The 57671-nt window shown below is 72.1% G+C and carries 50 protein-coding genes and 1 pseudogene (1 of these 51 only partly in view); 32 read left to right on the forward strand and 19 right to left on the reverse strand.

Annotated elements, in window-relative coordinates:
- Positions 1-1066, reverse strand: a 1066-nt coding sequence (locus ACLQ2R_RS14715) for a hypothetical protein (RefSeq protein WP_425960052.1), incomplete at its 3' end; no start/stop codon positions are given.
- Between the two features lie 3 nt (positions 1067-1069).
- Between ACLQ2R_RS14715 and ACLQ2R_RS14720 the strand changes: the two genes are divergently transcribed.
- On the forward strand, positions 1070-2281 hold the full coding sequence (locus ACLQ2R_RS14720) for a hypothetical protein (RefSeq protein WP_425960053.1): 1212 nt from the start codon (positions 1070-1072) through the stop codon (positions 2279-2281).
- Positions 2282-2372: 91 nt separating this feature from the next.
- On the opposite strand, the gene ACLQ2R_RS14725 is transcribed toward ACLQ2R_RS14720, so the two are convergent.
- On the reverse strand, positions 2373-3299 hold the full coding sequence (locus ACLQ2R_RS14725; RefSeq protein ID WP_425960054.1) for an MBL fold metallo-hydrolase: 927 nt from the start codon (positions 3297-3299) through the stop codon (positions 2373-2375).
- 95 nt (positions 3300-3394) lie between these two features.
- Entirely contained in the window at positions 3395-4792 is a 1398-nt protein-coding gene (locus tag ACLQ2R_RS14730; protein ID WP_425960055.1) for a DUF1015 family protein, read from the reverse strand.
- A 119-nt stretch (positions 4793-4911) separates the two neighbouring features.
- Between ACLQ2R_RS14730 and ACLQ2R_RS14735 the strand changes: the two genes are divergently transcribed.
- A complete protein-coding gene (locus ACLQ2R_RS14735) occupies positions 4912-5343 on the forward strand; it encodes a tetratricopeptide repeat protein (RefSeq protein WP_425960056.1) in 432 nt (143 codons plus the stop codon).
- A gap of 164 nt (positions 5344-5507) precedes the next feature.
- Complete coding sequence (locus tag ACLQ2R_RS14740) at positions 5508-6536, forward strand: HAD-IIA family hydrolase (protein WP_425960057.1); 1029 nt, start codon at positions 5508-5510, stop codon at positions 6534-6536.
- 199 nt (positions 6537-6735) lie between these two features.
- Here ACLQ2R_RS14740 and ACLQ2R_RS14745 read toward each other — a convergent pair whose 3' ends face one another.
- Positions 6736-7083, reverse strand: a complete 348-nt coding sequence (locus ACLQ2R_RS14745) for an SCP2 sterol-binding domain-containing protein (protein ID WP_386244537.1) — start codon at positions 7081-7083, stop codon at positions 6736-6738.
- 599 nt (positions 7084-7682) lie between these two features.
- Here ACLQ2R_RS14745 and ACLQ2R_RS14750 point away from each other — a divergent pair.
- The 13 genes from ACLQ2R_RS14750 (at position 7683) to ACLQ2R_RS14810 (ending at position 20907) form a co-directional block, all read left to right on the forward strand.
- Positions 7683-7976, forward strand: a complete 294-nt coding sequence (locus ACLQ2R_RS14750; protein WP_425960058.1) for a hypothetical protein — start codon at positions 7683-7685, stop codon at positions 7974-7976.
- Positions 7973-8794: a TlyA family RNA methyltransferase gene (locus ACLQ2R_RS14755; RefSeq protein ID WP_425960059.1), complete on the forward strand. Its 822-nt coding sequence runs from the start codon at positions 7973-7975 to the stop codon at positions 8792-8794. Before ACLQ2R_RS14750 ends, ACLQ2R_RS14755 begins: the two co-directional genes overlap by 4 nt.
- Before the next feature lie 112 nt (positions 8795-8906).
- The gene (locus tag ACLQ2R_RS14760; protein WP_425960060.1) at positions 8907-9812 is read left to right on the forward strand and encodes an NAD kinase; all 906 of its coding nucleotides are present in this window, start codon (positions 8907-8909) and stop codon (positions 9810-9812) included.
- A 90-nt stretch (positions 9813-9902) separates the two neighbouring features.
- Entirely contained in the window at positions 9903-11615 is a 1713-nt protein-coding gene (gene recN, locus ACLQ2R_RS14765) for a DNA repair protein RecN (RefSeq protein WP_425960061.1), read from the forward strand.
- 128 nt (positions 11616-11743) lie between these two features.
- On the forward strand, positions 11744-12955 hold the full coding sequence (gene steA / locus ACLQ2R_RS14770) for a putative cytokinetic ring protein SteA (protein ID WP_425960062.1): 1212 nt from the start codon (positions 11744-11746) through the stop codon (positions 12953-12955).
- Positions 12952-13926: a copper transporter gene (locus ACLQ2R_RS14775; protein WP_425960063.1), complete on the forward strand. Its 975-nt coding sequence runs from the start codon at positions 12952-12954 to the stop codon at positions 13924-13926. Before steA ends, ACLQ2R_RS14775 begins: the two co-directional genes overlap by 4 nt.
- A 5-nt stretch (positions 13927-13931) precedes the next feature.
- Entirely contained in the window at positions 13932-14807 is an 876-nt protein-coding gene (locus ACLQ2R_RS14780) for a hypothetical protein (protein WP_425960064.1), read from the forward strand.
- A gap of 8 nt (positions 14808-14815) precedes the next feature.
- The gene (gene murJ / locus ACLQ2R_RS14785; RefSeq protein ID WP_425960065.1) at positions 14816-16477 is read left to right on the forward strand and encodes a murein biosynthesis integral membrane protein MurJ; all 1662 of its coding nucleotides are present in this window, start codon (positions 14816-14818) and stop codon (positions 16475-16477) included.
- A 22-nt stretch (positions 16478-16499) separates the two neighbouring features.
- Entirely contained in the window at positions 16500-17648 is a 1149-nt protein-coding gene (locus ACLQ2R_RS14790) for a glycosyltransferase family 4 protein (RefSeq protein ID WP_425960066.1), read from the forward strand.
- 293 nt (positions 17649-17941) lie between these two features.
- Positions 17942-18931, forward strand: a complete 990-nt coding sequence (locus ACLQ2R_RS14795) for a TerC family protein (protein ID WP_425960067.1) — start codon at positions 17942-17944, stop codon at positions 18929-18931.
- 128 nt (positions 18932-19059) lie between these two features.
- Complete coding sequence (locus ACLQ2R_RS14800; protein ID WP_386244505.1) at positions 19060-19707, forward strand: phosphatidylserine decarboxylase; 648 nt, start codon at positions 19060-19062, stop codon at positions 19705-19707.
- Complete coding sequence (pssA, locus tag ACLQ2R_RS14805; protein WP_362803606.1) at positions 19694-20515, forward strand: CDP-diacylglycerol--serine O-phosphatidyltransferase; 822 nt, start codon at positions 19694-19696, stop codon at positions 20513-20515. Before ACLQ2R_RS14800 ends, pssA begins: the two co-directional genes overlap by 14 nt.
- Positions 20516-20628: 113 nt before the next feature.
- Positions 20629-20907, forward strand: coding sequence for a hypothetical protein (locus tag ACLQ2R_RS14810; protein WP_386244502.1), 279 nt, complete (start codon positions 20629-20631; stop codon positions 20905-20907).
- 15 nt (positions 20908-20922) lie between these two features.
- Here the strand turns inward: ACLQ2R_RS14810 and ACLQ2R_RS14815 are convergent, their stop codons facing one another.
- Positions 20923-21564: an MBL fold metallo-hydrolase gene (locus ACLQ2R_RS14815; protein WP_425960068.1), complete on the reverse strand. Its 642-nt coding sequence runs from the start codon at positions 21562-21564 to the stop codon at positions 20923-20925.
- A gap of 305 nt (positions 21565-21869) precedes the next feature.
- Here ACLQ2R_RS14815 and uvrA point away from each other — a divergent pair, with 305 nt between their 5' ends.
- The 11 genes from uvrA to ACLQ2R_RS14870 all read left to right on the forward strand — a co-directional run bounded on the left by uvrA (position 21870) and on the right by ACLQ2R_RS14870 (position 34746).
- The gene (uvrA, locus tag ACLQ2R_RS14820; protein ID WP_425960069.1) at positions 21870-24707 is read left to right on the forward strand and encodes an excinuclease ABC subunit UvrA; all 2838 of its coding nucleotides are present in this window, start codon (positions 21870-21872) and stop codon (positions 24705-24707) included.
- Positions 24708-25131: 424 nt separating this feature from the next.
- Entirely contained in the window at positions 25132-25554 is a 423-nt protein-coding gene (locus tag ACLQ2R_RS14825) for a Rieske (2Fe-2S) protein (protein ID WP_425960070.1), read from the forward strand.
- A gap of 114 nt (positions 25555-25668) precedes the next feature.
- Complete coding sequence (gene uvrC / locus ACLQ2R_RS14830) at positions 25669-27699, forward strand: excinuclease ABC subunit UvrC (RefSeq protein ID WP_425960071.1); 2031 nt, start codon at positions 25669-25671, stop codon at positions 27697-27699.
- Positions 27696-28568 (forward strand): RNase adapter RapZ, encoded by an 873-nt coding sequence (rapZ, locus tag ACLQ2R_RS14835; protein WP_425960072.1) that lies wholly within the window; start codon positions 27696-27698, stop codon positions 28566-28568. Before uvrC ends, rapZ begins: the two co-directional genes overlap by 4 nt.
- Positions 28565-29503, forward strand: coding sequence for a gluconeogenesis factor YvcK family protein (locus ACLQ2R_RS14840; RefSeq protein ID WP_386244485.1), 939 nt, complete (start codon positions 28565-28567; stop codon positions 29501-29503). The genes rapZ and ACLQ2R_RS14840 overlap by 4 nt, the downstream gene beginning before the upstream one ends.
- Before the next feature lie 93 nt (positions 29504-29596).
- The gene (gene whiA / locus ACLQ2R_RS14845) at positions 29597-30577 is read left to right on the forward strand and encodes a DNA-binding protein WhiA (protein ID WP_362803627.1); all 981 of its coding nucleotides are present in this window, start codon (positions 29597-29599) and stop codon (positions 30575-30577) included.
- 382 nt (positions 30578-30959) lie between these two features.
- Complete coding sequence (gene gap, locus ACLQ2R_RS14850; protein ID WP_425960073.1) at positions 30960-31964, forward strand: type I glyceraldehyde-3-phosphate dehydrogenase; 1005 nt, start codon at positions 30960-30962, stop codon at positions 31962-31964.
- Entirely contained in the window at positions 31964-33157 is a 1194-nt protein-coding gene (locus ACLQ2R_RS14855; RefSeq protein ID WP_425960074.1) for a phosphoglycerate kinase, read from the forward strand. Before gap ends, ACLQ2R_RS14855 begins: the two co-directional genes overlap by 1 nt.
- A 19-nt stretch (positions 33158-33176) precedes the next feature.
- Positions 33177-33959 (forward strand): triose-phosphate isomerase, encoded by a 783-nt coding sequence (gene tpiA / locus ACLQ2R_RS14860; protein WP_425960075.1) that lies wholly within the window; start codon positions 33177-33179, stop codon positions 33957-33959.
- Between the two features lie 131 nt (positions 33960-34090).
- Positions 34091-34321 (forward strand): preprotein translocase subunit SecG, encoded by a 231-nt coding sequence (gene secG, locus ACLQ2R_RS14865; protein WP_386244472.1) that lies wholly within the window; start codon positions 34091-34093, stop codon positions 34319-34321.
- 77 nt (positions 34322-34398) lie between these two features.
- Positions 34399-34746: an RNA polymerase-binding protein RbpA gene (locus tag ACLQ2R_RS14870; protein WP_012892502.1), complete on the forward strand. Its 348-nt coding sequence runs from the start codon at positions 34399-34401 to the stop codon at positions 34744-34746.
- A gap of 303 nt (positions 34747-35049) precedes the next feature.
- Here ACLQ2R_RS14870 and ACLQ2R_RS14875 read toward each other — a convergent pair whose 3' ends face one another.
- A complete protein-coding gene (locus tag ACLQ2R_RS14875; protein WP_425960076.1) occupies positions 35050-35706 on the reverse strand; it encodes a pyridoxamine 5'-phosphate oxidase family protein in 657 nt (218 codons plus the stop codon).
- A gap of 279 nt (positions 35707-35985) precedes the next feature.
- Here ACLQ2R_RS14875 and ACLQ2R_RS14880 point away from each other — a divergent pair, with 279 nt between their 5' ends.
- Positions 35986-37203 carry an FUSC family protein gene (locus tag ACLQ2R_RS14880; protein ID WP_425960077.1) on the forward strand — a complete coding sequence of 406 codons (1218 nt, stop codon included), beginning with the start codon at positions 35986-35988 and terminating at the stop codon, positions 37201-37203.
- A 98-nt stretch (positions 37204-37301) separates the two neighbouring features.
- Here the strand turns inward: ACLQ2R_RS14880 and ACLQ2R_RS14885 are convergent, their stop codons facing one another.
- From ACLQ2R_RS14885 to ACLQ2R_RS14895, 3 genes are read right to left on the reverse strand one after another with little or no spacing between them, the layout of a single operon-like run.
- A complete protein-coding gene (locus ACLQ2R_RS14885; RefSeq protein ID WP_425960078.1) occupies positions 37302-37766 on the reverse strand; it encodes a carboxymuconolactone decarboxylase family protein in 465 nt (154 codons plus the stop codon).
- Complete coding sequence (gene sigJ / locus ACLQ2R_RS14890) at positions 37763-38635, reverse strand: RNA polymerase sigma factor SigJ (RefSeq protein ID WP_425960079.1); 873 nt, start codon at positions 38633-38635, stop codon at positions 37763-37765. Before sigJ ends, ACLQ2R_RS14885 begins: the two co-directional genes overlap by 4 nt.
- Before the next feature lie 54 nt (positions 38636-38689).
- A complete protein-coding gene (locus ACLQ2R_RS14895) occupies positions 38690-39970 on the reverse strand; it encodes an MFS transporter (RefSeq protein ID WP_425960080.1) in 1281 nt (426 codons plus the stop codon).
- 178 nt (positions 39971-40148) lie between these two features.
- Here ACLQ2R_RS14895 and ACLQ2R_RS14900 point away from each other — a divergent pair, with 178 nt between their 5' ends.
- Positions 40149-43364 (forward strand): BTAD domain-containing putative transcriptional regulator, encoded by a 3216-nt coding sequence (locus ACLQ2R_RS14900; RefSeq protein WP_425960081.1) that lies wholly within the window; start codon positions 40149-40151, stop codon positions 43362-43364.
- A gap of 163 nt (positions 43365-43527) precedes the next feature.
- Here ACLQ2R_RS14900 and ACLQ2R_RS14905 read toward each other — a convergent pair whose 3' ends face one another.
- Together ACLQ2R_RS14905 and ACLQ2R_RS14910 are read right to left on the reverse strand one after the other, a co-directional pair.
- Complete coding sequence (locus ACLQ2R_RS14905; protein ID WP_425960082.1) at positions 43528-44736, reverse strand: cytochrome P450; 1209 nt, start codon at positions 44734-44736, stop codon at positions 43528-43530.
- 315 nt (positions 44737-45051) lie between these two features.
- Positions 45052-45483 carry a hypothetical protein gene (locus tag ACLQ2R_RS14910; protein ID WP_425960083.1) on the reverse strand — a complete coding sequence of 144 codons (432 nt, stop codon included), beginning with the start codon at positions 45481-45483 and terminating at the stop codon, positions 45052-45054.
- A gap of 105 nt (positions 45484-45588) precedes the next feature.
- On the opposite strand from ACLQ2R_RS14910, the gene ACLQ2R_RS14915 reads away from it, so the two are divergent.
- On the forward strand, positions 45589-46137 hold the full coding sequence (locus tag ACLQ2R_RS14915; RefSeq protein ID WP_425960084.1) for a DUF1707 SHOCT-like domain-containing protein: 549 nt from the start codon (positions 45589-45591) through the stop codon (positions 46135-46137).
- 169 nt (positions 46138-46306) lie between these two features.
- On the opposite strand, the gene ACLQ2R_RS14920 is transcribed toward ACLQ2R_RS14915, so the two are convergent.
- On the reverse strand, positions 46307-47938 hold the full coding sequence (locus ACLQ2R_RS14920; RefSeq protein WP_425960085.1) for an amidohydrolase: 1632 nt from the start codon (positions 47936-47938) through the stop codon (positions 46307-46309).
- A 151-nt stretch (positions 47939-48089) separates the two neighbouring features.
- A complete protein-coding gene (locus ACLQ2R_RS14925) occupies positions 48090-49493 on the reverse strand; it encodes an NAD(P)/FAD-dependent oxidoreductase (protein WP_425960086.1) in 1404 nt (467 codons plus the stop codon).
- A 177-nt stretch (positions 49494-49670) separates the two neighbouring features.
- Between ACLQ2R_RS14925 and ACLQ2R_RS14930 the strand changes: the two genes are divergently transcribed.
- Entirely contained in the window at positions 49671-50702 is a 1032-nt protein-coding gene (locus tag ACLQ2R_RS14930; RefSeq protein WP_425960087.1) for a GNAT family N-acetyltransferase, read from the forward strand.
- Positions 50703-50804: 102 nt separating this feature from the next.
- Here ACLQ2R_RS14930 and ACLQ2R_RS14935 read toward each other — a convergent pair.
- Positions 50805-51395 (reverse strand): annotated as a pseudogene (locus tag ACLQ2R_RS14935) (Clp protease N-terminal domain-containing protein); the annotation flags it as partial.
- A gap of 210 nt (positions 51396-51605) precedes the next feature.
- On the opposite strand from ACLQ2R_RS14935, the gene add reads away from it, so the two are divergent.
- On the forward strand, positions 51606-52637 hold the full coding sequence (gene add / locus ACLQ2R_RS14940) for an adenosine deaminase (protein ID WP_425960088.1): 1032 nt from the start codon (positions 51606-51608) through the stop codon (positions 52635-52637).
- Positions 52638-52664: 27 nt separating this feature from the next.
- Here add and ACLQ2R_RS14945 read toward each other — a convergent pair whose 3' ends face one another.
- The 5 genes from ACLQ2R_RS14945 to pgl form a co-directional block, all read right to left on the reverse strand.
- The gene (locus ACLQ2R_RS14945; RefSeq protein WP_425960089.1) at positions 52665-54032 is read right to left on the reverse strand and encodes an SLATT domain-containing protein; all 1368 of its coding nucleotides are present in this window, start codon (positions 54030-54032) and stop codon (positions 52665-52667) included.
- Between the two features lie 73 nt (positions 54033-54105).
- Complete coding sequence (locus ACLQ2R_RS14950; protein ID WP_425960090.1) at positions 54106-54444, reverse strand: metallophosphoesterase; 339 nt, start codon at positions 54442-54444, stop codon at positions 54106-54108.
- A 364-nt stretch (positions 54445-54808) separates the two neighbouring features.
- Positions 54809-55087: a DUF1778 domain-containing protein gene (locus ACLQ2R_RS14955; RefSeq protein WP_425960091.1), complete on the reverse strand. Its 279-nt coding sequence runs from the start codon at positions 55085-55087 to the stop codon at positions 54809-54811.
- 317 nt (positions 55088-55404) lie between these two features.
- Positions 55405-57270 carry a protein kinase domain-containing protein gene (locus ACLQ2R_RS14960; RefSeq protein ID WP_425960092.1) on the reverse strand — a complete coding sequence of 622 codons (1866 nt, stop codon included), beginning with the start codon at positions 57268-57270 and terminating at the stop codon, positions 55405-55407.
- A 64-nt stretch (positions 57271-57334) separates the two neighbouring features.
- Positions 57335-57671, reverse strand: the end of a protein-coding gene (pgl, locus tag ACLQ2R_RS14965) for a 6-phosphogluconolactonase (RefSeq protein WP_425960093.1). The gene runs 434 nt beyond the window's last position; 337 of the gene's 771 nt are visible here — the last part of the coding sequence; its start codon lies beyond the right edge, outside the window; it ends in the stop codon at positions 57335-57337.

Genomic DNA, 57671 nt, shown 5'->3' on the forward strand with positions numbered 1-57671 from the left:
CACGTACGGTGATCGTGATCAGTCGCGTGGGCAGTACGGTCCGCGTCCCGATGGGGAGCGCAAGCCGTTCAACCGCGATGATCGTGGTGGGAGCCGTCCTGCGTTCAATCGTGACGATCGTGGTTCCGGGCGTCCGCCGGCCGGTCGTGACGACCGTCCCGGTGGCGGGTACCGTGGCGATCGCCCGGAGCGCCCGCCGTTCAACCGCGACAACCGAGGCGGGGACCGTCCCGCCTACAACCGCGACGATCGCGGCTCCGGCAGGCCGCCGTTCAACCGCGACGATCGCGGTGGGAGCCGTCCGCCGTTCAACCGCGACAATCGCGGTGGGGACCGTCCCGCCTACAACCGCGACGACCGTGGCGGGGACCGTCCTGCCTACAACCGCGATGATCGTGGTTCGGGTCGTCCTCCGTTCAATCGTGATGATCGTGGTTCCGGGCGTCCGCCGGCCGGTCGTGACGACCGTCCCGGTGGCGGGTATCGCGGGGATCGCCCGGAGCGTCCGCCGTTCAACCGCGACAACCGAGGCGGGGACCGTCCCGCCTACAACCGCGACGACCGCGGTGGAAGGCCCACGTACGGTGATCGTGATCAGTCGCGTGGGCAGTACGGTCCGCGTCCCGATGGGGAGCGCAAGCCGTTCAACCGCGACGACCGGGGGTCGAGCCGTCCCCCGTTCAACCGTGACGACCGAGGCTCCGGCAGGCCGCCGTTCAACCGCGATGATCGCGGTGGGAGCCGTCCTCCGTTCAACCGTGACAGTCGCGGCGGGGACCGCCCGTCCTACTCCCGGGACGACCGTGGTGGCGAGCGCAGGTCGTTCAGCCGTGATGACCGGCCCGGTGGAGGACGTCCCTTCAGCGATCGTGACGGTGAGGGGTCTCGTACCCGCTATGGCCGCGACGACCGCTTCGGCGGGCAGAGCGGGCAGGAGGAGGCTCCTCGCCAGCGTGAGGAACTCCCCGAGCTCGCTCCGGACATCACCGCGGAGGAACTCGACAAGGAGATCCGCGAGGAGCTGCGCTCCCTGCCGCTCGATCTCGCCGAGCTGATCTCGCGCCACCTGGTGGCGGCGGAGAGGGCCCTGGGCGAGGACGACGCGGAGCGGGCGTACGAGCACACCAAGGTCGCACGCCGCTTCGCGGCCAGGATCGGAGTGATCCGTGAGGCCGTGGGAATCGCGGCCTATCGCGCGGGGCACTTCGCCGAAGCGCTCAGCGACCTTCGTGCGGCTCGCCGCATGACGGGCTCCGACTCGTTCCTGCCGATCATGGCGGACTGCGAGCGCGGTCTCAAACGGCCTGAGCGTGCCCTCGACCTCGTCCGCTCGAAGGAGGCCGAGCGGCTCGACCGCGTCGGCAAGATCGAGCTGGCCATCGTGGAGTCCGGTGCCCGTCGTGATCTCGGTCAGAACGACGCGGCGGTCATCACCCTCCAGCGGCTTCCCGAGCTGCGTGACACCCGCCCCCAGCCCTGGTCCGCTCGTCTCGCCTTCGCCTACGCCGACGCGTTGGCGGCGGCCGGACACGAGGAGCCCGCGACCGAGTGGTTCGGCCGCGCCATGGCCTTCGACGAGGACGGCGAGACCGACGCGGCCGAGCGCTACGCGGAGCTGACCGGTTCCGTCATCGAGGATCTCGAAGAGGACGAGGACGAGGAGGGCGGCGAGGAGGCCGACCTCGGGGACGACGCCCTCGCCGGTGACGAGGTCGGTGCCGAAAACGCCGGTAACGCCGGTAACGCCGGTAACGCCGGTAACGCCGGTGATTCCGGTGACGCCCGTGGTGTCGGGGACATCGACAGCGCCGACAGCGACGACAGCGACGATGATGACGACGACGTGCCCGCCGGTGGCGACGCGGACGCCGGCGACACCACGGCCGCGGACGCCGATGCCGAGAGCGACGATCTCGGCAGCGACGACGAGGACGACGAGGACGACGAGGACGACGAGGACGACGAGGACGACGAGGAAAGCGACGACGAGCACGGGGAGGAGCGGCTCACCACCGCCGAGGCTCCGGGCGACGAGTCCGCCGATGACGACGTTCCGTCAGGAAAGGTCCCTGCCGCGAAGCCGGCGGTGAGGGCCGAGCCCGCGATCCAGCAGAAGGCCGAACCGAAGGTCCAGAAGCCCGGCAAGGTCGACCTGGTCGGGCCGGCGTTCATCGAGCCCGACTTCGGGGACATCCTCAGCGACGGCCCGGATGTCGACCCCGACGACGAGGACGAGATCGGTCCCGGCCCGGACCACCGGGGCAGGAACGACGGCAAGTAGTTCTCAGGTGGCCTCGCCCGCCGCCGGGGCGGTTCGACGACCCCCGGCGGACGGGCGAGGCCCGTGCCCGTGCCCGTGGGCACGGCGGACCTCAGGGCTGGACCCGGTTCAGCCAGTGCAGGATTCCGGCCACGTTGGACGGGGCGCCGCTGAGCAGTTCGAACTGCTCGGCGGTCGCCTCGTCCCCCCTCAGCGCGGCGTAGCGGTCGCGGGTGCGGTCCCTGACCATGGCCACGGCGTGGTCCAGGTCCATGCCCTCCGCGTGTGCCTGCCGGGTCAGGTCGACCCAGACGCGCAGCTCCTCGGCGGAACGCCCGAGCGTCTCCTCCACGTCGGTGACCGGCCCGTAGTGGCTGAAGAGCAGCCGCTGCGGACCCAGTGCCTCGAACAGGGCGATGGAGTCCAGCGCGGTCTGCAGGTCGAAGTCCGGCGGGGGCGTCGCGGGACGCAGATCACCGGTCTCCGGAAGATAGACGCCGGCCGCGTCGCCCACGTAGAGATCGCCGGTGCCCGAGTCGACCAGTCCCACGTGGTGTTTGGCGTGTCCTGGGGAGTAGTGACTGCTCAGCGTCCGTCCGTTGCCGAGGTCGATGGAGCCGGTGTCGCCCAGCGCGCGGATCCTCGACGCCTCGGTCGGGGAGAGATCGCCGAACAGGACGTCCAGCTTGTCGCCCCAGACCATCCGGGCGCTGGCCATCAACCTGGACGGGTCGGCGAGGTGCCGGGCGCCCTTCTCGTGGACGACGATCTCCGCGTCCGGGTAGAAACCGGCGATGTCGCCGACCCCGCCCGCGTGGTCCAGGTGGATGTGCGTGACGACGACCGTGGAGAGGTCCCGCGGGCCGACGCCCAGGGAGGTCAGGGCGTCGCGCACCACGGGGGCGGAGGTGGAGGTGCCGGTCTCCACCAGGCAGGGCCGGTCGCCGAGGATCAGGTAGCCGGCCGTTATGCCGGAGTACCCGGCCATTCTCGTGTCGATCTCATAGACGTCTCCGCCGAGGGCGGTGATGTTGTCCACGGGTCACCTCATTCTGGAACCGGTGTCTCCGGAACAGTATTCGGCTCTTCGGGCGCGTCTCACAGTGTGGCGACGCGAAAAGATCTCGAAATCTCTCAGGGGGCCGGCTCTCCGGACGGCGGCGCGGACGCCTCGCCGCCGGGTTCCGGCAGGGGGGAGAGCAGGCGCAACACCAGGCCGGTACGGGGTTTGGGGCCGAACGAGGTGGACTTGCGGGGGACCCGTTCTCCCTGGGCCGCGACCGCGAGCACGTCCTCGACCGCCAGCGGGCGCAACAGCACGGCCGTTCCGCCGCAGGCCCGCGCGAGTCGTACGGCGGCCTCGGGGTCGTGGTGGACGATGCGCACCGACCGTTCGTCGTCGTCGGTTCCCCAGACCTTGGGGAGCAGGAACTCCGCGAGGACGGACGTGTTCAGCGCCCGCCATCCGGCTGATCGGCCGGGGGGCATGGCGTGTTCGAGCTGGTCCGGATCCGGGTCGCTGAGCAGGTGGGTCATTCCTCCCCCGGACAGCAGGTAGGCCGGTCCTGTGGTCTGCTCCAGCGCGGCCAGTCCCTCGGCCAGGTCGGCGTGTTCCTGTACCCGCCACGAACCCCTGGCCTTGGTCAGCGCCTCCTCCGGGGGGAGACCGGGAACGACCCGGTGAATGGCCTTCAGGTTCGGGGGGTAGGCGGTGGAGTCCACCAGGAGGGCGAGGCCGAGGTCCCACGGCCCGGGCTCCGCGGATCCTCCCGCCCCTTCTGCCGGTGAGGTCCCGCTCCCCGCAGGGACTCCGGTCGCGTCCGGGCCCGCCGCCGTCGCGGACCTGTGCTCGCGCTGGAGCGCGAGGTAGGTGGCGTAACGGTGGTGCCCGTCGGCGATGAGGGCCTGCCTGGGGCGGAGGTCGGCGTCGATCGAGGCGAGCTCCCCGGCGTCGGTGACGGCCCACAGCCGGTGACGAAGACCGTCGGAGGTCGCCGTCTCCGCCAGCGGGGGCCGGGACGCGGCGATCCGGTCGACGAGGCCGCTGGCCGCCCCTCCCGCGCCGTCGTAGAGCAAGAAGATCGGTTCGAGGTTGGCCTCGGTGGTGCTCATCAGCGCCAGCCGGTCCGCCACCGGGCCGGGCATGACGTCCTCGTGCGGCAGGATGATGCCGGCCTCCGGCCCGGCCAGCCCCACGTCGCCGATGAGCCCGCGTTGCAGGATCCCCGGCCCCGACTGCTCGTAGACGTAGAGGGCGGGTCTGTCGTCGGCGGCGAGCACCCCCGAGGAGAGCCATTCGTGGAGTGTCGTACGGGCCTCGGCGTACCTGTGGTGGTCGGAGCCGGGAAGGATCAAACGCACCACATTGTTGGGATGGGTGTCGAGCAGCTCTCGCACCCCGGCCTCGTCGATGAGGTCGTAGGGCGGGGAGGTGACCCCGGCCAGATCGTCGACCGTGAACCGTATTCCGCGGAACGGGCGTAGCACCAGCCCGTCAGGTACCGGCAGTTCAGGATTCGCCATAGAGGGCATGCTGCCATAAAGGCCTGAAACGACCGGGAACCGCTTCGAGGCCGTGGGGTCCGTGGCGGTTTCCGATCCGTCAGGAATCGGTCAGATCTGTCGTCTGTCGATGAAGGAGGCCTCACACGATGGTCCAGGGACGTGGCGGTCCGTCTGATCCCCCCGGCCCCGAGACGGGCGCGCCTGTCGGGGACGTCTACGAATGGTTCCAACGAGGGATGAGGCTGCTGTCCGAGGGCAGCCCGGCGGCGGCGGCCGCGCTTCTGGAGCGGGCGGCCGACGCGGAGCCGGAGTCACGCAGCGTCCGCGAGGCCCTGGCCAGGGCACAGTTCAACTCCCGGCAGTACGCCGACGCGGCCGACAGCTTCCGCTGGATCATCGACGCCAATCCGGCCGAGGACTACGCGTATTTCGGTCTCGGGCTCTCCCTGTGGCGGACCGGGGACATGGAGGGGGCGCAGGAGCCCCTGGCCATCGCCGTCGCGATGCGGCCCGATCTACGGCACTACGTCTCGGCCCTCAAGAGCGTGCGCGCGACGCTCCGTGCCCGCCGGATGTGACTCCGGGTGATCGGGTCCTCGGGGCCCGGCCTCCGTCGAGGGCCGGGGAGCCGGGTGAGGTCCGTGAATCCGGCCCGGAGAAGGCCGGTGGACCCTGGAGAAGAACGCCCCGGGGGCGTGAACGATCTGTATGGGCAAGAGGATGCGAGTGATGGAATGGGCCGGTGAACACCAACACGCTGATCGACCCCTACGACACCCTTCTCCTCGATCTCGACGGGGTGGTGTACCTCGGGCGTGAGGCCGTACCCGGGGCTCCGGAATCCCTGCGCGAGGCGGCGGAGCGGGGCGTGCGCCTCGCCTACGTCACCAACAACGCCTCGCGCACCCCGGCGGCCATCGCCCAGCACCTGAGCGCGCTGGGCGCCCCGGCGACCGCCGAGGACGTCGTCACCTCGGCCCAGGCCGCCGCGCGGCTCGTGGCCGAGCGGTTCGGGCCGGGGGCCCCGGTGCTGGTGGTCGGCGGGATGGGGCTGCGGGTCGCGTTGCGCGCCCACGGGCTGCGCCCGGTCAGCACCGCCCTGGACGCCCCGGTGGCGGTCGTCCAGGGCATCGCCCCCGACCTCTCCTACGGCCTGCTGGCCGAGGGGGCGCTCGCGGTACGCAACGGCGCGCTGTTCGTGGCCGCGAACGCCGACGCGACCATGCCGACCGGCAGGGGCGAGCTTCCCGGCAACGGCGCCATGGTCAGGGTGATCGCCACGGCGACCGGGGTGGAACCGGTCGTGGCGGGCAAGCCCGAGCCGCCGCTGCACCGCGAGTCGATGCTCCGTACCGGATCACGCAGGCCCCTGGTGGTCGGCGACCGGCTCGACACCGACATCGAGGGGGCGACCAACGCCGGGGTCGACAGCCTGCTGGTGCTGACCGGCGTGGCGACCCCGCTCGACCTGCTGACCGCCGAGCCCCGGCACCGGCCCACCTACGTCGCCGCCGACCTGGCGGCGCTGCACCTGCCCTATCCCGAGGTACGGCGGACCGGGCGGGGGTGGGCCTGCCAGGGGTGGACGGCCCGCTGGGAGGGGGACGCGCTGGCCCTGGAGGGCGCGGGCGAGCCGCTCGACGGGCTCCGGGCGGCCTCCGCGGCCACCTGGGAGGCGGTGGGGGAGGAACGGGCGGACGAGGACGCGATCAAGACGGCCCTGGACGCCGTCCTGCCGTCGCGGAACCGGCCCGCCGGCACCGCCCGCTGACCGTTCCCGCCCGGCGACGTCCGGACACGCGGTTCCGGCGACTCCCGTCGTCGCCGGCACCGCCCGCTGATCTCCCCTGCCCGCCGGCCGTCCCCGCTCGCCGCCGCCCGTGGAAGCCGTCCTCACCCGGTGGCCGTCCTGACGCGCCGGCGGGCTCCCGCCCGCTCCGGCCCTCGCCGCAGGTCCCCTCGGGTCCTGCTCAGAGGAGCTTGCGCAGGCGGAGGAGGTCGCCGAAGCTGGCGTCGATCTTGACCCGGCCGCCGAAGACGGCGCGTCCCATGTCGAGATCCCCGTTCACCAGGGAGACCAGGTCGTCACTGCCGATGGTCAGCTTCACCTCGGCCCCGCGGTCGTCACCCGGGGCCAGATCCTCGAAGGGCCCCAGCCCGCCGTGGTGGAGGTGACCGTAGAAGGTGACGCCCAGATCCTTGACGTGGCAGCTGATGCTGCGTTCGACCACGTGTCTGGCGCGGCTCTCCTGGTCGACCTCGTCGAACCGCTCGCCGAGTTTGCGCAGTGCCGTCCGGCACTCGTCGACGGTCGCCATCGCGTCGCGCTCCCTTCTCCTGCCGGTCCGGATCACTCTCCGGTACGGACCGTAGCGTTCCACACGGGGACGGCCGCAACCCGGCGCGGGGGCCGGGAAAAGGAGACCCCGTCATGGTGCGCGGAACCCCCGGGGGCGGGTGGCGCCGGTCCCGACGAGAGGTCAACGATCGGACGCCCGGGATGGTTCACGCCCGTCCCCGCCCCGTTCCCGCCGGGCCCCGGAAACCGGCCGGGGACGGGCCGCGAGGCCGGACGCGCGGGTACGCGCCGGACCCGCGCGACATCACCGGCAGGACGGGCCGCGAGGCCGGACGCGCGGGCGGGACGACCGCCGGGGCGACGGGCGGCGCGGGTTCCGATACGGTTCGGGGAGTTCACGCGCACGGCACCGGCGACCGCCGTGCCCACGTGACGTCCTGGACGCGCGCCCGGATCATCACCCGGGTGCCCGGGGCGTCGTCCCGGCGCCGGCCGTCGTCCGGCCGCCCGCCCGGACGACGGCCGGGAACGGCCCGGAGCACCGGGGCGGCCATGGAGGACGGTCACGGGAGACGGTCACAGGAGACGGGGCGCCGGGAGGGGTTCCGGAGGGGGCACATGACGGACCTGCTGGAGGAGACCGGCGACGGGCGGGCGGACGCCGCGCTGAGCGGCCTGGCCCGGCTCGGTGCCCTGCCCGTGTCCGCGCACGCGGACGTCTTCGAGGAGGTGTTCACCGGGCTGGAGCACGTGCTCTCCTCGGTGGACGACAGGACGAGCCCGCCGCCCGGCACGGCGGACCAGGACCGGGATCAGCACCAGGACCAGGACCGGGACCAGGACCGGGACCGGGACCGGGACCGGCGATGGGCACCGCCCCGGCCGGGCGACCCCCGGGAGCGGTACCGGTGAGCAGGCGGGCACGTCTCGACAGCGAGCTGGTCCGTCGCAGGCTGGCGCGCTCCAGGGAACAGGCCGCCCAGCTCATCGAGGCCGGGCGGGTCAGCGTCGGCGGCAGGACGGCCGCGAAACCCGCGACCCAGGTCGACACGGCCTCGGCGATCGTGGTCGTGGAGGCCTCCGACGGCCCCGACTACGTCTCGCGAGGGGCCCACAAGCTCCTCGGCGCGCTGGAGGCCTTCGGTCCCGGGGGTCTCACCGTGGCGGGCCGGCGCTGCCTGGACGCGGGGGCCTCGACCGGCGGGTTCACCGACGTGCTGCTCCGGGCCGGAGCCGGGCACGTGCTGGCCGTCGACGTCGGGTACGGCCAGCTCGCGTGGTCGCTGCGCACCGACGAGCGGGTCACGGTGATGGAACGGGTCAACGTCAGGGACCTGACGCCGGAGCTGGTCGGCGAGCCGCCCCCCACGCTGATCGTCGGTGACCTCTCCTTCATCTCCCTGCGCCTGGTGCTGCCCGCCCTGGCGCGCTGCGCGGCCGGCCGGGCGGACTTCGCGATGCTGGTCAAACCGCAGTTCGAGGTCGGCAGGGAGCGGGTCGGCGCGGGCGGGGTCGTCCGGGACCCCGGCCTGCGGGCCGAGTCCGTACGGGATGTGGCCCGATCCGCGGGGACGCTCGGCCTGGAGGCGCGCGGGGTCACCGCGAGCCCGCTGCCGGGACCGTCGGGCAACGTCGAGTACGTCCTGTGGCTCGGCAAGGGGGAGGGCCCCCGGCCGGTCGCCGACCTCGACGCCGAGATCGACCGCGCGGTACGGGAAGGCCCGCAGTAGTGGCCCCGTCAGGAGGGCCCGGGTAGGGGCCCCTCCGGCGGGGGAGGACGACCCGTGGAAGGGTCACGGTAGAAGGTCCTCGGCAGGTGGCGACCCGAGAGAGATGAGACAGATGACTGCCAAGCGCACCGTGCTGGTCACCGCGCACACCGGGCGGGAGGCGGCCGTCGACAGCGCCCGGATGGTGATCCGGCGGTTCCTGGACGCCGGGCTGACCGTGCGCGTCCTCGGTGCCGAGGCCGACGAGATCGCCTGTACCGGCGCGGACGTGGTGCCCGCGGGAACGGCGGCGGTCGACGACGCCGAGATGATGATCGTGCTCGGGGGCGACGGGAGCCTGCTGCGGGCGGCCGAGCTGGCGCGCCCGGCCGGGGTGCCGCTGCTGGGCGTCAACCTCGGCCACGTGGGCTTCCTGGCCGAGGCAGAGGTCGAGGACCTGGCGGAGGCGGTCGACAGCGTGGTGGAGGGCCGCTACGACGTCGAGGAGCGGATGACCATCGAGGTCACGGCCCGCCTCAACGGCGAGCTGCTGGCCGACAGCTGGGCGCTGAACGAGGCCACCGTCGAGAAGAGCGAGCGGATGCTGGAGGTGGTCGCCGAGATCGACGGGCGCCCGCTCTCGCGCTGGGGGTGCGACGGGGTGATCTGCGCCACGCCGACCGGTTCGACCGCGTACGCCTTCTCGGCCGGCGGCCCGGTCGTCTGGCCCGAGGTGGAGGCGCTGCTGCTGGTGCCGATCAGCGCGCACGCCCTGTTCTCCCGGCCCCTGGTGGTCTCGCCCAGATCCAGGCTCGCGCTGGAGGTCCAGCCGGAGACGGCCGGCGCGGTGCTCTGGTGCGACGGGCGCCGCAGGTTCGACCTGCCCGCGGGCGCGAGGGTGGAGCTCAGGCGGGCCACGCTGCCGGTACGGCTGGCCAGGCTGCACGGCCTGGAGGACACCGGGGCGCCGTTCACCGACCGGCTGGTCGCCAAATTCGATCTCCCCGTTCAGGGCTGGCGTGGCCGGGTGAGGCCCTAGTTCGCCCGGGCGGGCGACGTCCGGAGCGCGTAGGATCGTGCCCGCGCACCGCACTGATGTTCGGTGAACTCGATGTGACGGGAGGGACCAGTGCGACCCAGAGTCGAGGAGGTCCGCATCCAGGGGCTCGGCGTGATCGATGAGGCCGTCCTGGTGCTATCGCCGGGATTCACCGTGGTCACGGGCGAGACGGGTGCGGGCAAGACCATGGTCGTCACCGGTCTGGGGCTGCTGTTCGGCGGCCGGGCCGACCCCGCCCGCGTCCGCCCCGGGGCCGACAGGACGACCATCGAGGGCACGCTCCAGGTCGATCCGGCCGGGCGCGTCGCCCAGCAGGTGCAGGACGTCGGCGGCGAGGTCGAGGACGGCGAGCTGATCATCTCGCGGACCGTCTCGGTCGAGGGGCGCAGCCGCGCCTGGCTGGGCGGGCGCACCGTCCCGGTCGGCACCCTCACCTACCTGGCCGAGGATCTCGTCGCCGTGCACGGCCAGATGGACCAGCAGCGGCTGCTGCAGGCCGCCCGCCAGCGCGGCGCCCTCGACCGCTACGCCGGTGAGGAGCTGGTCAAGCCGCTGCGCGCCTACGAGCAGGCCTACAAGCGGCACCGCGAGATCGCCGAGCGGCTGGCCGAGCTCACCACCCGGGCCAGGGAGCGCGCCCAGGAGGCCGACCAGCTCAGGTTCGGGCTCGGCGAGGTCGAGAAGGCCGACCCCAAGGCCGGCGAGGAGAACGACCTTCGCGAGGAGGAGGAGCGGCTCTCCCACGCCGACTCGCTGCGCGGCGCCGCCGAGAGCGCGCACCGGGCGCTGCTCGGTGACCCGATGTCCGGCGAGCAGGCCATGCCGGACGCGATCGCGCTGGTCGGGGAGGCCCGTACGGCCGTCGAGGCGGTGCGCGACTTCGACCCGGCGCTGGGCGGCATCGCCGACCGGCTCGCCGAGGCGGGCTACCTGATCTCCGACGTGGCCACCGAGCTGGCCGCGTACGCCGAGTCGATCGACTCCGACCCGGCCCGGCTCGCGGCCGTGCAGGAGCGGCGGGCCGAGCTGATCCACGTCATCCGCAGGTACGGCCACGACACCTCCGAGGTGCTCGCCTGGGCGGCGCGGGCCGCGGCGCGCGTCGCCGAGCTCGACGGCGACGACGACCGCATCGCCGAGCTGACCCGCGAGTACGAGGAGATCACCGGGCTGCTCACCGAGCTGGCCGCCGAGCTGACCCGGGTCAGGACGGCGGCGGCGGAGCGGTTCGGGCAGGCCGTGACCGAGGAGCTGACCGCGCTGGCCATGCCGCACGCCCGGGTGGTGGTCGTCATCACCGCCGCCTCGGAGTTCGGCCCGCACGGCGTCGACGAGGTCGAGCTGCGCCTGTCGCCGCACCCGGCCTCGCCGCCGCTGCCGCTGAACAAGGGCGCCTCCGGAGGCGAGCTGAGCCGGGTGATGCTCGCCATCGAGGTGGTGTTCGCCGGCGCCGACCCGGTCCCGACGTTCGTCTTCGACGAGGTCGACGCGGGGGTGGGCGGCAAGGCCGCCGTGGAGATCGGCCGCAGGCTGGCCCGGCTGGCCCGTACCTCGCAGGTGATCGTCGTCACCCACCTGCCGCAGGTGGCGGCCTTCGCCGACCAGCACCTCGTGGTGGAGAAGGCCGACGACGGCAGCGTGGTGCGCAGCGGCGTGATCGCCCTGGACATGGACGGCCGGGCGCGGGAGCTCTCGCGGATGCTCGCCGGGCTGGAGGACTCCGAGCTGGGCCGCGCGCACGCGCAGGAGCTGCTGTCGATCGCCGCCGCCGACAAGGCGTGAGCGTGTGAAGGCCTGAAGGGGTGATTCGCCCGTTCCCGGGGAGCGGGCGGGGGGCTTCTCTGTGACGTATCTGACACGCTGCCGCCTGTTTGGCACTCCCGGTCGTTCCCTCTGGCAGGATGGGCGTGATGAAGGTGCCGATTGACGGGCTTCAAGACAGGCTCACGGGGTACCTCCGCCGCAGGAAGGTCACGGACCTTCCCGGGGTGACGGCAGTGGCGAGAATCGATCGGCGGACCAAGAGGCTGACCAAGCGCCTCAGGGCCGGGGAAATCGCGATTATCGATCACGTTGACGTTGACCGGGTGAGCGCGGAGGCGCTTGTCGCGTGCGGCGCGGCGGGTGTCGTCGACGTCGCCGCGGGCATCAGCGGCCGCTACCCGAACATGGGCCCGCAGATCATCGTCGAGGCCGGGGTGCCGTTCATCGACAACGCGAGCCCCGAACTGTTCGAGCGGATCAAGGACGGCGACCGGGTCCGGCTGCACGAGGGCGTCGTGTACCTGGGCGAGGAGGCCGTCGGCAAGGGCGACGTGCAGACGGCCGAGTCCGTCGAGGCCGCCATGAGCGAGGCGCGGGTCGGCCTGACCGTGCAGATCGAGGCGTTCGCCGCCAACACCATGGAGTACGTCCGCCGCGAGCGCGACCTGCTCATCGACGGCATCGGCGTGCCCGACGTGCGGACCGTCATGGAGGGCAGGCACGTCCTCATCGTGGTGCGCGGATACCACTACAAGGAGGACATCGCCGCCCTTCGCCCCTACATCCGTGAGTACCGGCCGATCATGATCGGGGTGGACGGCGGCGCCGACGCGCTGCTGGAGGCGGGCTACACGCCCGACATCATCGTGGGCGACTTCGACTCCGTCTCCACCAAGGCCCTCACCATCGGCGCCGAGCTGGTCGTGCACGCCTACCGCGACGGCAGGGCGCCGGGTCTGGAACGGGTCCAGCAGCTCGGCCGCAGCGCGGTGCTCTTCCCGGCCATCGGGACCAGCGAGGACATCGCCATGCTGCTCGCCGACGACAAGGGCGCCGACCTCATCGTCGCCGTCGGCACCCACGCCACGCTGGTGGAGTTCCTCGACAAGGGCCGCTCGGGCATGGCCAGCACCTTCCTCACCCGCCTGCGGGTGGGTAGCAAACTCGTCGACGCCAAGGGCGTCAGCCGGCTCTACCGCAGCCGGATATCCACCCCGTCCCTGCTCCTGCTCGTCGCCACCACGCTGATCACCATGGGGGTGGCGATCGTCGTCTCCCCGGTGGGCAAGATCTGGCTGGACAGCATGCGCGACGGCTGGAGCGGCTTCATCTTCTGGCTGGTCGGACTCTTCTCGTGATCGATTTCCGCTATCACCTGGTCTCCATCGTCGCGATCTTCCTGGCCCTGTCGGTCGGGATCGTGCTGGGCACCACCCTGCTCGAGGACCCCGTCATCAAGGCGAGCGAGCTGGCCGTCAACCAGTTCCGCGAGGGCAACAACGAGCTGCGCGAGCAGGTGGAGACCCTGCAGAAGCGCGAGGCCGCCAACGACGCCTTCGTGGCCGGCGACACCCCCCGGCTGGTGCAGGACGCGCTGACTGGCAAGCGCGTCGTGATCGTCGAGGCGCCCGGGGCCGCGACGGCCGTGCGTGAGGCGGTCCAGCAGGTGGTCGAGGAGGCCGGGGCGACCGTCACCGGCCGGATCACCCTCGCCGAGAGGTACGTCGACCCGGCCCAGACGGGCTTCGTCGACAAGCTGGCCGTCGGGGCCAAGGCCCCCGAGACGGTCTTCCCGGCCGAGGACACCGCCTACGACAAGGCGGCCGAGGTGCTCGCCGGCGCGATCGTGACGTCCGACCCCGCCCAGGCGGGCGAGGCGCACCCGGCGGGCGCGAGCATCGTGGACGCCTTCCAGCGCGGCGGCCTGCTCAGCGTCACCGACAACCCCACCAGGCGCGCCGACCTGGCGCTGCTGATCGCCCCGGCGGAGGCGTACACCGGGGAGGGCGCGGCCACGCAGGCCAAGGCACTGGTCACGCTGGCGCTCGGCCTGGACGAGCGGGGCCAGGGCGTCGTGCTGGCCGGTACGCAGACCGCGGCGGCGACCGGCGGCGTCATCGCGGCGATCCGCGACGACGCCGCCTTCACCGAGAAGATCTCCACCGTCGACACCGCCGATATGCCCGCGGGACGGGTCGTGGTGGTCTACGCTCTCCGGGAGCAACTGACCGGTCTGGCCGGTCAGTACGGCATGGGCCCCGGCGTCTCCGGCATCGAGCCCAGCGCGACGCCCACCCCCACGGCCGCCACGGCCACCTCCGGAGGATGATTCCGATGGCTCGTCCGGCTCTTCGTACCCTCTCCCACGCCCTCGCCGGCGCGGCCCTCGGCGCCGCCGCCGCGCGCGCGGCCTACGCCGCGTTCACCCGCAGGCCCCCGGTCGGCGACGCCGAGACCTGGGCCCGCACCAACCACCGGGGCGAGCCGATCACCCTGCTGGAGGGGCCGGCGTTCGTCGCCGGAGCCGGGGCGGCCGCGGCCGTGACCCCCGGCCTGCCCGCCAGGGTCCGCGTGGCGGCGCTGCTGGCGGCCGCGGGCGCCGGAGGGCTCGGCGCCTACGACGACCTGTACGGCGCGACCTCGTCCAAGGGATTCCGGGGGCACCTGAGCGCCCTGGCCAAGGGAGAGGTCACCAGCGGGGCGGTGAAGATCCTCGGCATCGGCGTGACGGGCCTGGCCGCCGCCGCCCTGACCTCCCGCACGCCCCTGGACGTGGCCGTCGACGGCGCCCTGATCGCCGGGAGCGCCAACCTGGCCAACCTCTTCGACCTGCGCCCCGGACGCGCCGTCAAGGTGGGCCTGCTCGCCGGCGCCCCCCTGCTCGCCGCGGGCCTGCGCCGGAACGAGCCCGCCCCGGCCGTCCTGGCCGCGCTCCCCATGGGGGCCGCCGCCGCGCTGCTGGGCGAGGACCTGGGGGAGCGGGCGATGCTCGGCGACGCCGGGGCCAACGCGCTGGGCGCGCTGCTCGGCCTGGCCGCCGCCGTCACCCTGGGCCGCCCCGGACGCCTGGCCGTGCTGGGCACCGTGGTCGCGCTGACCGCGGCCTCGGAGAGGATCAGCTTCACCAGGGTGATCGCGGGCAACCCCTTCCTGCACCGCGTCGACATGCTCGGCCGCCGCCCCGTGGAGCAGGCGCCCACCCCCCGATGACCAGCCCGATGACCAGGAGGATCGGGCAGGGCATCGCGGGCGCGGCGCTCCTCATCGGCGTCGTGACCGTCCTGGCCCGCCTCGTCGGGTTCGGCCGCTACCTCGTCCAGTCCGAGAGCGTCGGCAACCACTGCCTGAGCACCGCCTACAACACCGCCAACTACGTGCCCAACATCGTCTTCGAGCTGGTCGCGGGCGGCGCGCTGGCCGGGATGGTGGTGCCCGTGCTGGCCTCGGCGGCCTCGCGGGCCGACCAGGACCCCCTGGCCAGGGCCGAGGCCGGCCGCACCACCTCGGCGCTGCTGACCTGGACGATGCTGGTCCTGGTGCCGGTGGCGCTGCTGATCGTGGCGTTCGCGCGCCCGATCGTCGCGCTGCTGGCGGGGGGCGCGCCCGGCTGCGACGTGGCGCGGGTCGTCGAGGTCGGCACCGGCATGCTCGTCCTCTTCGCCCCCCGGATGATCTTCTTCGGGCTGGCGGTGGTCCTGTACGGGGTGCTCCAGGCCCACCGGCGCTTCCTGGGGCCCGCGCTGGCCCCGCTGGTCTCCAGCCTGCTCATCATCGCCTCCAACCTGCTGTTCGAGGCGGTGAACGGACCCGCCGCCGCCGACCTGTCGCGCCTGGACGACGCCGGAGCGCTCTCGCTCTCCCTCGGCGCGACCGTCGCCGCGGCGGCGATGGTGGCGACCGTCGTCGGCCCGGTGGCCCGGCTGCGGCTGCGGCTGCGGCCCTCGCTGTCGTTCCCCCCGGGCGTCGCGGCCCGCGCCAGGGGCCTGGCCACCGCGGGCCTGGCCGTCCTGGTCGCCCAGCAGATCACGTTGATCGTCGTCGTCCAGCTCGCCAACGACCTGGGCGGCGAGGGCGCGGTCGGCGTCTACACCTACGCCTGGGCGCTGTACCAGCTCCCGTACGCGGTGCTGGTGATGCCGATCGCCACCAGCTCCTTCCCGGTGCTGTCCACCAGGGCCGATGCGGGGGACCTGGCCGGGTTCGACGCGCTGACCTCCGCCACGACGCGGGCCGTGCTGCTGGTGACCGGGCTCGCCGCCGGGGTGATGGCGGCTGTCGCGATGCCGGTGGCGCGGGTGTTCCTGGAGGACACCCCCGGGGGCGAGCCCGCGGAGATGGCCCGGGCGGTCGCGCTGTTCGCGCCAGGACTCGCCGGGTACGCGCTCATGCTGCACCTGGCCCGCATCCTGTACGCCCGCGGTCGTGGCAGGCCGGCGGCCGTCGCCTCGGTGGTGGGGTGGGGGGTCGCGCTGGCCGCCCAGGTCGTCCTGGCCGATGCCGCCCGCGGCGACGAGACCGAGGTGGTCGGGCGGCTGGCGCTGGGCAGCACGATCGGCATGACCGTCGGCGGCCTGCTGCTGGCCCTGGCCGTGTTCCGCGCCGGTGGGGCGCGCGCGCTGACGGGGGCGCCCCGGGCGCTGCTGACCGCGCTGGCCGGTGGCGCCGCGGCCTGGGGAGCCGGGCTGTTCGTGGTCGGGGCCTTCGGGGAGGTGTCCCGATGGATGTGCGTGCTGGTCGGGACGGCCGCGGCGGTGGCGGGGACGGTCGCGTTCGCGGTCGTGGCCGCGCTGATCGGCGGCCCGGACACGCGGGGGCTGCCGGCACGCCTGCGCGGGCGGGCCGTACGGGAGACGGGGGCGAGGGACGGTGCCGGTGAGTGATCGACAGGGGGGAGCGGTTCCGATGGCCGATCGGGGCGGGCGCGTGGCACTCGTGCTGGGGACCAGCGCGGGCGGGGTCGGCCGGCACGTGGCCATGCTGGCCGGGGGGCTGGCGCGCCGGGGGCACCGGGTGGTCGTGGCGGGCCCGCCGAGCACCGGCCTGGCCTTCGGCTTCGCCGGCCTGGGCGCGCGTTTCGTGCCGGTGCCGATCTCCGACCGGCCCCGCCCGCCCGACGACCTGCGGGCGCTGCGGGCGCTGCGGTCGCTGCGCGGGGCCGACGTCGTGCACGCCCACGGGCTCCGGGCCGGGGCGCTGGCCGCGCTCGCCCTGACCGGGACCGGCACCCCGCTGCTGGTGACCCTGCACAACGCGGCCACCGCGGGCGGTGCCGTCGGGGCGGTGTACGGGCTCCTGGAGCGCGTGGTGGCCCGCCGGGCCGATCGGATCCTGGTGGTCTCACCCGACCTGGGGGAGCGGATGACCCTGCTGGGTGCGCGGCGCGTCGAGGCCGCCGTCGTTCCCGCGCCACCCCTGGTCCCGTCCACCCGCCGCCCCGGGGACATCCGGGCGGAGCTGGGCACCGGAGACCGGGCGATCTTCCTGACGGTCGCCAGGCTCGCCCAGCAGAAGGGGCTGGAGACCCTCCTCGACGTGGCGGGGGCGGTACGGGACGCCCTCCGGGAGGGGGAGCCCGGGGCCGCGTACTCGGGGCCGGTGTTCCTGGTCGCGGGGGAGGGGCCGCTCCACGAGGAGCTGCGGCGGCGGATCGACCGGGAGGAGCTCCCGGTGCTCCTGCTCGGCCCTCGCACCGATGTCGCCGACCTGCTCGCGGTGGCCAGGGCCCTGGTGGTCCCGAGCCGCTGGGAGGGGCAGCCGCTCGTCGTCCAGGAGGCCCTGCGGGCGGGGACGCCGGTGGTGGCCACGGCCGTGGGTGGCATCCCGGCGATGACCGGGGAGGCCGGGGTGCTGGTTCCGTACGGGGACGTGGCCGCGATGCGCGACGCGGTGACGGAACTGCTCGCCGGGGGCGGGCGGGTGCGCGAGCTGGCCGACGCCGCCACGCGGCGCGGCCGCGCGCTGCCGGGCGAGGCGGAGGCGCTGGAGGCGGTGCTCACGGCCTACGCCTCGCCGTCAGGACGGCAAGGACGGCAAGGACGGCAAAGGCAGTGAGGGCCGCCGGAGCGGTCAGGTCGCGGGGGACAGGCGGGGACAAGCGGGAACAGGAGGGAACAAGGCGGAGGGACGCGACGTTGAATTAGGCGCCACCAAGTCGGGCACCTATACTCACTTGGTTAGGGGGGGAGTATCCCTTCGTGGCAGTCTCGTCATCACGGTGTTGCCTCGCTCCACGAGGCCCCCGGGGCTGTCGGTCCGCACGACCCGGCTTCTGACCGGGTCGTCCTCATGCGGGCGGGAGAGACCTCCGGCTGTCTGTCGTGCGCGCTGCCGGAGGTTTATCAGCTGTGAGTGTTCCCCCGTGGGCCTGGTTCGCCATGATCGGCGGCCTTCTCGTCGTTCTCGCCTTCGACCTGTGGATCGTCGACCGCGGTGAGCCGAAGGAGTTCTCCCTCAAACAAGCCGGGTTCTGGGTCGGGTTCTACGTCAGCCTGGCGGTGATCTTCGGTGTCGTGATGTGGACGTTCGCCGGCCCCGTCCCCGCGGGCCAGTTCATCGCCGGTTATCTCACCGAGTACAGCCTGAGCATCGACAACCTCTTCGTGTTCTACATCATCATGACCCGCTTCGCGGTACCGAAGATGTACCAGCACAAGGTCCTGCTGATCGGCATCCTGATGGCGCTGGTCATGCGCGGCATCTTCATCGCCATCGGCTCGGCCGCCCTCGCCAACTTCGGCTGGCTGTTCTACGTGTTCGGCCTGTTCCTCATCTACACCGCGGTCCAGCTCGTCCGCCAGTTCGGCCAGGAGGAGCACCTCCAGGAGAACGCGGTCCTGCGCTGGGCCCGCCGGGTGCTGCCGCACACCGACGACTACGTGGGTTCCAAGATCACCGTCAAGGTCGACGGCAAGCGCCTGGTGACCCCGCTGCTGATCGTCATGATCGCCATCGGCACCACCGACCTGCTGTTCGCGCTCGACTCGATTCCGGCGATCTTCGGTCTGACCACCGACCCGTTCATCGTCTTCGCCGCGAACGCGTTCGCCCTGATGGGCCTGCGCCAGCTCTACTTCCTGCTGGGCGGCCTGCTCCAGAAGCTGACCTACCTGAGCTTCGGTCTCGCGTTCATCCTCGGTTTCATCGGGGTTAAGCTGATCCTCGAGGCTCTGCACTCCAGCGGTGTCTCCTGGGCCCCCGAGGTGCCGATCTGGGTGTCGCTGTCGGTCATCGTGCTCTCGATGGTCGTCACCACCGTGATCAGCCTCATGAAGGTCAGGCGTGACACCCGTGAGGGCAAGGACGACAACACCCCGGCGAGTGTCGAGCAGGGCTAGCGAATCGGCGCATGAGGCGCTTTGCTTGTCTCATTGCGCCTTATAAGGGCTGAGAGATGGGTAACATCCTGCCCCAGAGCGGGTAGACATACCGGTCTAATGCCGCAAGACATCACAAAAGGTTCCCTGTGTCCCACGATTCAGCAAGCCACAGGCCAGGCCCGCTGGGCCTGGCGCGTGGCGTCTCCCCGTGGTTGCTCCCGACCGTGGCCGGCGCCGCGCTGACCTCCCTGCTCAGCCGCCGTGACCGGCGCTGGGCGGTGGCGGCGCTCCCGCTGACCGCGCTCACCGGTGGGATGCTCTGGTTCTTCCGCGACCCCGACCGGACGCCGGGCACCGGGCGGATCCTCTCACCGGCCGACGGCGTGGTGCAGAGCATCGACCCGTGGCCGGACGGGCGCACCAGGGTGGCGGTCTTCATGAGCCCCCTCGACGTGCACGTCAACCGGGCCCCCCTGGCCGGTACGGTCACCTCGATCCGGCACGTGTCGGGAGGGTACGTTCCCGCGTTCGACAAGGACAGCGAGAACAACGAGCGGGTCGTCTGGCACCTGGACACCGCGCTGGGCGACATCGAGTTCGTGCAGATCGCCGGTGCGGTCGCGCGCCGGATCGTGCCGTACGTGGCCGCGGGCGCGAAGGTCGCCAAGGGCGAGCGGATCGGCCTGATCAGGCTGGGTTCCCGGGTCGACGTCTACCTCCCCGAGGGGATCGCCCCGGCGGTCTCGGTGGGCGAGAGGACCGTCGCGGGGGTGACGGCTCTTGACCACGGCTGACGCGAGCTGGCCGCTGGACGAGACGGACGACGAGCCACGGGGGCCGGTGGGCAAGGCGTTCCGCCTGTCGGCCGCCGACTCCCTCTCGCTCGGCAACGCCCTGTGCGGGTTCCTCGCGGTCTGCGTGCTGGCCTGGTCGGCCATCAGCGCGCTGCAGGAGGGCAAGCCCTTCGCGGCCGACCCCCGCTTCTTCGGCACCGCCGTGGTGCTGCTGCTGATCGGCGCCACCTGCGACCTGTTCGACGGCCTGGTGGCCAGGAAGTTCCGCGCCTCGGCCATGGGCGCCGAGCTGGACAACCTCGCCGACGTGATCAGCTTCGGCTTCGCCCCCGCCTTCATGGTGGTCATCTGGGCGGGCTTCAACCAGCAGGTCCCCTTCCTGCTGGTGATGGCCGCCGCGGCGTCGGTGCTGCTGGCCGGTGTCATCCGGCTGGCGCGCTTCGCCTGCGTGAAGACCAAGAGCGGCGACTTCATGGGCCTTCCCATCCCGATGGGCGCCATGACCGTGGTCTCGATCGTGCTGCTCTTCCCCCCGTCGAGCTGGGCGATCCTGCCCGTCTTCGCGGTCGCGTACCTGATGGTGAGCCGGATCGAGTACCCCAAGCCCAAGGGCAACCTGGCCGCCGGGGTGCTCGCCTGGATGATGATCAACGTGGCCTGCCTGACCATCTGGGTCGCGGGCCTGGCCGGCGGGGACACCCTGATCAAGGTTGGGGCGGTCATGCAGCTGACGATCGTGGCCAGCATCCCGCTGCGGGTCCTGATGTTCAAGCGCGAGAAGCGGAAGGCGTCCGCCGGGGTCGGCTGAGTGCCGTCCGGACGGGGACGGATGGTCGCGGATGTGCCATCCGGGGCCCCGTTCTCCCCCCGGAACCCCTGATCCGGCTTTTCTTCACGGGGACGATCGCGTTCAATTGCCGCATGGCGACCGAGCCACGCGAGCACACCCGCACCTATTTCCTCGGACTCCTCGCCCGGGAGCTGGAGAGCCGGGGCGTCGTCACGGCGCTCAGGCGGAGCCCGCCGTCGCTTCGGGTCAGCGATCCCGAGGCGGCGCTGTTCAGCGAGACGGTCGACTGCGTCCCGCTCGCCGAGGGCTGGTTCTACCGCTGGTCCTGGGGCGACCTGGTCGAGCGGGTGGAGGATCCGTCCGCGGCGGCGGACCGGATCCTCCGGATCTTCGGCGGTACGACCCGCTGACGCCCGTCGCGGGGGTCACCAGCCGCGTTCGCGCCATTCGGGCAGTGAGGGGCGCTCCGCGCCGAGTGTGGTGTCCCCGCCGTGGCCCGGATAGACCCAGGTGTCGTCCGGCAGCCGGTCGAAGATCCGCTCCGACACGTCGGCGAAGAGCTGGGCGAACCGCTCGGGGTCCTTGTTGGTGTTGCCCACCCCGCCGGGGAAGAGCGAGTCCCCGGTGAACAGGTGACCGGGGTAGTACAGGGCGATCGAGCCCGGGGTGTGACCGCGCAGGTGGATCACCTCCAGGCTGACCACGCCGACGGTGATCCCGTCGCCGTGCCCGACCTCCAGATCCACCGGGATCGGCAGTCCGGGCGCGTCCAGGGGATGGGCGATCACCGAGGCGCCGGTGGCCGCGGCCACCGCCTCCAGGGCCTGCCAGTGGTCGCCGTGCTGGTGGGTGGTGATGATCTTGCTGATCGGCAGGTCCCCGACGAGCTCCAGCAGCCGGTCGGGCTCGGCGGCGGCGTCGATCAGCGCGCCGTCCCCGGTCTCGGTGCAGCGCAGCAGGTAGACGTTGTTGTCGAACGGGCCGACGGCCAGTTTGGAGATCGTCAGAGCGGGCAGTTCGCGCAGGTCGGCGGGGCCGCCCACCTGCACGTCACCGGTGTACGTCACGGGTTCTCCTCGGACGGGGTCGCGGGAAGGCGAGGGTGCGGGGCGGGTACCTGTCGGTGCCCGTCACCGTCACCGTCGTCGCCATCATCATCGCGCCTCGCGGGCGGGCCGGGGCATAAGGGGGGTGCCGGGATCGTTGAGTACGTGAGCGGCCTGACGCGTCCGGGAAGAGGCCGTACCCTGAAACGGGCCCTCACAGGGCCGGGACACCCGGGCCCCGGATGCCGGTCCGGGAAACTGTCGGTCGCTCTCGCTAGTCTTCCCGCGACCGCTCTCAACCCTTCTCTATCGACGTCGGGACTGCTGTGGCTGACCGCCTCATCGTGCGTGGCGCACGGGAACACAACCTCAAGGACGTCTCGCTGGATCTTCCGCGGGACGCTCTGATCGTCTTCACCGGCCTGTCGGGCTCGGGGAAGTCGAGCCTGGCCTTCGACACCATCTTCGCCGAGGGCCAGCGCCGCTATGTCGAATCACTGTCGGCGTACGCGCGGCAGTTCCTCGGGCAGATGGACAAGCCCGACGTCGACTTCATCGAGGGGCTCTCGCCCGCGGTGTCGATCGACCAGAAGTCCACCAGCCGCAACCCCCGCTCGACGGTCGGCACGATCACCGAGGTCTACGACTACCTCCGCCTGCTGTGGGCGCGCGTCGGCAAGCCGCACTGCCCGCAGTGCGGGCGGGCGATCGCCCGGCAGAGCCCCGAGCAGATCGTCGACCGGGTGATGGAGCTGCCCGAGGGCACCCGCTTCCAGGTGCTGGCCCCGGTGGTCCGCGGCCGCAAGGGGGAGTACGGCGAGCTCTTCGGCCAGCTCCAGGCCAAGGGCTTCGCCCGCGCCCGCGTCGACGGCACCGTGGTCCGGCTGGACGAGCCGCCGACGCTGAAGAAGCAGGAGAAGCACGACATCGAGGTGATCGTCGACCGCCTCGCCGTGAAGGAGGGCGCCTCAGGACGCCTGACCGGCTCGGTGGAGACCGCCCTGAACCTGTCGGGCGGGACGATCACCCTGGAGTTCGTCGACCTGCCCGAGGACGACCCGAACCGCGAGCGCTTCTACTCCGAGCACCTCTACTGCCCCTACGACGACCTGTCGTTCGAGGAGATGGAGCCCCGCTCGTTCTCGTTCAACTCGCCCTTCGGCGCCTGTCCCGAGTGCACGGGCCTGGGTGTCCGCATGGAGGTCGACCCCGACCTGATCGTGCCCGACCCGGAACGGCCGCTGGGCGAGGGCGCCCTGTCCCCGTGGGCCGGCGGCCACACCAGCGACTACTTCGTCCGGCTGGTCGAGGCGCTCGGCCTGACCATCGGCTTCACCCTGGAAACCCCCTGGGAGCGGCTCCCCAAGAAGGCGCAGAAGGCGCTGCTGTACGGCCACGACGAGCAGGTCCACGTCCGCTACAGCAACCGCTACGGCCGCCAGCGCTCCTACTACACCACCTTCGAGGGGGTCATCCCCTGGGTGCAGCGCCGCCACGGCGAGTCCGACAGCGACGGCATGCGCGAGAAGTACGAAGGCTACATGCGGGAGATCCCGTGCCCGGCCTGCAAGGGGGCCAGGCTCAAGCCGGTCTCGCTGGCCGTCACGGTCGAGGGCCGCTCGATCGCCGAGGTCTCGGCGATGTCGATCGGCGACTGCGCGGTCTTCCTGGCGGGCCTGAAGCTCTCCGACCGCGACATGCAGATCGCCGAGCGGGTGGTCAAGGAGATCAACGCCCGCATGGGCTTCCTGCTCGACGTGGGCCTGGACTACCTGACCATGGACCGGGCCTCGGGCACCCTCGCCGGCGGGGAGGCGCAGCGCATCCGGCTCGCCACCCAGATCGGCTCCGGCCTGGTCGGCGTGCTGTACGTGCTGGACGAGCCCTCCATCGGCCTGCACCAGCGCGACAACCAGCGGCTGCTGGAGACGCTGATCAGGCTCCGTGACATGGGCAACACGCTCATCGTGGTCGAGCACGACGAGGACACCATCGCCGCCGCCGACTGGGTGGTGGACATCGGCCCCGGCGCCGGCGAGCACGGCGGCCAGGTCGTCGTCTCCGGCACCGTGGCCGACCTGCTGGCCTCCGAGGACTCGATGACGGGCGCCTACCTGTCGGGCCGCAAGTCCATCACCATCCCCGCGACCCGCCGCAAGCGCGACAGGAAGCGCCAGATCACCGTGAAGGGCGCCCGCGAGCACAACCTCAAGGGCGTCGACGTGGAGTTCCCGCTCGGCGTGCTGACCGCGGTCACCGGGGTCTCCGGTTCCGGCAAGTCCACGCTGGTCAACGACATCCTCTACAGCGCGCTGGCCAAGGAGCTCAACGGGGCGCGCACCGTGCCGGGCCGCCACTCGCGGATCAACGGGATGGACCTGGTCGACAAGGTCGTGCACGTCGACCAGTCGCCGATCGGCCGCACGCCCCGCTCCAACCCGGCGACCTACACCGGCGTCTTCGACAAGGTCCGCGACCTGTTCTCGCAGACCACCGAGGCCAAGGTCCGCGGCTACCAGAAGGGCCGCTTCAGCTTCAACGTCAAGGGCGGCCGGTGCGAGGCGTGCTCCGGGGACGGCACCCTCAAGATCGAGATGAACTTCCTGCCCGACGTCTACGTGCCGTGCGAGGTCTGCCACGGCGCGCGGTACAACCGGGAGACCCTGGAGGTCCACTACAAGGGCAAGACGATCTCCGAGGTGCTCGACATGCCGATCGAGGAGGCCCTGGGCTTCTTCGACTCGATCCCGTCGATCAAGCGGTACCTGCAGACGCTGTTCGACGTCGGCCTGGGCTACGTCCGGCTGGGCCAGCCCGCCACGACGCTGTCCGGCGGCGAGGCCCAGCGCGTCAAGCTCGCCTCCGAGCTGCAGCGCCGCTCCACCGGCCGCACGATCTACGTGCTGGACGAGCCCACGACCGGCCTGCACTTCGAGGACATCCGCAGGCTGCTGGGCGTCCTGGGCAAGCTCGTCGACGGCGGCAACACGGTCATCGTGATCGAGCACAACCTCGACGTGATCAAGACCGCGGACTGGCTGATCGACATGGGCCCGGAGGGCGGTTCCCGGGGCGGCAGCGTGCTCGCCGTCGGCACGCCCGAGGAGGTGGCCCTGGTCGACGAGAGCCACACCGGCCGCTTCCTGCGCAAGATCCTCGGCTGAGCGCACCCGAGCGCACCCGAGCGCATCCGGGCGGCCGGGCCGCCGTGCCCGGTCACGCGACCCGTGACCGGGCCGGCCGGCCGCCCGGCCCCGGGGCGGGCGGGGTGCCGGGTCACGGGGCGGGCGGGGTGCCGGGCGCGGGTAGCGTGACGGGTGCCGGTCCGGTGCGACGACGGTTCCGGGCGGGACCCGGAGCCGGGATGCCGCGAGGCGCGGGCCCGGCGGCCGGAACCCGCCGGGACCCGCCGGGACCCGGCGCCGCGGACCTGCCCGGGGACGTATTTCTTCACAGTCTCCTGATGCGATGTACGGCATGCTGAACCGTCATCGGGGCGCTGGCCGTACCTGAACATGACGATCCTGGAGGAGACACATGACCGAGACGACGCGTCGTACGGTGATATTCGGTGCCGGTGGAGCGGGTATGGCGGCGGTGCTGACCGCCTGCGCGGGGTACGGGGAGCCGGCCGCCGAGGGCGGCGAGGCCTCCTCGACCGCGGCCTCGCAGGCCCCGGAGAAGAGCACGGACACCGGTGCGGGGACGGGCGCCGACTCCGGTGCCGAGGCGCTGGCCAAGACGGCCGACATCCCCGAGGGCGGTGGCAAGATCTTCAAGGACCAGAAGCTCGTGATCACCCAGCCCACGGCCGGTGAGTTCAAGGCGTTCAGTTCCGCCTGCACCCACCAGGGGTGCGACGTCGACAAGGTGGCCGGTGGCACCATCGACTGTCCCTGTCACGGCAGCAAGTTCAAGATCACGGATGGTTCGGTGGTCGACGGCCCCGCGACCAAGCCGCTGCCCGAGAAGTCGATCAAAGTGGACGGCGACTCCATCACGCTGGCCTGATCCCCCGGCTCAGGTCTCGCTGCCGGGGACACACTCCTCGGCCGCGGGGCCCGCGCCGTCACCGGTCCCGTTCCTGCAAGGAAACCTGTCGGTGGGGGCCGATAGGCTCTCGGTGTGGCGAGATCTGTTGGTGGTCCGGCCGGTTTCCGGCCCAAGCCGGGGTCGATCCCCGAGTCCCCCGGCGTCTACCGGTTCAAGGACGCGGGCGGCAGGGTCGTCTACGTCGGCAAGGCGAAGAACCTCCGCCAGCGGCTGAACTCCTACTTCGCGGACTTCGCGGGCCTGCACCCGCGGACCCAGACGATGCTCACGACCGCCGCGGCCGTCGACTGGACGGTCGTCGGCACCGAGGTCGAGGCGCTCCAGCTCGAATACTCCTGGATCAAGGAGTACGACCCGCACTTCAACGTCAAGTACCGCGACGACAAGTCCTACCCCTACCTCGCGGTCACCATGGGCGAGGAGTTCCCCCGGGTCCAGGTGCTGCGCGGCGCCAAGCGCAAGGGCACCCGCTACTTCGGCCCCTACTCGCACGCCTGGGCGATCAGGGAGACCGTCGACCTGCTGCTGCGGGTCTTCCCGATCAGGAGCTGCTCCGCCGGAGTGTTCAGGCGCGCCGAGCAGATCGGCCGCCCCTGCCTGCTGGGCTACATCGACAAGTGCTCGGCCCCCTGCGTCGGCCGGGTCAGCGCCGCCGAGCACCGCGCCCTGGCCGACGACTTCTGCGAGTTCATGGCGGGCAACACCGGCCGGTTCGTCAAGCGGCTGGAGCGCGAGATGCGCCAGGCCGCCGTCGAGCAGGAGTACGAGCGGGCGGCCAGGCTGCGCGACGACGTCCAGGCGCTCCAGCGCGCCATGGAGAAGCAGGCCGTGGTCCTGGGCGACACCACCGACTGCGACGTGGTCGCGCTGGCCGAGGACCCGCTGGAGGCCGCCGTCCAGGTGTTCTACGTCCGCGGCGGGCGCATCAGGGGCCAGCGCGGCTGGGTGGTCGACAAGGTCGGCGAGGTCACGCCCGGGGAGCTGGTCGAGCAGTTCCTGCTGCAGATGTACGGCGACGCCGCCGCCGAGGCGCTGCCCAGGGAGGTCTTGGTGCCCGTCCTGCCGCCCGAGGCCGAGGCGGTCTCGGAGCTGCTCCGCGAGCACCGCGGCGCCCGGGTGGAGATCAGGGTCCCCCAGCGCGGCGACAAGAGATCGCTGATGGAGACCGTCGAGCGCAACGCCGCCGAGTCGCTCAAGCAGCACAAGCTCAGGCGCGCCAGCGACCTGACCTCGCGCAGCAGGGCGCTGCAGGAGGTCGCCGACGCCCTCGCCCTGGACCAGGCGCCGCTGCGCATCGAGTGCTACGACGTCTCCCACATCCAGGGCACCGACGTGGTGGCCTCCATGGTGGTCTTCGAGGACGGCCTGGCCCGCAAGAGCGAGTACCGCCGCTTCTCGGTGCGCTCCACCGAGGGTGACGTCGCCTCCATCTACGAGGTGCTCTCGCGCCGGTTCAAGCGCTACCTGCAGGAACGCTCCGAGATCGGGGAGCTCGACGCCGGGACCGGGCCGGACGCGATCGGATCGGACGGAGCCGGGCCGGACGCGATCGGGCCGGACAGGATCGGGCCGGACAGGATCGCGCCGGACGGAGCGGAGCCCGACGGGGGCGGGCGGGCGCCGGGCATCGACCCGGAGACCGGAAAGCCCCGCAGGTTCGCGTACCCGCCCAACCTGGTGGTGGTCGACGGCGGTCCCGCGCAGGCCGCGGCGGCCCGCAGGGCCCTGGACGAGCTGGGGATCGACGACGTGGCCGTGTGCGGCCTGGCCAAGCGCCTGGAGGAGGTCTGGCTGCCCGGCGAGGACCTCCCGGTGATCCTCGCCCGCTCCAGCGAGGCCCTTTACCTCCTCCAGCGGGTACGCGACGAGGCCCACCGCTTTGCCATCACCTACCATCGAGCCAAGAGGTCGAAGAGCGTCACGGAAAGCGCCCTGGACGAGGTCCCCGGCCTCGGCCCGGCCCGCAGGCAGGCGCTGATCAAGCATTTCGGATCGGTGAAACGGCTGCGAGAGGCGACCGCGGAGCAGATCCGCGAGGTTCCCGGAATCGGCCCGTCGACGGCCGAGACGATCGTTTCGGCCTTGAAGGGGCAGCACCCATGAGCGAGAGAGACTCCGCGTTCGTCCTGGTCACCGGCATGTCCGGGGCGGGGCGGAGCACGGCGGCCAAGGCCCTGGAGGACCTGGGCTGGTTCGTCATCGACAACCTGCCGCCGGGGCTGCTGTTCGCCATGGCCGAGGAGGCCGGGAGGGTCAAGCTGGCCGCCGACAAGGTGGCGGCGGTCGTGGACGTGCGCAGCCTGGCCTTCACCAGCGATCTCAACAGCGCGATCGAGGAGCTGGAGGGGCGCGGCGTCGCCGTGCGCGTGGTGTTCCTGGAGGCCAGCGACGAGGAGCTGGTCCGCAGGTTCGAGAACGTCCGCCGCCCGCACCCGCTGCAGGGCGACGGCCGCCTGGTCGACGGCATCGCCCGCGAGCGCGGCATCCTGCGCGAGGTCAGGGCCAACGCCGACCTGGTGATCGACACCTCCAACCTCAACGTGCACGAGCTCCGCGGGAAGATCGTCGCCTTCTTCGGCGGGGAGGACCGCCCCGGCCTGCGGGTCAACGTCGTCTCCTTCGGCTTCAAGTACGGCCTGCCCGTCGACGCGGACCTGGTCGTCGACTGCCGCTTCCTGCCGAACCCGCACTGGGTGCCGGAACTGCGCCCCATGAACGGCCTGGACGCCCCCGTACGGGAGTACGTTCTCAACCAAGCGGGTGCGAAGGAACTCCTCGACGCCTACGAGGAGGTGGTCTCGATCATCGCCTCGGGCTACACCCGCGAGGGCAAGAGCTACGCCACGCTCGCCGTCGGCTGCACCGGCGGCAAGCACCGCAGCGTCGCCATGGCCGAGCAGATCGGCGGGCGGCTGCGGGACCGGGGTGGCATGGAGGTGCAGGTGAGCCATCGGGATGTGGGCCGGGAGTGAACGATGAGGGTCTCAAGGTCGTCGCACTGGGCGGGGGACACGGGCTGTACGCCTCGCTGTCGGCGTTGCGGAGGGTCACCTCCCGCCTGACGGCGGTGGTCACGGTGGCCGACGACGGCGGGTCCAGCGGGCGCCTGCGCCGCGAGCTCGGCGTGCTGCCCCCGGGGGACCTGCGGATGGCCCTGGCCGCCCTGTGCGACGAGGACGAGTGGGGGCACACCTGGAGCGAGGTCGTCCAGCACCGCTTCCGCAGCGACGGCGACCTGCACGGCCACACGGTCGGCAACCTGCTGATCGTGGCGCTGTGGGAGCGGCTGGGCGACACGGTCGCCGGGCTCGACTGGCTCGGGCGGCTGCTCGGCGCGCACGGGCGGGTGCTGCCGATGTCGTCGGTGCCGCTGGACATCGCCGCCGAGGTGGAGCTGGACGGCCGGGTGAGCACGGTGCGCGGACAGGTGGCCTGCGCGCTCACCCCCGGCCGGGTGCGGGCCATCTCGCTGCTCCCGGCCGACCCCCCGGCCTGCCGCGAGGCGGTCGAGGCGGTCCTGGACGCCGACTGGGTGGTGTTCGGTCCCGGTTCGTGGTTCACCAGCGTGCTGCCGCACCTGATGGTGCCCGAGCTGGCCGAGGCGCTGCTGGCCACCCGCGCGCGCCGCCTGGTCACGCTGAACCTCGCCCCCCAGGCGGGCGAGACCGACGGCTTCTCCCCCCAGAAGCACCTGGAGGTGCTGCGCCAGCACGCCGCCTCGCTGGCGGTGGACGTGGTCGTCGCCGACACCGGGGTGACCGACGACCGCGACGCGCTGGCCAAGGCCGCCGCCGACCTGGGCGGACGGCTGGTCCTGGCGCCGGTGGCCGACGAGGACGGCTCGCCGCGACATGATGCGCAACGTCTTGCCTCCGTCCTGGACGAGATTTTCCGTGAGAAGCGTTGATCCTGGTCAGCGGTGCTCAGGAGTGCGAGAAACTTCTGTGAGCCCGATTCACCTCGGGCCGCAAGGGGTCTGTATGGGGGAGGACGAACGCGCATGGCGATGACCGGTGTGGTCAAGGACGAGCTGAGCAGGCTTCCGGTGCTGAAGCCCTGCTGCCGTAAGGCCGAGGTGTCGACGCTGCTGCGCTTCGCGAGCGGGCTGCACCTGGTGAGCGGGCGGATCGTGATCGAGGCCGAGCTCGACACCAACGTCACCGCCAGGCGCCTCATCAAGGACATCGGCGAGGTCTTCGGGCACAAGGCCGAGGTGCTCGTGCTGGCCCCGGCCGGACTGCGCAAGGGCTCGCGCTACCTCGTGCGGGTCTACCGCGACGGGGAGGCCCTGGCCCGCCAGACCGGCCTGATCGACAACCACGGCCGCCCGGTGCGCGGGCTGCCCCGGCAGGTCGTCGCGGGGGCGACGTGCGACGCCGAGGCCGCCTGGCGGGGGGCGTTCCTGGCGCACGGCTCGCTCACCGAGCCGGGGCGCTCGATGTCGCTGGAGGTCACCTGCCCCGGCCCGGAGGCGGCACTGGCGCTGGTCGGCTCGGCCCGGCGCCTCAAGATCCACGCCAAGGCCAGGGAGGTGCGCGGTGTGGACCGGGTGGTGGTCCGCGACGGCGACGCGATCGGCGCGCTGCTGACCCGGCTGGGCGCCCACGACAGCGTGCTGGCCTGGGAGGACCGCAGGATGCGCCGGGAGTTCCGGGCCACGGCCAACCGGCTGGCCAACTTCGACGACGCCAACCTGCGCCGCTCTGCCCGCGCCGCGGTCGCCGCCGGGGCCAGGGTCCAGCGGGCCCTGGAGATCCTCGGCGAGGAGGCCCCCGAGCACCTGGTGGTCGCCGGGCGCCTGCGGGTGGAGCACAAGCAGGCGTCCCTGGAGGAGCTGGGCCAGCTCGCCGACCCGCCGCTGACCAAGGACGCCATCGCCGGGCGCATCCGCCGCCTGCTGGCCATGGCCGACAAGCGCGCCCAGGACATCGGCATCCCCAACACCGAGGCCAACCTCACCGTGGACATGCTGGCCCCCTGACGCCGAGGCCGATCTCACCGAGGCCGACCTCGCCGAGGCCGACCTCGCCGTGGACATGCCGCGGCGGCGCGGCGGCGCATCCGGTGGCCGTACGAGGACCTGACGCCGAGACCGGCCTCGTCGTGGACGTGCCGGCCCCCTGACGCGGGGGCGGGCCGGCCCGTCACGGGGGGTCCCCGTGGGGCCGGAGACATGCACAGTGACGAGTCGGGCACTTCGCTTGAACGGTGCGATACCTACTCATGGGTTAAGGAAGAACGCACCCTACCCCTCCAGTGGTCTACACCAATTTGGGTCCGATAGGGTTCGTGTTTGAGGTTTCAAGACACCCCCAGTCGCCGGTCCCCGGATCGGCGCACCGACGTACGAGGAGATCGGCACCGTGACCATCCGCGTAGGCGTCAACGGATTCGGCCGTATCGGCCGCAACTTCTGGCGTGCGGTCGCTGCCAGCGGCAAGGACATCGAGATCGTCGCGGTCAACGACCTGACCGACAACGCCACCCTCGCTCACCTTCTGAAGTACGACAGCATCCTCGGCCGCCTGCCGTACGAGGTGAAGAGCACCGCCGACGAGATCATCGTCGACGGCAGGACCATCAAGGCCTTCGCCGAGCGCGACCCGGCCAAGCTGCCCTGGGGCGACCTGGGCGTCGACGTCGTGGTGGAGTCCACCGGCTTCTTCACCGACGCCAACAAGGCCCGCGTGCACGCCGAGAACGGCGCCAAGAAGGTCATCATCTCGGCCCCGGCCAAGAACGAGGACTTCACCGTCGTGATGGGCGTCAACCACGACAAGTACGACCCGGCCAACCACACGGTCATCTCCAACGCCTCCTGCACCACCAACTGCCTGGCGCCGATGGCCAAGGTCATCAACGACACCTTCGGTATCGAGAAGGGTCTGATGACCACGATCCACGCCTACACGCAGGACCAGAACCTGCAGGACGCCCCGCACAGCGACCTGCGCCGCGCCCGCGCCGCCGCGATCAACATCGTGCCGACCTCCACCGGCGCCGCCAAGGCCATCGGCTTGGTGCTGCCCGAGCTCAAGGGCAAGCTGGACGGCTTCGCGCTGCGCGTGCCGATCCCCACGGGCTCGGCCACCGACCTCACCGTCGAGGTCGGCCGCGAGACCACCGTCGAGGAGGTCAACGCCGCGCTCAAGGCCGCCGCCGAGGGCGAGCTCAAGGGTTACCTCACCTACAACGAGGACCCGATCGTCTCCTCCGACATCGTCACCGACCCGGCGTCCTGCATCTTCGACGCGCCCCTCACCAAGGTGATCGGCAACCAGGTCAAGGTCGTCGGCTGGTACGACAACGAGTGGGGCTACTCCAACCGTCTCGTCGACCTCGTCGAGCTGGTCGGCGCCGACCTCTGATGAAGGACATCACCGAGTTCGACGTGACGGGTCGGCGCGTCCTGGTGCGCGCCGACCTCAACGTCCCCCTGGAGGGGGACGTCATCACCGACGACGGGCGCATCCGCGCCTCGGTGCCGACGATCAAGGATCTGGCCGGTCGCGGCGCCCGTGTGATCGTCGTCGCGCACCTGGGCCGCCCCAAGGGCAAGCCGAACCCCGAGTTCTCCCTGGCCCCGGTCGCCAAGAGGCTGGGAGAGCTCCTGGAGGCCGAGGTCGCGTTCGCGACCGACGTGGTCGGGGACTCGGCCCAGGCGGTCGTGGACGGCCTCCAGGACGGCCAGGTGGCCCTCCTGGAGAACCTGCGCTTCGAGCCCGGCGAGGAGTCCAAGGACGACGCCGCGCGGGCCGCGTTCGCCGGGAAGCTGGCGGCGTTCGCCGACCTGTACGTGGGTGACGGCTTCGGCGCGGTGCACCGCAAGCACGCCAGCGTCTACGACGTGCCCGGCCTGCTGCCGCACGCCGCGGGCACGCTGGTGCTGGCCGAGGTCGACGTGCTCAGGAAGCTGACCGACGACGCCGAGCGCCCCTACGTCGTGGTGCTGGGCGGTGCCAAGGTCTCCGACAAGCTCGGGGTCATCGGCAACCTGCTGACCAGGGTCGACCGGCTCCTCATCGGAGGCGGCATGGCCTACACCTTCCTGAAGGCCCAGGGCTACGAGGTCGGCGGCTCGCTGCTCCAGGAGGACCAGCTCGAGCAGGTGCGCGGCTTCCTCGACGAGGCGGCCAAGCGCGGCGTGGAGCTCGTCCTGCCGGTCGACGTGCTGGCGGCCGTCGAGTTCGCCGAGGACGCCGAGTACGAGGTGGTCGACGCCACCGCGATCCCGGCCGACCGCCAGGGGCTCGACATCGGCCCGCGTACCCGTGAGCTGTTCGCGGGCAAGCTGGCCGACGCCGGGACCGTGTTCTGGAACGGCCCGATGGGCGTCTTCGAGTTCGAGGCGTTCTCCGGGGGAACCCGCGCGGTCGCCGAGGCGTTGATCGGTTCCGAGGCCTTCACGGTCGTCGGCGGGGGGGACTCGGCCGCGGCCGTGCGCAAGCTCGGCCTGCCCGAGGACGGCTTCTCGCACATCTCCACCGGCGGCGGGGCCAGCCTGGAGTACCTGGAAGGCAAGACCCTCCCCGGCCTCGTGGCCCTGGAGGAGCAGAAGTGAACCCGGAAGCAGGCGCCCGATGACAGTCCGCAAGCCGCTGATGGCCGGCAACTGGAAGATGAACCTCAACCACCTCGAGGCCATCGCCCACACCCAGAAGCTCGCCTTCGCCCTCAACGACAAGGACTTCGACCGGGTCGAGGTGGCCGTGCTGCCGCCCTTCACGGACCTGCGCAGCGTGCAGACGCTGGTGGACGGTGACAAGCTGCGGATCACGTACGGCGGGCAGGACCTGTCCGCGTACGACGGCGGCGCCTACACCGGAGAGATCTCCGGCGCGATGCTCGCCAAGCTCGGCTGCACCTTCGTCACCATCGGGCACTCCGAGCGCCGCCAGTACCACCGCGAGGACGACGACGTCGTCAACGCCAAGGTGCACGCGGCCTACCGGCACTCGCTGACCCCCATCCTGTGCCTGGGAGAGGGACTGGACGTGCGCCGGCGGGGCGAGCAGGTGGCCTTCAGCCTCGCCCAGCTCGAGGGGGCGCTGCGCAAGGTCACCGCCGAGCAGGTGGCGTCCGTCGTGGTCGCCTACGAGCCCGTCTGGGCGATCGGCACCGGCGAGGTCGCCACCCCCGACGACGCCCAGGAGGTCTGCGGCGCCCTGCGGACGCGACTCGCCGAGCTGTACGACGCGCAGGTGGCGGCCGGTGTCCGTATCCTTTACGGTGGGTCGGTCAAGGGCGGCAACATCGCCGGCATCATGGCGCAGCCTGACGTCGACGGTGCACTGATCGGCGGGGCGAGCCTCGACCCCGGGGAGTTCGTCAAGATTTGCCGTTTTGGTGAATTGTCGAACTGACTGAGCCATTCGGAGGGTGCGACTTGACATCACGTCATACCCTCTTAGAGCAAGTTTGAATCGTCACGCCTCGGCGTCACACCAGGGTCGTGCCCGGACGCGGGCCACGCGCACACAGGAACAGGTCAACGGTGACAATCGGAATCTCCATCGCCCTCATGCTGGCGAGCTTGCTGATGATGCTGCTCATTCTGCTCCGCAAGGGCAAGGGCGGCGGCCTCTCGGATCTGTTCGGTGGCGGGTTCTCGTCCTCGTTCGGCAGTTCCTCCGTGGTGGAGCGCAACCTCGACAGGCTCACCGTCATCACCGGTGTGCTGTGGTTCGTCTGCATCATCGCGCTGGGTCTGCTCCTGCGGCCCTGACCCCGATTCAACAGGCGTGACAGTGGTTCAGTCCCCGCATCCCCAAGCGGCGGGGCCATCGAGCAAGGAGTTCATCCGTGGGTAGTGGCAACGCGATCCGTGGCAGCCGTGTGGGTGCCGGCCCGATGGGAGAGGCGGAGCGCGGCGAGGCGGCCCCCCGTGTCCGGGTGCCGTTCTGGTGCGCGAACATGCACGAGACGCGCCCCAGCTTCGCGAGCGACGCGGCCGTTCCCGAGTTCTGGGACTGCCCCCGGTGTGGCCTCCCCGCCGGTCAGGACGAGGCCAACCCGCCCGCCCCGCCGCGCAACGAGCCGTACAAGACGCACCTCGCGTACGTGAAGGAGCGCCGCAGCGACAAGGACGGCGCGCAGATCCTGGCCGAGGCCCTGGAGCGGCTGCGCTCCTCCTCGCGTCCGATCTACTAGTCCTGACGCTCGTCCGGCCCGGTCACCGGTCCGGCTCGGCGCGGCCTCGTGCCGCGCGTCGTCGAAGGCCCTCGCGGTGATCCCGCGGGGGCCTTCGACGTCTCCGGCCCGTCCTGAGCCGGTCTCCGGCCTGTCCTGAGCCGTCGAGAGCCGGTCCTCGGCCCGTCCTGAGCCGTTCGGTCCGGTCGTCGGCCCGTCGCCTCCGCCGTCCCGGGCCCGTCGCCGTCCCGTCCCGTGGCGTCACACGGCGTCCCGTGGCGTCCCATGACGTCCCGTGGCGTCACGGTCCCGGACGGAACGGGATCAGGAGGCGAGGATGCGGCGGCCGGTGATCCGGCTGGGGGCGATCCTGACGAAGAGGTCCCGCTCGCCACCCGCCCAGGGCTCGACCCCCAGGCCCGCCACCGAGGGCAGCTCCTCGGGCGAGACGTGGTGGACCGGGCCCTGGACGAGCACGCTCCACCCCTCCCGGCGGGCCTCGTCGATCCGGTCCACCTCGAAGCCGATCTTCACCTCGACGCCCCCGACGCCGGTGCGCAGGTCCTGGTCCATCGGCCCGCCGGAGCGCGTACGGAAGACGATCACACCGTCGTGCACCCGGTAGTTGACCGGGAGGACCGCCGGTCCCGCGGGGCCGTCGAAGGCGACCCTGCCGACGCCGCCGGGGGCGATGAGCCGCATGCACTCCTCGGGCGCGAGTTCCTTCGGCGGGGGAGGCTCGTGGTCCAGGGGCCGTTCCAGGTCACCGGCGAGCAGGTCGCCGCGCGTGGTGTCCAGCGCGTCGGCCAGGTGCGACAGCGCGCCGTCGGTCACGCCGACCGGGTTCTCCTCCAGGTACTCCACCGAGGCCGGGGGGATGCCACTGCGCTCGGCGAGTTCCTCACGGGTCAGGCCGAGACGTTCACGGTTGAGCGCGACACGGCGGCCGAGGCCGTCTGGCGCGGGGGTTATGTCCGACATCGACACTCCTTGTTCTTCGCGGGTGGCGGTACGGCTCACGCCGCGGGTGGGGGAGGGCGGCGGCGCGACGCCCCGGTGCCGGCTCAGGGAGTGCAACAAATCGCCCGTACGTCTTCTTTCGTCTTCACCGAACGATCCGACATAACCGGTGTGCCCGCATGTTCAGGACTTACGCCGTATGAGGGCATGACCATTACGAGAACACCGCATCCTGGGGTGAGGCGATACCGCCGATGCCCGCGGTTTGCCAAACGATGATCGTTACGTGATCGTCGGGGCATGGTTGATCTGGGCACGGACCGGCTGCGCGCCGGGATCCGGCGCGAGGTGCGGTACATACGCGAGCAGGCGGCCGGGCTGGCCGAGCGCGACTCCGAGCAGCGCTTCGAGCTGCGGCAGATCGCCAAGGCGACCCTGGCGGCGGTGCTGGCCTGGTTCCTGGCCGACCGCCTCCTGCCGCGCGAGACCGTGTGGATCGCCCCCGCCACCGCCGTCATCATGGTGCACGCGACCGTGTACCAGACCCTCACCAACGGGGTGCGGCGGGTGTGCGCGGTCGCGGCCGGGGTGATACTGGCCGGTAGCGTCGGCTACCTCATCGGCCTCACCGCGCTGGGCCTGCTCCTGGTCGTGCCCCCCGCGCTGGTCGCGGCGCGCTGGCACCGGATGGGCCGCCACGGCACCGACGTGGCGACCACCGCCGTGCTGATGCTGTCGTTCGGCGCCGCGTCCCAGGAGCGCTACCTGCTGGCCTACGTGGTGGCCACCGGGGTCGGGGCCGTCTCCGGCGGCCTGATCAACGCGGTGGTCTGGCCTCCGCTGTACTACCGCCGCCCGCACGAGGCGGTACGCCGCCTCAGCGGGGAGGCCGCCACCCTGCTGGAGAACGTCGCCGCGGGGATGCGCGAGGGCTGCGACCTGTCGGGCCTGCCCGACTGGCAGCGGCAGGCCACGCGGCTGGACAAGCACCTGGCCCGCGCCGCCTCGGCCATCGCCGACGGCGCCGAGAGCCGCCGCTACAACCTGCGCGGAGCGCGCATCCCCGAGGCGGACGACCACCAGCGGCTGCTGTCGGCGATGAGCGAGATCGGCGTGCACCTGCACGCCGTGGTGCGGGCGCTGGCGCACACCGCCCAGCGCGGGCGCCCCCACGAGGACGGCCCGTCGTTGATCGGCGAGGAGTTCGGGCGCGACTACGCCGAGCTGCTGGACCTGCTGGCCGGGGCGCTACGGGCCCGGATGCGCATGACGGACGAACCCGCCCGGCTGAGCGCGATGATCTCCGTCGCGCTGGAGCGGGCCGACGCCATCCAGGAACAGATGACCGAGGAGGTGCGCACCGGCAGCCTGGACCGGCCGCGCGGCTGGGCCGTCACCGGGAGCCTGCTCACCGACGCCGAACGCATCCTGACGAACCTCAAGGCGCTGCACGCCGACTCCCCGCACGACCCGGCCGTCCTCGGGGACGGGGACGGGGTGCCCGAGGCCCTCGTGTGAGCCGGGGCGCGGGCGGGCCGGGGGGCGTGCCCCCGCCCCCGCCCCTCGCCTGAGACCGGGCACCCCCTCACCCGGCGCCCCTCGTCCGGCCCGATCGGTCAGGCGGTGCGGCCGCGCAGCGTTCCCGGGACCGCGCGCGTGATGACGGAGATCCGGTTCCACGCGTTGATCGTCGAGATCGTCACGACCAGCGCGGCCAGCGTCTCCGGGGCGTAGTGCCGTTCGGCCTGCGCCCACACCTCGTCCGGCACGGTCTCGCCGCGGTCGCACAGGCGGGTTGCCTCCTCGGCCAGGGCGAGGGCCGCCCGCTCGGCCTCGGTGAAGAAGGGCGTCTCCCGCCAGGCCGCCACCGCGTACAGCCGCTCGTCGCTCTCGCCCGCGGCCTTGGCGTCGTGGCAGTGCATGTCCACGCAGAAGCCGCAGCCGTTGATCTGGCTGACCCTGATCTTCACCAGCTCCCGCGTGGCGTGCGGCAGGTCGCTGGAGGCCGTGTACCTCTCCAGCGCCTGCATGGCCCGGTACGCCTCCGGGGCGAGCTCGGCGACGTTCATCCGCTGCTTCATCGAACACTCCTTAGTTTCTCCGGGTTCATCACGATGTCGATCTCGGTGATCCGGCCCTCGGACACGGTCAGCCCGTAGACGGCGTTGAGCCGCCCTTTCGCCGTGCGCAGCAGCCCGGCCCGGCCGTTGACCGTGGCGGAGGTCAGGACGTTGTCGCGGCCGTACTTCCCGGCCACCCCCAGCACGAAGCGGGCCACCCGGCCGGCGCCGTGCACCGGCCGCCGGGCCGCCCCCACCACCCCGCCGCCGTCGCTGCGCAGCACCACGTCCGGGTCGAGCAGCGACGTCAGCGCGGCGAGGTCGCCCTCCCCGTCCCTGGCGAACCGCGCGAACGCCTCGACCACCCTGCGGTGCTCGGTCTCGTCGACCTCGAAGCGGGGCGCCCGCGCCGCGACGTGCCCGCGGGCACGGGCGGCGAGCTGCCGGCACGCGGCGGCCGACCGTCCGACCGCCCGCGCCACCTCCTCGAACGACAGCCCGAACACGTCGTGCAGGACGAAGGCGGTGCGCTCGGCCGGGCTGAGCGACTCCAGCACCACCAGCATGGCCAGGCTCATCGACTCGTCCAGCGTCACCCGGTCGGCCGGGTCGCCGTCGCTCACCACCGGTTCCGGCAGCCACGGCCCGACGTACTCCTCGCGGCGTACGCGCGCCGAGCGCAGCACGTCCAGCGCGAGCCTGGAGACCGTGACCACCAGCCAGCCCGTGACGTCCTCGATCTCCGCGCGCCCGGCCCTGCCCAGCCGGAACCAGGCGTCCTGCACCACGTCCTCGGCCTCGTCGAGACTGCCGAGCAGCCCGTAGGCCACGCCGACCAGCCGCGGCCGGATGGCCTCGAACTCGGCCGCGAGGGCCTCGTCACCGTTCACGTCACAAGGACGGGACAGACGCGGGGTATGTGACATCCGTTCCGCGGCCGCGTGTCACGAGGTGGCGGGAGCCGCGTCCTCGGGGGTGGGACGGCGGATGGGGGTCAGGAGCGCGGTCATCGCGATCAGCAGGCAGGCGGTACCGGCGACGAGACAGGTCACGGTGACACCGTACTCGCCCGCGCCCCAGGTCAGCGCCGCCGCGCCCACCGGGCCCAGGGAGAAGTGGATCGTCCAGAACGCCGAGGTGACGCGGCCCAGCAGACGGTCCGGGGTGACCTGCTGGCGCAGCGACATCGAGCAGATCCCGGCCACGCTGACGCCGCAGAGATAGACGGCCATCAGGGCGGCGATCACCGGGACGCGGCCGGAGAGGCCGACGCACGCCAGGGCGAGCGCGCTGACGGAGATGGACCCGATCCAGGTGACGCCGAACCCGAGCCTGCGGCGGACGGGTGCCACGAGCAGGGCCCCGGCGATCGTCCCGGTCGCGGCGATCGCGAGGACCGTGCCGACGGTGCCGTCGGAGCGGCCCAGGTCGTGCTTGAGGTGGTAGATCAGCACGTCGGTCATCCCGAGTGTGAAGAAGATGAAGAAGGACAGCAGGATCGTCAGGGAGCGCAGCACCGGCTGCCGCCAGAGGAACCGGGCACCGGCCGACAACTCCTGCCAGGGCCTCTGGCGCTCCGGCGCGGGGACCTCGGTTGCCCCGGTGGCCTCGGTGGCCTCGATCTTCCTGAACCGGACGAAGAACAGGCCCGCCGCCGACAACGCGAAGCTCGCCGCGTTGACGCCGATCGCCGCGGTCGGCCCGAACTGCCCCGACACCACCCCGGCGAGCAGCGGGCCGCCGAGACCGGCCGCCGCGGCGGTCGCGTACAGCCGGCCGTTGGCCTCGGTGACGCGGTCGCCCCCGACCAGGTTGCGCACCGCGGTCACGTAGGTGACCTGGAAGACCATGCCGACGGCCTCGCCGAGCGGCAGCACCACGTACAGCAGCCAGATCTGGGGGCCGAACGTCCAGGCCAGCGGGATGAGCCCGTACAGCGCCAGGCGGGCCAGGTCGCAGCAGATCAGCAGCGTCCGCCGGTCGAACCGGTCGACCAGGACGCCCGCGAAGACCCCGGCGAACACCGACGCGGCCCCCGCCACGCCCGTCAGCAGCCCCATCTGCGCAACCGACCCGGTCACGTGCAGCACCAGCAGCGGGACGGCGATGTAGGCGAACGTGTCCCCGGCGACGGAGAGGGTCTGGGAGACCCAGAAGACCCCGAAGTTCCGGTCCCGCCACAGCGGCGGTGAGGGCGCGGTTCCGTCTCCCGATGGTTCTGCCACCGGATCACTATCACCCGCTCCGGGGGATCTTTTCCACTCCTTTGTCCCGGGGGTGAGGGGGTCGGGCGTCCTTCCCGGCACCGGAGGGGCATGTGAAACGGTCCCGGGGCCGCTCGCGGGCGTCGTCCCAGGACCGTCGTCCGGCGGACGGCTCGGGGCGTGGCCACGGTTCGGCACAATGACTGATGTGCGCGTTGAACTGCTCGGGCCGTTCGAGGTCCGCGACTTCGAAGGGGCCGTGGTGGAGGTCCCCGGGGTCCGGCTGCGCGCGCTGCTGGCCGCGCTCGCCCTCGAACCCGGCCGGAGCGTCTCGCGTACGAGGCTGGTGGACTGGATCTGGGGGCGACGGCCGCCCGCGGACGAGGTGAACGCCCTGCAGGCGCTGGTGTCCCGGCTGCGCAGGGTGCTGCCGGACGGCGTGATCGAGGCGGACTCCGGCGGCTACCGGCTGGCCGTGGCCCCCGACGCGGTGGACGTGTGCCGGTTCGAGCACCTGGTCGGCGTGGCCCGTGCCACGGCCCCCGCGGAGCTCACGGCGCGGGCGGACCTGCTGCGCTCGGCCCTGGCCCTGTGGCGCGGTACGGCCATGGCCGGCATCGCGCCGCGCGACAGCGACGCGTTCGACGCCGCGGTCGCGCGGCTGGACGAGCTCCGCGTCACCGCGCTCGCGGACCGGGTGGAGGCCGACATCCGCCTCGGCCGCGGCATGGAGCTGGTCTCCGAGCTGACCGGGCTGGTCGCCGCGTACCCGCTGCGGGAGGGGTTCGCCGCGGCCCTGATGCGGGCCCTCGCCGAGGCGGGGCGCGTGAACGAGGCGCTGACCGTGTACCGGCGGACGCGCGAGCGGCTCGCCGGGGAGCTGGGCGCCGATCCGTCGGCCGAGCTCTCCGCGCTGCACACCGCGTTGCTGCGGGGCGAGGTGGGTGAGCGCGCCGGGAGCCGCAGGACGAACCTGCGCGCCGAGCTGACGAGTCTCGTCGGCAGGGACGACGACGTCTCCGCGGTCGCCGCCCTGGCCGCCGGGCACCGGCTGGTCACCCTGACGGGGCCGGGAGGCTCCGGCAAGACGAGGCTGGCCACGGAGACCGCGCGGACGATGCTCGCCGGGCTGCCGGACGGGGCCTGGCTGGTCGAGCTGGCCTCGGTACGGGCGGGCGGCGACCTGGCGCGGGCCGCCCTCACCGCGATCGGCCTGCGCGACCAGGCACTGCCCGGCGGCGCGCGGGGCGGGGAGCCGATGGACCGGCTCGTCGCCGCGGTCCGGGAGCGCTCGATCCTGCTGGTCCTGGACAACTGCGAGCACGTGATCGAGGAGGCCGCGGCCTTCGCGGACCGGCTCCTGGGGGAGTGCCGGAGGCTGCGGGTCCTGGCCACGAGCAGGGAACCGCTCGGCATCACCGGGGAGACGCTGTGGCAGGTCGAGCCGCTCGCGCTGCCCGCGAGCGGAGCGGACCCCGCCGAGGCCCGGTCCTCGCCCGCGGTGCGGCTGCTGCGCGAACGCGCGGAGCTGGTACGCAAGGACGTCGGCTCGGACGCGCGCACGCTGGCGGCCATGACGCGGATCTGCCGGGCGCTCGACGGGATACCGCTGGCGATCGAACTGGCCGCGGCACGGCTGCGCACCATGTCCGTCGACCAGCTCGCACGCCGGCTCGACGACCGGTTCAGCCTGCTGAACGGCGGCAGCCGTACGGCGCTGCCCCGGCACAGGACGCTGCGCGCGGTCGTGGACTGGAGCTGGGACCTGCTGACCGAGGCCGAGCGTGCCGTGCTGCGGCGGCTGTCGGTGTTCTCCGGCGGGGCGAGCCTGGAGGCGGCCGAACGGGTGTGCGCAGGCGCCGCCTTCGGCGCGTCCGGCGTCTCCGAGGGCTCCGGCGCGTCCGGCGCGCCTGGGGCGTCCGGCGTGTTCGCCGGGGAGCAGGTGCTCGACGTGCTGACCGCGCTGATCGAGAAGTCGCTGCTGGTCGCCGACGGCGAGGACACGCCGCGCTACCGCATGCTCGGCACCGTCAGGGAGTACGCGGCGTACCGGCTCGCCGAGGCCGGGGAGGTCGAGCCGGCCCGCCGGGCGCATCTGGCCCACGTCACCGAGCTGGCCGAGACGGCCGATCCCCACCTGCGCCGGGCCGGGCAACTGAGATGGCTGTCGGTGCTCCAGGCCGAGCACGACGACATCGGCGCGGCCCTGCGCGGGGCGATCGCCGAGGGATGGGCCAAGGAGGCGATGCGGCTGGCCGTGGCCGCGGGCTGGTACTGGTTCCTCAGTGGGCACAGGAACGAGGGCACCGAGCTGAGCATCGCGGCGGCCTCGCTGCCCGGCGAGGTGCCCGACGAGACACGGGCGATGGCGTACACCATGGTGACGGTGTTCGTGACCTCCGGATCCGGCGGCGACCAGCACCGGGCGCGGGAGTGGATCCAGGAGGCGCACCGGCTCGTCCGGCGCGGCGGGTACCGCAACCCGCTGCTCGGGTTCGTCGAGCCGCTGGAGCGGATGCTGCGGGAACCGACGGAGTTCTTCCCCGCGTTCGAACCGCTCATCGCCGACGGCGATCCATGGGTGCGCGCGCAGGCCAGGCTCACCCACGGCCGGTTGCGGCTCACGTTCGGTGGCGACGAGACCGGCGTGGACGCCGACATCGAGATCGCCCTCGCCGAGTTCCGCACGCTGGGCGACCGGTGGGGGATCTCGATGGCGCTGACCTTCCTGGCCGACCGGCTCGCCACGCGCGGCGAGTTCGCGCGCGCCTGCGAGCACTACGAGGAGGCGGTCACGGCGCTGACCGAGGTGGGCGCGACCGAAGATCTGATCATCCTGCGGGCGCGACAGGCCCAGCTGCGCTGGCTGCTCGGCGACGAGCGGGCCGCCGCTTCGGCCATGGCGGACGCGCGGCGGTGGGCGGGCGGGATCACCTGGCCGGACACGCTCGTCGAGCTGGCGCTCTCGGAGGCGCAACTGGCGTGCTGGCGCGGCGAACCGGAGGCGGCACACCGGCACCTGGCCACGGCAGGGGCGGCGCTGGGCGACGGCGCCTCCTTCGACGTCAGGGTCATGAATCTGCGCGGCCACCTCACCGAGGATCTCGACGAGGCCCGCGCGTACCGCAGCGAGGCGTTCCGCGTGGCCGTGGAATACGCCTACCCGCCGCTGACCGCCGAGGTGCTGGTCGGGGTCGCGGATCTCGCGTTGCGCCGGGGGGAGTACGAGCGGGCCGTGCGGCTGCTCGCGGCGAGCGACGCCGTGCGCGGCACGCAGGATCGCTCGCTGCCGGACGCCTCCAGGATCGCCGCGGACGCCAGGGACCACCTCGGCGAGACCGCCTTCACCGAGGCGGCCCGCGCCGGAGCGCGGGAGGACTGGCGCGACCTGGCCGAGATCACGCTTGCCCCGTGAACGCCGCGCGTGCCCTCCGGCGTTGGCGGCCTCTCGCGAGGGATGCCCGAGCCCTTCCGGACGCCGGGAGGCCGGGTGAGCCCGCCGAACCGGGCGATCCCGACCACAGGTGCATGACGCGGCGGATGACCTGCGGACGGTCTGACCCGTCGTCGGTTCGCGGTCATGTGTCCCAGGTGACCGGGAGGCTCTTGACGCCGTAGATGTCGGCGATCTCCGGGCGCAGGGCGACCTCCTCGGCCGGTACGGCCAGGCGCAGCGTGGGGAAGCGGCCCAAGAGCGCGGGGAGGGCGACGCGCAGCTCGACGCGGGCGAGTTGCTGGCCCAGGCACTGGTGGACGCCGTGGCCGAACGCCAGGTGCCCGCCCTCCTGCCTGCGCAGGTCGAGCGTGTGCGGGTCGGTGAAGCGCTCTGGATCGCGGTTGGCGGTGTTGTACGACAGGATGACCGTCGTACCGGCCTCGACGGTCCGGCCGTCCAGCTCCACGTCCTCCAGCGCGACCCTGTGGAACTGCTTGGCGACGGTCAGGTAGCGCAGCAGCTCCTCGACGGCGCCCTCGGTGAGCGCGGGGTCGGCGCGCCACGCGGCGAGCTGCCCGGGGTTGCTCAGCAGGGCGAAGGTGCCCAGCGCGAGCATGTTCGCGGTGGTGTCGAACCCGGCCGACAGCAGGAGCAGGGCCATCCCCTGGAGCTCCTCGTCGGTCAGGTCGCCGTCGAGCAGGTCGCTGAGGATGTCGTCGGTGGGGTTCGCGCGCTTGGCGGCCACCAGCTCGGCGAGGTAGCTCTGGGTCGCGACGTAGGCCGCGATCAGCTCCTCGTCGCCGACCTCCCCGCCGAGGAATGTGTCGATGTTGTCCTGGAAGGAGCCGCGGTCCTCGTACGGGACGCCTAATAGCTCACAGATGATGACGGAGGGGATGGGCCTGGCGAACGCGGTCACCAGGTCCGCCGAGGGCCCGGCCTTCTCCATCGCGTCCAGGTGCTCGGCGGTGACCTGCTCGACGCGCTCGGTGAGCTGGCGCATCCGCCTCACGGTGAACTTGCCCGTGAGCGGCCTGCGGTAGCGGCCGTGCCGCGGCTCGTCCATCAGCAGGAACTCGCCGGGCGGCGCCGGAGGGACCTCGATCTCGCCGTAGTCGATCAGCGGGTGGTGGCGCATGAGCTCCTTGCGGGAGCTGAACCGCGGGTCGGCCAGGACCGACCGGACCAGGTCGTACCCGGTGACCAGCCGGCCCTGGTGCCCGTCGGGGAAGGGGAGGCGGCTGATCGGGCCGTGCTCGCGGGCCTCGACCAGCTCGGCCGGAGGATCGAAGGGGCAGCCGGGCCGGCGCGCGGCCGGCATCGTGGCGACGGTGTGGAGGGATTCACCCATGACGATTCCTCATCTCGCGACGGTACGTTCCTCACGCGATCCCGAGGCCGCATCCACCGGACCGCTCAAGGCTCCACCATGGCCGACCGCGCTGACACCGGGCCGTCACCGCACTGACACGACCGCTGACGCGACACCGGGTCGCCGGCATGGCGCCGGGCCGTCGACGTGGCAGCGACGATTCCCGTGGTCGGGTCGCCGTCTCCTCCTACCGCCCGGCGGCCGACCGGACGGCTCTGACCGCGATCTTCGAAACGGCGAGGGCCGTCGGCTCCGCGCCTCGAACGCCCGTCGAACGAAGGCCCGGTGGCAGTGTCACAGCCGGACGACGGCCGGGCGGGTGTGGGCCGGGCCGTAGGCCATGATGCGTCGCAGGGCGAGGCGGAGCCGGTCGATCGTCTCGTCGTCCACGTCGAGGACCGCTTCGATCTCGGGGTCGTCGAAGCCCAGCTCCTCCAGGGCGTGCGGGGCGATGACGACGCGGAGCACCCTGTCGTGAAGGGTGATCTCGCCGACGGCCCCGTACGCGGTCGCCTGGCCGGTGGTGACCAGGCAGTGGCCGTCCGTCTCCGACTCCTCGACGTCCTCGTCCTTCTCTTCGTCCTCGTCCTCGTTCTCGGACAAGGCGCACTGGAAGATCAGTTCCATGCCCTCGCCGTCGTCGCTCTCGGCGACACCGGCGGACAGGCATTCCAGGTCGTGGTCTTCCGCCACTCCCGCGACCCGGGCGGTGAATCGAATGGTCATGGCGGGGAGCGTAACGGGCCACGGCCAGGACGACGTGGTCGTCGCCACCCACGTCTCAACGTTGGCGATCACCCAATATGTTGGAAACCTTGGAAAGGTGAGTGTATGGACCCAGAAGCTCGTGCTTCCCATCAGGACCGGGAGACGACCGTCCTGCGCCTCCAGCGGGCGTACACCGACGGCCGCCTGACCTCGGACGAGATGGAGTCGCGCGTCGAACGCGCCCTGACCGCCGTGTCGCACGGCGATCTGGCCACGTTGACGGCCGACCTGCCCGAACGCTCCGACGAGGTGGTGACCCTGACCTCGACGGCGGGCAAGATCGTGCGTACCGGCCGGTGGCGGGTGCCCCGGGTGTTGCGCATCGAGTCCGAGTTCGGCGACCCGCGCCTGGACCTGACCGAAGCGGAGATCGACCACCTGGAGATCACCCTGGATCTCCACCTGACGTACGGCTCCGCCCGCATCACGTTGCCACCGGGCGCCAGCGCCGACGCCGACGGGACGAACTGCGAGTGGGGCAGCGTGTCGTCCGAGGTCCCGGGCGTGGCGAGGCCGGGCCTGCTGCATGTGCGGGTGACCGGCAAGCTCGGCTTCGGCAAGGTCCGCATCCGCTACCGGAGCACCGGAAAGCGCCGCTGGTTCGGCCGCTGACACGGACCCCCGCCCGCCATGGGGCGGCGAGCGGATCCCCTCGAACCACCGGCGAGCGGATCCCCTCGAACCACCCCTTGACCCCGAGGCGCCCCTCGACGCCAAGGGATGGCTCTCGCCCGCAGGACCGACGGCACCTCCTGGGAGAAGGCGGCCGGGGCGCGAGCGGTCAGCGGCGGTAGACCTCCTGGCCGTCGACGAAGGTCATGGCCACCGCCGTCCGCCAGATGTCGGCGGCGGGTTCGGCGAACGGGTCGCGGTCCAGGACGACCAGGTCGGCGCGGTTGCCCGGGACGATGCTCCCGGCGTCGTCGTCGCGGTTGATCCACGCCGAGCCCGCGGTGTAGGCGGTCAGCGCCGTGGCCAGGTCCAGGCTCTGGCCGGGCAGGAACGGGGTCTGCGCCGTCGGGTAGCCCGCGTGCATCGAGCCGCCCGGTTCGGTGCGGTTGACGGCCACGTGCATGCCCTGGATCGGGTCGGCGACCGAGACCGGCCAGTCGCTGCCCGCGCAGAACCGCGTGCCCGCGCGCAGCAGGTCGGCGAACGGGTACTGCCAGGACGAGCGCTCCTCGCCCAGGAACGGGATCGTCAGCTCGTCCATCTGGGCGTGGTGGGTGGCCCACAGCGGCTGCAGGTTGGCGGTCACGCCGAGTTCGGCGAAGCGCGGCACGTCGGACGGCTCGATGACCTGCAGGTGCGCGATGTGGTGACGGTTGGCCGGGTCGGTCCCCTCGAAGGCGTCCAGCGCCTCGCGCACGGCCCGCTCGCCGATGGCGTGGACGTGCACCTGGAAGCCGTGCCGGTCCAGCTCGGCGACGTGCTCGCGCAGCAGCGCGGGCTCGACGTACGACAGGCCGGTGCCGCCGCAGCGGCAGTAGGGCTCGATCACCGCGGCGGTGAAGTTCTCGGCGATGCCGTCCTGCATGATCTTCACGGAGGTGGCGCGGAACCGCTCCAGGCCCTCGGCGGAGCGGCGGCGCTCCAGCAGGTCGGGGATCTGCTCGGCGCCGCGCGTACGGTCCCACCAGAGCGCGCCCACCACGCGGGCCCGCAGCGCGCCGGAGGCCGCCGCCGCGAGGTAGGTGGGCAGCGGGTCGTCGGAGCCGGCGTAGGAGCCGACGATGGCGTCCTGCCAGCCGGTGATGCCCAGGGAGAACAGGTGCTCCTGGGCGGCGAGCAGCGCGTCGTGCAGGTCGCCGGCGGTGGGGCGGGGGGCGAGCAGGCCGACCAGGTCCATCGCGCCCTCGTGCAGCACGCCGCTGGGGGTGCCGTCGGGGTCGCGCTCGATGCGGCCGTCGGCGGGGTCGGGGGTGTCGCGGGTGATGCCGGCCAGCTCCAGCGCCCGGGTGTTCGCCCAGGCGGCGTGGTGGTCGCGCTGGATGAGGTAGGCCGGGCGGTCGACGACGTCGAGCTGGGAGCGGTGCGGCAGGCCGCCGGGGAAGGCCGACATGTCCCAGCCGCCGCCGTCGATCCACGGCCGTTCGGGATGCGCGCCGGCGTAGGCGGTGATCCGCTCCAGGTACTCGGGCAGGCCGTAGACCGACGACAGGTCGCACCTGGCCCGCTCCAGGCCCGCCTGCACGGGGTGGATGTGCGCGTCGGTGAACGCGGGGGTCAGCAGACCGCCGTCCAGGTCCACGGTCTCGTGGCCGGGCGCGGCCAGCTCGGCCACGTCGGACGCGGTGCCCACGGCGGCGATCCGGCCGTCGCGGACCAGCACGGCCTCGGCGAAGGCGTCGGCGGCCAGGAAGACCCGGCCGCCGCGGAAGAGCAGGTCGCCGCGGGAGGAGAGGTCGCTCACGCGCCCACCGCCGGGACGCGGACCGCGCACGGGGCGGACGGACGGGACAGGGGTGTGCGCGAGGACGAAGGGCGGGGGGTGGTGCCCGGTGCGGGTGTACGGGACATGGCTCTCCTGGGCCTGGGGACGCGGCCGGTGTCGGTGTCCGGCGTCAGCGTCCGGTGATGGAGTCGGCGACGCGGGCCAGCACCGAGGTGCGGCCGAGCCCCGCCTTCTCCCGGGCGTCGGCCCGCCGGTAGAGGTCGTACATGGTGTGCACGCCGATCCACCGCAGCGGTTCCACCTCCCAGCCTCGCACCTTACGGTCCACCCAGGGGAGACCCGCCAGCTCGGTGTCCTCGCGCAGGATCAGGTCGCGCAGGGTACGGCCGGCCAGGTTGGCCGTGGTCACCCCGTGGCCGGTGTAGCCGCCCGCCCAGCCGATGCCGGTGGCGTGGTCGACGTGCACGGTGGCGCACCAGTCGCGCGGCACGCCCAGCACGCCGGACCAGGTGTGCGCCACCCTGGAGGCGCGCACGGCCGGGAACATGCCGGTCAGCAGCTCCCACAGCGCCTCGATCGTCCACTCGTGCGTACGGCCGCGGTCGTCCACCCGCGAGCCGTACAGGTAGGGCTTGCCGCGCCCGCCGAACGCGATCCGGCCGTCGGCGGTGCGCTGGGCGTACATGTAGTAGTGCGCCATGTCGCCCAGGAGCTCGCCGCCGGACCAGCCGATCTCGTCCCAGAGTTCCGCCGCCAGCGGCTCGGTGACGATCATCGAGCTGTTCATCGGCAGCCACGCGCGGTGGTACTGCCCGAACTCGGCGGTGAAGCCCTCGGTGGCGCGGATGACGTGACCGGCGCGGACCGTGCCGTAAGGGGTGCGGGCCTCGTGCGGGGCGATCGCGGTGACCGGGGTCCGCTCGAAGATCTCCACCCCCAGTTCCCGTACGGTGTCGGCCAGGCCGCGGGCCAGCCTGGCGGGCTGGATGCGGGCGCAGTGCGGGCTCCAGATCGCGCTGACCGCGCCGTTCACCCGCAGCCGCTCCTCCCTCTCGGCCCGGTCGAGCAGCCGAACGTCCTCCTCGGTCCAGCCCCAGTGGCGCTCGTGGGCCAGCAGCTCGCGCAGCCGCCGGTCCTGGGCGGCGTTGGTGGCGACCGTGGTGACGCCGCCCTTGACGATCTCGGCGTCGATGCCCTCGTCCCTCGCCACGCCCACGACCTCGTCGACGCTCTCGAACATGATCCGCTGGAAGCGCCTGGCCGCGTCCGCGCCGTGCGTCCTGGCGTAGCGCTCGGGGGTGCCCGCCAGCTCGCCGACCAGCCAGCCGCCGTTGCGGCCGGAGGCGCCGTAACCGGCGAACTCCTTCTCCAGTACGACGACCCGCAGGCCCGGGGAGGCCTTCTTGAGGTAGTACGCGGTCCACAGGCCGGTGTACCCGGCGCCGACGACGGCCACGTCGGCGTCGAGGTCGCCGTCCAGGGGCTCACCGGCGGCGGGGAGGCCGAGGGAGCGGTACCAGAAGGAGACGTCTCCGTTGACGAAGTCCCCGGACAGGGGAACACGCGTACTCATCTTCATATCCTGCTATATCCGTCTATATCGGCATAACTGGCAACGGAAATCGTTGTGTGAACGCCGTCCGGCCACGCAATCGGTGATCTTGTCCAAATGTAACGACGGGCTCACTCGTGTGTAGCAGTCCCGTAACAGGACCGGGCAAGGCTATCTCCTGACAGAGGGAGCGTTCTGATGGGGTTTCTGCGAATCCGTACGACCGTCGACGAGAGGCCGGGGCGTCTGGCCTCACTGGCCGCCGCGCTCGCCGCCAAGGGCGGCAACATCCTGGGCCTGAGCGTCCAGACCGACGTGAACGGCACGGTCGACGAGTTCGTCACGGACATCCCGGCGAACGCCGAGGTGGTGCGCGAGGCGCTGGAGGCCGCCGGGGGCCGCGAGGTCCAGGTCGTCACCGCCACCGCGCACGAGCTGACCGACGAGCCCACCCGGGTCCTGCTGCTCGCCTCGCGGCTGCGCACGACGCCCTGGCGCCTGCCGGAACTGCTCGGCGAGCTGCTGCGCGCCGAGGACTCCCGCTGGGTCTACGGCTCGGAGATGAGCGATCTTCCCGACCCGACGCTGCTCACCGTCCCGGTCACCGCGCGCCGCGCGATCAGGGTCCGCCGCTCGGAGCTCCCCTTCACCCTCACCGAGGCCGCCCGCGCCGCCTCCTTCGTACGGCTGGCGCAGCCCCCGGCCGAGCAGACCGGCGACGACCGCGAGCTCAAGCTCTCCGACGGCACCGAGGTCCAGGTCCGCCCGCTCATCGGTATGCACCGCGAGGCCGTACGCGACCTGCACGACCGCTGCTCGCCCGAGGCCCGCAGGTTCCGCTACTTCACCGCGATGCCGGCACTGCCGCCCAAGGTCTTCGACCGCCTCTGCGACCGTACCCGCGGACACTCGGTCGTCGCCGGCCAGGACGGCCAGGTCATCGCCGTCGCCAGCCTGATGTTCACCCCCGATCCGGGCATCGCCGAGATGGCCTTCCTGGTCGAGGACCGCTGGCAGGGCAGGGGACTGGGGACCCACCTGGCCGGGATGCTCGTCCGTCAGGCCCGCGACCTGGGATTCGCCGAGGTCAGGGCGACCCTGCTGTCGGACAACGCGCGGATGCGCAGGCTGCTGGTCTCGCTCGGCGCGACCCTGAACCACACCGAGGACCCCGGCGTGGTGGAGGCCAGGCTGGCCGTGGGCGTGATGGCGACGGCGGCCCCGAGCTGACCCGTCACGCGTCCTCCCCGTTCCGGGATCGCTCAGGGGTCCCGGAACGGGGAGGCCGCACTCCCGCGCCTCCCGTCGGGGGTGGGCGCGGGACCTTCCCTATCCCTGCGCCTCCTCCGTTTTTCCGGCCTCTCCGGCCATCGCCGCCAGCCTGCGCTCGATCCGGTCCAGGCTCTCCTGGACGCGCTCCAGCCGGGCCTCCACGGAGGTCCCGAGGGTCGAAGACCCCTCCTCCGCGTCCAGCGCGCGGCGCACGTCGCGCCGGCCGAGCAGCATGATCACCTGGGTGCGTACCGCCTCAAGGTGCGCGCCCCTGCCGGTCAGCACGCGCGCGGCCACCCCCTCGCCCTCACGGATCAGGCCGAGCAGGATGTGCTCGGTGCCGATGTAGCTGTGGCGCAGTTCGAGCGCCTCCCGAAGGGACAGCTCAAGCACCTTCTTGGCGCGGGAGGTGAACGGGATGGCGCCGGTCCCGGCCCGCTCGCCCCGGCCGATGATCTCCTCGACGTCGTTCCTGACCTGTTCGCCGGCGATGCCGAGACTTCGCAGGGCGCGGCCGGCGACGCCGTCCTCCTCGCGGACCAGTCCGAGCAGGATGTGCTCGGTGCCGATGTGCTCGTGGCCCAGCCGGCGGGCCTCCTCCTGGGCCAGGACCACGACCCTGCGGGCGCGATCGGTGAAGCGCTCGAACACGGGAAGCCTCCAAGAGGGGTGTCGAGGTGCCTGACACCCACTATGCGCCAGCCGCCGGGTGGGTGGGAGGAGATCCACCGTGGATCTCACATCACACGACATCCCTGTACGGCCTCACCCGGCCTCTGGACGGCAAATCATACAATTTACTGTCAATTTCGCTGAAAACGCCTTCCGCTGCCGGGCGGAGGATGCGTAGGGTCCCTGCACATGACGCTGAACGCCTTCATCGACGCGCTCCCCAAGGTCGAGCTGCACGTCCACCTGGTCGGTTCCGCCTCGGTCCCCACCGTTCTCGAACTCGCCCGCCGCCACCCGGACGGCGGCGTCCCCACCGACGAGGAGGCGCTGCGCGCCTTCTACCGGTTCCGCGACTTCCCGCACTTCGCCGAGATCTACCAGGCGGTCAACGCCCTGGTCCGCGAGCCCGAGGACATCGCCACCCTCGTGCTCGGCCTGACCCGCGACCTGTCCGGCCAGAACGCCCGCCACGTCGAGCTGACCGTCACCCCGTACGCCCACCACGTGACGGGTATGCCGATGCGCGAGGTCACCGAGGCCCTCGACGATGCCGCCCGCCGCTCCCGCGAGGAGCACGGGGTGCGGGTGGCCTACGTCTTCGACATCCCCGGCGAGTACGGCGCCGAGGCGGCCCGGGTCACCCTGGACCACGCGCTCCAGGAACCTCCCCGCGAGCTGGTAGGTTTCGGCCTGGCCGGGATCGAGCAGGAACGCCCGAAATATCGGGACGTCTTCAGGGACGCCTTCCGCGCCGCCACGGCCGCGGGGCTGCGCAGCCTGCCGCACGCGGGCGAGATGAGCGGCCCCGAGACCATCTGGGAGGCCCTGGACCACCTCGGCGCCGAGCGCATCGGCCACGGTACCTCCTGCATGCAGGACCCTCGCCTGATCGCCCACCTGCGCGAGACGCAGATCCCGCTGGAGGTCTGCCCCACCTCCAACGTCTGCACCGGCCAGGTCGCCCGCATCGAGGACCACCCCCTGCCCCGCATGATCGAGGAGGGCCTGTTCGTCACCCTCAACAGCGACGACCCGCCCATGTTCTCCACCAGCCTGAGCCGCGAGTACCGCGTCGCCGCCGAGGACCTGGGCCTGGACCGCGACACCCTCGTCACCCTGGCCCGCAACGCCGTACACGCCTCCAGCATGAACGCCCAGGACAAGCAGGACATCCTCACCGAGATCGACACCGTCGTCTCCGCCGACACCCCTTCGAACTGATCCCTTAAAGCATCGGACGATCGGAGGTCACTTCTGGCCGAGGGGCGGGTTGAGCTGGGCCAGCCCGCTCTGGAACTCGGTGACCCACTCGTTGGTCTCCCTGGTGATCGTCGCCGACAGGTCGGTGATGAAGGCCCGGAGCAGTTCGAGGTACTCCTCCACCGGAACCGGCCGCTGCTCGGCCGCGTCGCGCGCGTTGAGCACCGCCCAGTCGAGCTGGAAGTCGTGCAGCCGCGACTGGATCTCCTGCGCGCAGACCATGTTCCGCATCCACCGGGACGAAAGCCCGAGAAAGTGGTCGAACGCGATACAGACACCGCCCGAAGCCAGCAGCACGTAACCCCACCCCAGGCCGCCCCCCGCACCGGCCGCGCTGGCCAGCGGCTGGAGCCCGCCCGCGGCGGCCAGCACGATCGCGGCCCCTCGCAGCACCTTGGAGGAGACCCGCTTCCTGACGCGGTCCCGCATGTACCGGGTGTACGCCTCGATGGCCCGCTCCTCGGCCTCGAGATACATCCGCCGCAGGACCTCCTCGGGCCTGCGCCACTCCTCGGCCGACACCAGCGGGAAGGACCTGACCCCCAGATCGGGCTGCCTGGACGCGCGACGTCCGCCGGTCGCGGCAGCGCCGCTCCCCTCCGGCACCCGGCCGCCGGGGGGGCGATGCTGGACATGGGGGTCACCTGTCTTCGGGGAGAGGGAGGAGGGCGCCCAGAGGGGAGTCGTACGGCACGTGGCACGGACCGGGGACGTAGGGGGCGAGTTCTTCCGAGGCGAAGGTGCACAGGTTGACGGCCCACCAGAACATACCGGAGTGGCCGCCGCTGAACTTGTAGCGCAGCGCGCCGGGCCCGAAGGCGGCCGACCCGCCGGATAGAGCGAACAGCGTGGCAAGGTGGGCGCCGATGCTGGAGTTCCAGTGGGGGTGACCTTGACAAGCTGGTACTGGTTGGGCACGTCGCCGGGGCGGGCCTCCCCGCGCACCCCGGTGCTGCCCGCGCAGAGCACGGCGAGGGCGTCGGCGCCGTAGCTGTCGATGCGGCCCTCGTGGGTGTGCCCGTGCAGCGGCAGGTTCAGGTGCGGGGCGACGAGCTCGCCGAACTGGTGCCGATCATGCAGGAAGGCGTCGTCGCCCGGGTCGGCGATCACCGGGTTGTGGTGCATCACGCCGATCCTGAGCCAGCCTCGCCTGGCGTACGCGCGAAGCCGGTCGGCGAACCAGCGCAGCTGGTCCTCGCCGCAGAAGCCATGGTGGTCGGCGTCCAGATGGCTCTCGGCCATGGTGGAGTTGAGCCCGGCGACGACCGTGTTCAGCTCGGGCATCTCGAACAGGGACCACGGCTGGTCCTTGGGGAACTCAATGCCCGATGTGCCAGCATAAAACTGGCTGAACATTCTGAAATATGGCATTCATTTGGGCCAGTATGGGGACGTAGGGGTTATTTCGTCCCCGGCACAGTCGTCGAAGCTACGCCTGGCACTTCTTCCAGCTGATGTCGCGGTTGCCCGGCACCATCGCGACCCTGTCGTGCCCGAGCCCGAGGCCCGCCGCTACCTCGGTGAGAAACTCGCTCACCTTTGTGAACTCGGTGGGAAGCGCCCACTCGGCCAGGTCGCCGGAGGCCACCACCAGGTCGGGCCGCAGGTTGTGCTCACTGCGGAGCCAGGCGACGTCGTCCAGTAGCCGTGCGGCCAGCGAAGAGTGCTTGCGATCTCCCTCGGTGATGCCCTCCGCCCCGAACCGATGCTCCCTTCCGAACTGCATGTCCGAAACGTGAAGAATAGTGATAGAGCGTCGACCGGTCATGACCCCTCCACGGATACCGCCGTGGTCGCAATCATAAGACGGTCATTGATATGAAAAATCTTAGCAAATGAGTTTCGATACGCGATACCTATCAAGGCGGCAGTTCAGGGAGACGGACGTGAAGCAGTATGTTTCTTCAATACGGTCAAATAGAACGTATTCGCCGCACGCGACGGTTCTGCGGGGGTTATGGAGAAGTATGCGATGACACGGTCGGTGTCCGCGGGAGACCGTACGTAGGTACGTGTCGTGTCCGACTTCTGGGCACGAAGCGCCGTCCTGGTAAGCCATTCGTTCATGACCGGGACCGAGCAGTCGAAGTCGCCGGGGTCATGCTCCTCGCGGAGGGGCCGTGAGCGCCAGGTCACGTCGATTCGTGATAGCCGGGCCGTCGCCGCGCGACCCTGCGGAGCACGGGTGCGTCATCCGGTTCGTCGAGCGACGAGAGCAATTCGTCGAACTGCTCGGCGGGCATCAGTGTGACGTCGGGCCGGGCGAGCACTCGGCCGGCCTCCGCGCGGGCCGCGCGTAGCACGAACGACGAGGTGGACTCTCCCGTGGCCTCCGCGGCCTGCACGATGAGTGCCTCGGTGGCCGCGTCCGTGCGCATCTCGATGCGATGTGTCTTGGCGGTCATCACCATCGCCTCCACCTCCTTTCCATCGTACGGTGCTCATACAGCGGGACCTCTGTCGCGGTAATCGTATCTGTAACATTCCGGCTGCACAGCGTAATCAAGGTTGACCGCTCATCGCCAGACACGCCCGGTCACAAGAACAGCGAATGCAATGTCTTGGTGTGTGGGGGAAGGCGAGGCGCGAGCTCTTCAGCCCACGTGACCGTGACGCTCCATCACGCCTTCGGTGTTGACTCCCGCAGGGGAGGGCGGGAGGTCACGGTGAGATCGACACCGTCATCGGGTAGCGCTCGTGACCGCCTGGGAAGCTCGGCGAACTCCGGCTAACCCTTCCTGCCGTTCCCGTTCCCGTTGTTGCCGCCGTTGTTGCCGTTCCCGTTGTTGGTGTTCCCGTTTCCGCCGCCGTTCTCGTTGCCGGGCTTCGGGGCGGGGTCGCCGGTCGTGGGTGCGGCGGCGGGCTCCGTCGCGCCGGATCCCGCGCCGGTCGGGCGGGGCGCCGACGTGGCACGCTCCCTGGGCACCGACGTGGAACGTTCACTGGGGACGGACGTGGAACGTGTGCGCGGCGTGGGGGTGGATCGTACGCGCGGCGCGGAGGTGGGAACGGACGTGGGGCGGGGCCCGGACGTGGATCGGGTGCGACGGCCGGAGATAGAACGTTCGCCGGTCGCCGTCCGCGCCTCGGTGGTGTGGTCGAGCCGGAACTTCACGGTGGAGTCGGTGCTGGAGGGGGTGACCTGCCCCGGACGGCCGGGTTCGTCGTTCCACCACGCGGAGGTGAGGACACCGGCCGTGACGAGGACGCCCGCGAGCAGGGCCGCGGCGCCGGCCGACAGCCACCGGTACCCGAGGACCCGCCGGCGCGCCGGAGGGGGCCACGGACGTTCGTCGGCCCCGGCGAGCCGGTGGCCTGTGGACGAGAGGGAGGGGGCGGGACCGGTGGGGGAGCCGGGGGTGGGAGCGGGAGGAGAAGCGGAGACGGGGCCGGGGTGGGGGGCAGGGCCGGGAGGAGGGGCGGTGGCGGGGCCCGGGGCGGGATGACCGGTGGTGTCGCGGGGGGTGATCGGCACCGCGACGGCCCCGGTGTGGAAGGGGATCTCGGCGGCACCGGTCTCCTGGTCCCACGACGCGGCGGGGCTCTGCACCCGATCCCGCGGGGTCGCGGAGCCCTGTTGCCGGTTCTGGGGGGTCGCGGGGTCGTGGTCCCGGTCCCGCGGGGTCGTGGAGTCCTGGTCCCGGTCCTGCGGGGGCGCGGGGTCCCGGTCGCGGTCCTGCGGGGGCGCGGAGTCCTGGTCGCGTGACGACGGGGCGGGGGCCTGGCTCCGGCTCCACGGCGGGGCCGCGCCGTGTTCCCTGTCCCACAGTGCGGCGACCTGCTGCAGCTGCTCGCGGGCGCGGGCGGCGTCGGTGCGGACGGCGGGGTCCTTGTCGAGCAGGCCGGCGATGACGGGCGCCAGGGGACCGGCGTGCCGGTACGGCCCCGGGGTGGTCGTCATCACGGCGGTGAACGTGGCCAGCACGGTGCTGCGGCCGAAGGGGGCGTCCCCCTCGACGGCCGCGTACAGGGTGGCGCCCAGGGACCACAGGTCGCTCTCGGCGTTCGAGGCGCCGCCCCCGGCACGCTCGGGGGCGATGTAGGCGGGCGTGCCCACGACCATTCCCGTCCGGGTGAGACTGGGCTCCCCGTCCACGGCGGTGGCGAGACCGAAGTCGGTCAGGACCGCCCGGCCGTCGTCGGTGAGCAGGATGTTGGCCGGTTTGACGTCGCGGTGGACGACACCGGCGGCGTGGGCGGCCTCCAGCGCCGACAGCACCTCCAGCCCGATGCGCGCGACGACGGGAGCGGGCAGCGGCCCGTCGGAGGCGATCACCTCGCCGAGGTCGCGGGACTTGACGAACTGCAGCATGATCCACGGGTTGCCGTCGGTGCGGACCACGTCGTACACGGCGGCGATGTTGGGGTGGCTCAGCCGCGCGGCCAGGCGCGCCTCCCGCATGGTGCGTTCCAGGAGGATCTCGCGCTCCGGGCCTGGCAGGTGGAGGGGGATCGCGACCTCCTTGGCGGCGACCTCGCGGTCCAGGAGCTCGTCGCGGGCGCGCCACACCGTCGCCATGCCGCCCCTGCCCAGTTCGGCGATGAGACGGTACCGCCCGGCCAGCAGCAGGCCGTCGTAGCGCAGAAAGGACACGGGGTCTCCTACCCGGTCGATCGGTTCGGTATGCCGTTCACGTCCCCTGCCGGGGACGCGCCCGTCAGGGAGCGGGAATCCCCTCCGAGGAGGGGATCTTGGAGGCGGCGGCCCGGTCCAGCAGGAAGAGGGTCCGCTGACCGCCCCGGGCACCCGCCGCGGGGACCCGCGCCGGCTCCGACTCCGACAGGGCCTCCCGTACCGCCTCGGCCTTCTCCTCGCCCGCGGCGATCACCCACACCTCGGCGGAGTTCCGGATGACCGGCATGGTCAGCGAGATCCGGGTGGGAGGCGGCTTGGGGGAGCCGTGCACGGCCACCACCGGGCGGGTGTCGTGCAGCGCGGGCATGCCGGGGAAGAGCGAGGCCACGTGCCCGTCCGGGCCCATGCCGAGCATCGTC

The sequence above is a fragment of the Streptosporangium sp. DT93 genome (genome assembly GCF_049844535.1).
GTDB lineage: Bacteria > Actinomycetota > Actinomycetes > Streptosporangiales > Streptosporangiaceae > Streptosporangium.

Coding starts and splice junctions, on each gene's coding strand:
- ACLQ2R_RS14950 (WP_425960090.1), bottom strand. CDS start 54,444: ATGACCGGTCGACGCTCTATCACTATTCTTCACGTTTCGGACATGCAG.
- ACLQ2R_RS14930 (WP_425960087.1), top strand. CDS start 49,671: ATGGGGTTTCTGCGAATCCGTACGACCGTCGACGAGAGGCCGGGGCGT.
- ACLQ2R_RS14750 (WP_425960058.1), top strand. CDS start 7,683: ATGACGGACCTGCTGGAGGAGACCGGCGACGGGCGGGCGGACGCCGCG.
- add (WP_425960088.1), top strand. CDS start 51,606: ATGACGCTGAACGCCTTCATCGACGCGCTCCCCAAGGTCGAGCTGCAC.
- ACLQ2R_RS14910 (WP_425960083.1), bottom strand. CDS start 45,483: ATGACCATTCGATTCACCGCCCGGGTCGCGGGAGTGGCGGAAGACCAC.
- ACLQ2R_RS14810 (WP_386244502.1), top strand. CDS start 20,629: ATGGCGACCGAGCCACGCGAGCACACCCGCACCTATTTCCTCGGACTC.
- murJ (WP_425960065.1), top strand. CDS start 14,816: ATGACCAGGAGGATCGGGCAGGGCATCGCGGGCGCGGCGCTCCTCATC.
- ACLQ2R_RS14925 (WP_425960086.1), bottom strand. CDS start 49,493: ATGAGTACGCGTGTTCCCCTGTCCGGGGACTTCGTCAACGGAGACGTC.
- ACLQ2R_RS14905 (WP_425960082.1), bottom strand. CDS start 44,736: ATGGGTGAATCCCTCCACACCGTCGCCACGATGCCGGCCGCGCGCCGG.
- ACLQ2R_RS14945 (WP_425960089.1), bottom strand. CDS start 54,032: ATGTTCAGCCAGTTTTATGCTGGCACATCGGGCATTGAGTTCCCCAAG.
- ACLQ2R_RS14915 (WP_425960084.1), top strand. CDS start 45,589: ATGGACCCAGAAGCTCGTGCTTCCCATCAGGACCGGGAGACGACCGTC.
- ACLQ2R_RS14760 (WP_425960060.1), top strand. CDS start 8,907: ATGACTGCCAAGCGCACCGTGCTGGTCACCGCGCACACCGGGCGGGAG.
- steA (WP_425960062.1), top strand. CDS start 11,744: ATGAAGGTGCCGATTGACGGGCTTCAAGACAGGCTCACGGGGTACCTC.
- ACLQ2R_RS14875 (WP_425960076.1), bottom strand. CDS start 35,706: ATGTCGGACATAACCCCCGCGCCAGACGGCCTCGGCCGCCGTGTCGCG.
- ACLQ2R_RS14855 (WP_425960074.1), top strand. CDS start 31,964: ATGAAGGACATCACCGAGTTCGACGTGACGGGTCGGCGCGTCCTGGTG.
- whiA (WP_362803627.1), top strand. CDS start 29,597: ATGGCGATGACCGGTGTGGTCAAGGACGAGCTGAGCAGGCTTCCGGTG.
- ACLQ2R_RS14885 (WP_425960078.1), bottom strand. CDS start 37,766: ATGAAGCAGCGGATGAACGTCGCCGAGCTCGCCCCGGAGGCGTACCGG.
- ACLQ2R_RS14955 (WP_425960091.1), bottom strand. CDS start 55,087: ATGGTGATGACCGCCAAGACACATCGCATCGAGATGCGCACGGACGCG.
- ACLQ2R_RS14900 (WP_425960081.1), top strand. CDS start 40,149: ATGACTGATGTGCGCGTTGAACTGCTCGGGCCGTTCGAGGTCCGCGAC.
- ACLQ2R_RS14730 (WP_425960055.1), bottom strand. CDS start 4,792: ATGCCCTCTATGGCGAATCCTGAACTGCCGGTACCTGACGGGCTGGTG.
- tpiA (WP_425960075.1), top strand. CDS start 33,177: ATGACAGTCCGCAAGCCGCTGATGGCCGGCAACTGGAAGATGAACCTC.
- ACLQ2R_RS14825 (WP_425960070.1), top strand. CDS start 25,132: ATGGCGGCGGTGCTGACCGCCTGCGCGGGGTACGGGGAGCCGGCCGCC.
- rapZ (WP_425960072.1), top strand. CDS start 27,696: ATGAGCGAGAGAGACTCCGCGTTCGTCCTGGTCACCGGCATGTCCGGG.
- ACLQ2R_RS14745 (WP_386244537.1), bottom strand. CDS start 7,083: ATGGCGACCGTCGACGAGTGCCGGACGGCACTGCGCAAACTCGGCGAG.
- ACLQ2R_RS14780 (WP_425960064.1), top strand. CDS start 13,932: ATGGCTCGTCCGGCTCTTCGTACCCTCTCCCACGCCCTCGCCGGCGCG.
- ACLQ2R_RS14880 (WP_425960077.1), top strand. CDS start 35,986: ATGGTTGATCTGGGCACGGACCGGCTGCGCGCCGGGATCCGGCGCGAG.
- ACLQ2R_RS14735 (WP_425960056.1), top strand. CDS start 4,912: ATGGTCCAGGGACGTGGCGGTCCGTCTGATCCCCCCGGCCCCGAGACG.
- ACLQ2R_RS14790 (WP_425960066.1), top strand. CDS start 16,500: ATGGCCGATCGGGGCGGGCGCGTGGCACTCGTGCTGGGGACCAGCGCG.